At 69.2% G+C, this 57671-nt stretch carries 37 protein-coding genes, 1 other RNA gene and 1 pseudogene; 31 read left to right on the top strand and 8 right to left on the bottom strand.

Annotation, left to right across the window (positions count from 1 at the left end):
• Positions 1 to 117: 117 nt before the first annotated feature.
• Both serA and D2E24_RS04985 read right to left on the bottom strand, forming a co-directional pair.
• Positions 118 to 1323 (bottom strand): phosphoglycerate dehydrogenase, encoded by a 1206-nt coding sequence (gene serA / locus D2E24_RS04990; RefSeq protein WP_125968212.1) that lies wholly within the window; start codon positions 1321 to 1323, stop codon positions 118 to 120.
• A 10-nt stretch (positions 1324 to 1333) separates the two neighbouring features.
• Positions 1334 to 3613, bottom strand: coding sequence for a HelD family protein (locus tag D2E24_RS04985; RefSeq protein ID WP_125968211.1), 2280 nt, complete (start codon positions 3611 to 3613; stop codon positions 1334 to 1336).
• A 235-nt stretch (positions 3614 to 3848) separates the two neighbouring features.
• Between D2E24_RS04985 and mraZ the strand changes: the two genes are divergently transcribed.
• From mraZ to D2E24_RS04900, 17 genes and pseudogenes are all read left to right on the top strand, one after another.
• Positions 3849 to 4334: a division/cell wall cluster transcriptional repressor MraZ gene (mraZ, locus tag D2E24_RS04980; RefSeq protein WP_241222864.1), complete on the top strand. Its 486-nt coding sequence runs from the start codon at positions 3849 to 3851 to the stop codon at positions 4332 to 4334.
• Positions 4334 to 5407, top strand: a complete 1074-nt coding sequence (gene rsmH, locus D2E24_RS04975) for a 16S rRNA (cytosine(1402)-N(4))-methyltransferase RsmH (protein ID WP_125968209.1) — start codon at positions 4334 to 4336, stop codon at positions 5405 to 5407. The genes mraZ and rsmH overlap by 1 nt, the downstream gene beginning before the upstream one ends.
• Positions 5407 to 5880, top strand: a complete 474-nt coding sequence (gene ftsL / locus D2E24_RS04970) for a cell division protein FtsL (RefSeq protein WP_125968208.1) — start codon at positions 5407 to 5409, stop codon at positions 5878 to 5880. Before rsmH ends, ftsL begins: the two co-directional genes overlap by 1 nt.
• The gene (locus D2E24_RS04965; protein ID WP_420897475.1) at positions 5877 to 7670 is read left to right on the top strand and encodes a peptidoglycan D,D-transpeptidase FtsI family protein; all 1794 of its coding nucleotides are present in this window, start codon (positions 5877 to 5879) and stop codon (positions 7668 to 7670) included. The genes ftsL and D2E24_RS04965 overlap by 4 nt, the downstream gene beginning before the upstream one ends.
• A 33-nt stretch (positions 7671 to 7703) precedes the next feature.
• Positions 7704 to 8597: a hypothetical protein gene (locus D2E24_RS04960; protein WP_125968207.1), complete on the top strand. Its 894-nt coding sequence runs from the start codon at positions 7704 to 7706 to the stop codon at positions 8595 to 8597.
• Between the two features lie 51 nt (positions 8598 to 8648).
• Positions 8649 to 10160: a UDP-N-acetylmuramoyl-tripeptide--D-alanyl-D-alanine ligase gene (locus D2E24_RS04955; protein ID WP_125968230.1), complete on the top strand. Its 1512-nt coding sequence runs from the start codon at positions 8649 to 8651 to the stop codon at positions 10158 to 10160.
• A gap of 62 nt (positions 10161 to 10222) precedes the next feature.
• Positions 10223 to 11326 (top strand): phospho-N-acetylmuramoyl-pentapeptide-transferase, encoded by a 1104-nt coding sequence (gene mraY / locus D2E24_RS04950; protein WP_125968206.1) that lies wholly within the window; start codon positions 10223 to 10225, stop codon positions 11324 to 11326.
• Between the two features lie 77 nt (positions 11327 to 11403).
• Entirely contained in the window at positions 11404 to 12834 is a 1431-nt protein-coding gene (gene murD, locus D2E24_RS04945; protein WP_125968229.1) for a UDP-N-acetylmuramoyl-L-alanine--D-glutamate ligase, read from the top strand.
• Positions 12835 to 12892: 58 nt separating this feature from the next.
• Positions 12893 to 14197 (top strand): putative lipid II flippase FtsW, encoded by a 1305-nt coding sequence (ftsW, locus tag D2E24_RS04940; RefSeq protein WP_125968228.1) that lies wholly within the window; start codon positions 12893 to 12895, stop codon positions 14195 to 14197.
• A gap of 42 nt (positions 14198 to 14239) precedes the next feature.
• Positions 14240 to 15424: a UDP-N-acetylglucosamine--N-acetylmuramyl-(pentapeptide) pyrophosphoryl-undecaprenol N-acetylglucosamine transferase gene (locus tag D2E24_RS04935; protein WP_125968227.1), complete on the top strand. Its 1185-nt coding sequence runs from the start codon at positions 14240 to 14242 to the stop codon at positions 15422 to 15424.
• An 86-nt stretch (positions 15425 to 15510) separates the two neighbouring features.
• Positions 15511 to 17115 carry a UDP-N-acetylmuramate--L-alanine ligase gene (murC, locus tag D2E24_RS04930; protein WP_125968205.1) on the top strand — a complete coding sequence of 535 codons (1605 nt, stop codon included), beginning with the start codon at positions 15511 to 15513 and terminating at the stop codon, positions 17113 to 17115.
• On the top strand, positions 17115 to 18587 hold the full coding sequence (locus D2E24_RS04925; protein WP_241222862.1) for a cell division protein FtsQ/DivIB: 1473 nt from the start codon (positions 17115 to 17117) through the stop codon (positions 18585 to 18587). The genes murC and D2E24_RS04925 overlap by 1 nt, the downstream gene beginning before the upstream one ends.
• A gap of 138 nt (positions 18588 to 18725) precedes the next feature.
• Positions 18726 to 19123: a transfer-messenger RNA gene (ssrA, locus tag D2E24_RS04920) on the top strand.
• Between the two features lie 113 nt (positions 19124 to 19236).
• Positions 19237 to 19722: a D-aminoacyl-tRNA deacylase gene (gene dtd, locus D2E24_RS04915; RefSeq protein ID WP_125968204.1), complete on the top strand. Its 486-nt coding sequence runs from the start codon at positions 19237 to 19239 to the stop codon at positions 19720 to 19722.
• Between the two features lie 512 nt (positions 19723 to 20234).
• Positions 20235 to 21641: pseudogene (locus tag D2E24_RS04910) on the top strand (MDR family MFS transporter); the annotation flags it as partial.
• A 298-nt stretch (positions 21642 to 21939) separates the two neighbouring features.
• A complete protein-coding gene (locus D2E24_RS10445) occupies positions 21940 to 22344 on the top strand; it encodes a hypothetical protein (RefSeq protein WP_206430931.1) in 405 nt (134 codons plus the stop codon).
• Between the two features lie 71 nt (positions 22345 to 22415).
• A complete protein-coding gene (locus D2E24_RS04900) occupies positions 22416 to 22625 on the top strand; it encodes a zinc ribbon domain-containing protein (protein WP_125968203.1) in 210 nt (69 codons plus the stop codon).
• A 93-nt stretch (positions 22626 to 22718) separates the two neighbouring features.
• On the opposite strand, the gene D2E24_RS04895 is transcribed toward D2E24_RS04900, so the two are convergent.
• From D2E24_RS04895 to D2E24_RS10715, 4 genes are all read right to left on the bottom strand, one after another.
• Positions 22719 to 23135 carry a peptide deformylase gene (locus D2E24_RS04895; RefSeq protein ID WP_125968202.1) on the bottom strand — a complete coding sequence of 139 codons (417 nt, stop codon included), beginning with the start codon at positions 23133 to 23135 and terminating at the stop codon, positions 22719 to 22721.
• A gap of 63 nt (positions 23136 to 23198) precedes the next feature.
• Positions 23199 to 23699 carry a GNAT family N-acetyltransferase gene (locus D2E24_RS04890; RefSeq protein ID WP_125968201.1) on the bottom strand — a complete coding sequence of 167 codons (501 nt, stop codon included), beginning with the start codon at positions 23697 to 23699 and terminating at the stop codon, positions 23199 to 23201.
• Positions 23700 to 23755: 56 nt separating this feature from the next.
• Complete coding sequence (locus D2E24_RS10720; protein WP_277594700.1) at positions 23756 to 23878, bottom strand: hypothetical protein; 123 nt, start codon at positions 23876 to 23878, stop codon at positions 23756 to 23758.
• Positions 23879 to 24056: 178 nt separating this feature from the next.
• Complete coding sequence (locus D2E24_RS10715; RefSeq protein WP_277594699.1) at positions 24057 to 24182, bottom strand: hypothetical protein; 126 nt, start codon at positions 24180 to 24182, stop codon at positions 24057 to 24059.
• A 199-nt stretch (positions 24183 to 24381) separates the two neighbouring features.
• On the opposite strand from D2E24_RS10715, the gene D2E24_RS04885 reads away from it, so the two are divergent.
• From D2E24_RS04885 to D2E24_RS04875, 3 genes are all read left to right on the top strand, one after another.
• Positions 24382 to 25128 (top strand): helix-turn-helix domain-containing protein, encoded by a 747-nt coding sequence (locus D2E24_RS04885; RefSeq protein WP_125968200.1) that lies wholly within the window; start codon positions 24382 to 24384, stop codon positions 25126 to 25128.
• Between the two features lie 146 nt (positions 25129 to 25274).
• On the top strand, positions 25275 to 26564 hold the full coding sequence (locus tag D2E24_RS04880) for a uracil-xanthine permease family protein (RefSeq protein ID WP_125968199.1): 1290 nt from the start codon (positions 25275 to 25277) through the stop codon (positions 26562 to 26564).
• Between the two features lie 221 nt (positions 26565 to 26785).
• Positions 26786 to 27496 carry an SDR family oxidoreductase gene (locus tag D2E24_RS04875; RefSeq protein WP_125968198.1) on the top strand — a complete coding sequence of 237 codons (711 nt, stop codon included), beginning with the start codon at positions 26786 to 26788 and terminating at the stop codon, positions 27494 to 27496.
• Between the two features lie 172 nt (positions 27497 to 27668).
• On the opposite strand, the gene D2E24_RS04870 is transcribed toward D2E24_RS04875, so the two are convergent.
• Both D2E24_RS04870 and D2E24_RS04865 read right to left on the bottom strand, forming a co-directional pair.
• On the bottom strand, positions 27669 to 33479 hold the full coding sequence (locus D2E24_RS04870) for an endo-alpha-N-acetylgalactosaminidase family protein (RefSeq protein WP_125968197.1): 5811 nt from the start codon (positions 33477 to 33479) through the stop codon (positions 27669 to 27671).
• A gap of 239 nt (positions 33480 to 33718) precedes the next feature.
• Positions 33719 to 39559, bottom strand: coding sequence for an endo-alpha-N-acetylgalactosaminidase family protein (locus D2E24_RS04865; RefSeq protein ID WP_125968196.1), 5841 nt, complete (start codon positions 39557 to 39559; stop codon positions 33719 to 33721).
• 289 nt (positions 39560 to 39848) lie between these two features.
• On the opposite strand from D2E24_RS04865, the gene D2E24_RS04860 reads away from it, so the two are divergent.
• The 11 genes from D2E24_RS04860 (at position 39849) to D2E24_RS04810 (ending at position 57667) form a co-directional block, all read left to right on the top strand.
• Positions 39849 to 41894, top strand: coding sequence for a DEAD/DEAH box helicase (locus D2E24_RS04860; RefSeq protein ID WP_420897474.1), 2046 nt, complete (start codon positions 39849 to 39851; stop codon positions 41892 to 41894).
• A gap of 162 nt (positions 41895 to 42056) precedes the next feature.
• Positions 42057 to 45362: a UPF0182 family membrane protein gene (locus D2E24_RS04855; protein WP_125968195.1), complete on the top strand. Its 3306-nt coding sequence runs from the start codon at positions 42057 to 42059 to the stop codon at positions 45360 to 45362.
• Between the two features lie 130 nt (positions 45363 to 45492).
• Positions 45493 to 46095, top strand: a complete 603-nt coding sequence (locus D2E24_RS04850; RefSeq protein WP_125968194.1) for a GNAT family N-acetyltransferase — start codon at positions 45493 to 45495, stop codon at positions 46093 to 46095.
• Positions 46092 to 47723, top strand: a complete 1632-nt coding sequence (locus tag D2E24_RS04845; protein ID WP_125968193.1) for a gamma-glutamyltransferase family protein — start codon at positions 46092 to 46094, stop codon at positions 47721 to 47723. Before D2E24_RS04850 ends, D2E24_RS04845 begins: the two co-directional genes overlap by 4 nt.
• A 175-nt stretch (positions 47724 to 47898) precedes the next feature.
• On the top strand, positions 47899 to 48498 hold the full coding sequence (gene pth / locus D2E24_RS04840; RefSeq protein ID WP_125968192.1) for an aminoacyl-tRNA hydrolase: 600 nt from the start codon (positions 47899 to 47901) through the stop codon (positions 48496 to 48498).
• Between the two features lie 43 nt (positions 48499 to 48541).
• On the top strand, positions 48542 to 52069 hold the full coding sequence (mfd, locus tag D2E24_RS04835; RefSeq protein ID WP_241222866.1) for a transcription-repair coupling factor: 3528 nt from the start codon (positions 48542 to 48544) through the stop codon (positions 52067 to 52069).
• Positions 52070 to 52204: 135 nt separating this feature from the next.
• Complete coding sequence (locus D2E24_RS04830) at positions 52205 to 52699, top strand: GNAT family N-acetyltransferase (RefSeq protein ID WP_125968190.1); 495 nt, start codon at positions 52205 to 52207, stop codon at positions 52697 to 52699.
• A 196-nt stretch (positions 52700 to 52895) separates the two neighbouring features.
• A complete protein-coding gene (locus D2E24_RS04825; protein WP_164521012.1) occupies positions 52896 to 54335 on the top strand; it encodes a DHA2 family efflux MFS transporter permease subunit in 1440 nt (479 codons plus the stop codon).
• Positions 54336 to 54493: 158 nt separating this feature from the next.
• Positions 54494 to 55378 carry a formate/nitrite transporter family protein gene (locus D2E24_RS04820; protein ID WP_125968188.1) on the top strand — a complete coding sequence of 295 codons (885 nt, stop codon included), beginning with the start codon at positions 54494 to 54496 and terminating at the stop codon, positions 55376 to 55378.
• A 159-nt stretch (positions 55379 to 55537) separates the two neighbouring features.
• Positions 55538 to 56830, top strand: coding sequence for a phosphopyruvate hydratase (eno, locus tag D2E24_RS04815; protein WP_125968187.1), 1293 nt, complete (start codon positions 55538 to 55540; stop codon positions 56828 to 56830).
• A 99-nt stretch (positions 56831 to 56929) separates the two neighbouring features.
• Positions 56930 to 57667 (top strand): FtsB family cell division protein, encoded by a 738-nt coding sequence (locus tag D2E24_RS04810; RefSeq protein ID WP_125968186.1) that lies wholly within the window; start codon positions 56930 to 56932, stop codon positions 57665 to 57667.
• Positions 57668 to 57671 lie beyond the last annotated feature (4 nt).

Raw genomic sequence — 57671 nt, 5'->3', positions numbered from 1 at the left:
ACAGGTACGAGAGAGCCCCGTCGGACCGAACGGTCCGACGGGGCTCGTCATATCCGGAAAGACCGGGAAGACCTCGGGGGAGTGGCGGCGTCGTCCGCGCGCCCGCCCCCGTTCCTCCTACTGTCGGCTGATCACGCGCATGCCGATCGTGCCCTCGATGCCTTCGAGCAGGGCGAGCGCCTCGGCGCTCGGGTTCTGCGCGACGTCGGTGACCACGTAGCCGAGTTCGCCCTGCGTGCCGAGCGCCTGGGCGGCGATGTTGATGTTCTCCTCGCCCAGCACGCGGTTGACGTGCGCGAGCACGCCGGGCAGGTTCGCGTGCAGGTGGGCGATGCGGGCCGTGCCGGGCAGGTCGGAGAGGGTGATCTGCGGCAGATTGACCGACAGCATCGTGGAGCCCTTGAACCAGTAGTCCTCGAGACGCTGCGCGACGAAGTGGCCGATGGCCTCCTGCGCCTCGAGCGTGGAGCCGCCGATGTGCGGGGTGAGGATCATGTTGTCCTCGTCGGCCAGGGCGGTCTCGAACGGGTCGCCGCTCTTCTTGGGCTCGACCGGGAACACGTCGACCGCGGCGCCCGAGACGTGGCCGGAGTCGAGGTGGCGCTTGAGCGCGTCGAGGTCGGCGACGAAGCCGCGCGACAGGTTGATGAAGATCGCGCCGGGCTTCATGTGCGCGAACTGCTCCTCGCCGAAGAAGCCGGTGTTCTCCTTGCGGCCGTCCACGTGGATCGACACCGCGTCGGCCTGTTCGAGCAGCTCGTCGAGCGTCTCGCAGCGGTGGGCGTTGCCCATGGCGAGCTTCTCCTCGATGTCGTAGAACACGACGCGCATGCCCAGCGCCTCCGCCAGGACGGACAGCTGGGAGCCGATGTTGCCGTAGCCGATGATGCCGAGCGTCTTGCCGCGCACCTCGTGTGAGCCGGCGGCCGACTTGTCCCACATGCCGTGCTTCATGTGGTGGGTGTGCGCCGGGATGCGTCGCAGCAGGCAGATGATGTCGCAGATCACCAGCTCGACCACGGAGCGCGTGTTCGAATAGGGCGCGTTGAACACGGCGACGCCGTTCTTGCCGGCGTACTCCAGATCGACCTGGTTGGTGCCGATGCAGAAGCAGCCGACGGCGGTCAGCTGTGGGCATGCGTCGATGACGGCGCGGCTGACCGTGGTCTTGGACCGGATGCCGAGCAGGTCGACGCCCTGCAGGGCGTCGATGAGCTCGTCCTCGCCGAGCGCGCCCTTGAGCGTTTCGACTTCGAAGCCGTGCGCGCGCAGGGACTGCGCGGCGAACGGATGGATGTTCTCCAGTAACAGTGCTTTAGGCATGGTCTCCACCTTAGATGCTCAGGGCGGTTTCGTCCGTCTTCGTCCGAACGATGAACAGCCGCTGGGTGGGGCGGGTCATCGCCACGTACAGGTCGGCGGCGGCGACCAGACGCGACGCGGCCTCCTGTTCGATCCGTCCCGGCTGCACGACGAGCACCGCGTCGTATTCGAGTCCCTTGACCTGCTGGGCGCCGCACACGCTGACCTGCTCGTCCCACGCGTCCTGTTCGGCCAGGCGGCGCGCCTCCGCTTCGGGGAGCGCCGCGGCCAGCTGGCGGGCGACGCGCCCGCGCAACGCCTCGACCATCGAATCGGGGGCGATGACGGCGACGCGGCCGGTGCCGTCGGCGGAGACGAACTCGTGCGCGAGCTCGGCGGTGGTGGCGGCGACTTCGTCGGCCAGCGCCGACTCGTCGTCGAGCGTGACGCGGCGCACCGAACCGGGGATGGCGCGCACCGCGTTGACGGTCGAGATGTACAGGCCCTCGGAGCGGGCGAACGCGGAGGCGAGGTCGGAGACCTCCTGCGGGTTGCGGTAGTCGATGGTCAGCTCGTTGAGCGTCCAGTGGCCGCGGCCGAAGAGCCGGTCCATCGTGCGCGGCCAGGAGCGCGTGCCGCCCAGCGCCGAGGTCTGCGCCACGTCGCCCACGATCGTGAACGAGCGCGACGGGCAGCGGCGGATCAGCATGCGCCAGTCCATCGCGGTCAGCTCCTGCGCCTCGTCGACGACGATGTGGCCGTACGTCCACTCGCGGTCGGCGGCCGCGCGCTGGGCGGTCAGTTCGGCGTCGGAGCCGTTGAGGTTGTCGAGCAGCATCTGCGCGGTGACGATGCCCGAGCCGATGCCCGCCTGGGCGAGCGTGTCGCGGGCGAAGCGCTCCTCCTCGGCACGCACCGCGTCCATGGCCCCGGCGCGTGCCGTGACCTTCGGGTCGGGACCGAGCAGTTCGAGCGCCTCGTCGAGCAGCGGGATGTCGGAGCGGGTGAGCGGCGAGCCCTTGGGGCGGGCGAGCGCGGCCACGTCCTCGTCGGTCAGCCACGGGGCGAGCGCGCGCAGACGCTGCGGCTTGGCCCACAGCTGGTCGATGAGCCACGGGCCGGTCATCGGCAGCCAGGCGAGGTTGAGGGCGCGGCGCACCTTGTCGTTCATGCGCAGCGTCTCGGTGACGCGCGACATCTCCGCCTCGTCGGGCGTGTAGTCGAGCTGTTCGGCGTAGCGGGCGCGCATCATCGACAGCATGCTGCGCACGAACGTCTCGCGCGCCTTGTTGTGCGGCTGGCGGGTGCGGCGCGCGTCGAGCTGCGCCTGGCGCACGTCGGCCTCGCGCATCGCCACGGGGAAGCCGTTGACGTGCACGGTCGGCAGGTCGGCGGGCACGCGCACGCGCATCGCGACCGCCGCGGCGACGACCTGCGCCATGCGCGCGTCGCCCTTGAGCCGGGCCGCGTGCGGCGTGTCCTCGGCCGTGGCCGGCATGCCCGGGATCAGCTCGCCGACGGTGCGGCTGACGACGCCGGTCTCGCCCAGCGACGGCAGCACCTGGTCGATGTAGCGCAGGAACGTCGACGACGGGCCGACGACGAGCACTCCGGAACGCTCCAGCTGGCGTCGGTGCGTGTACAGCAGGTAGGCGGCGCGGTGCAGCGCGACCGCGGTCTTGCCGGTGCCCGGACCGCCCTGCACGACCACGGCGCCCGGCAGGGGCGCGCGGATGATGCGGTCCTGCTCGGCCTGGATCGTGGCGACGATGTCGGTCATCTTGCCCGTCCTGCGCGAGGAGAGCGACGCCAGCAGCGCGCCCTCGCCGGTGAGCGTGCCCGACGACGCGGCATGGCCCACCTGCTCGGCGTCCACGTCGAGCACCTCGTCCTCGATGCCCACGACCTCGCGGAAGCGCAGCGTCAGATGGCGGCGCATGACGATGTCGCCGTGATGCGACGGCGTCGCCTCGTAGAACGGACGCGCCGCCTCGGCGCGCCAGTCGGTCAGGATCGGCTCGTGCGCCTCGTCCGACAGGCCGATGCGGCCGATGTAGCGGCGCGACGAATCCGCCGCGTCCAGACGGCCGAACACGAGACGGTCCTCGACGGCGCGCATCTGCGCCAGCCGGTCCTCGTACATCGTGGCGAACGAATCACGCTCGGTGCGCTGCGTGGGCGACCCGTGCGCACCCCGGGCGCGCACCGCGTCCAGACGGTCGCGGACCTGGGCGCGCAGGTCGTCGAGGCGACCGTACGCACGGTCCACCTGACGCTGTTCGGCGCGGATCTGTGAGGCGTATTCCGACATGTCTTCCCACTCCTAATGTCTGCTGCTGTTGCTTCCCGTCAAAAAACTCAGGCACTCCAATCTACCCGGAGCACCCTACGAACGGCCCCGTCGCGGGGGATCGGCGGCCGGGCGGCGCCACGACGCGCGAAAAGGGGAGGAAATGTCGAAAAACGGGCGACGGTGGGGAATGGTGGGGTAGAGTGGTGACACAGTTGAGCGTGATGCATGCCCGATGCGACGGAAGGAGGCGGTCATGTGCGAGTCGGAGACCCCGTGCTCCGGTTCGTCGGACGACCTGCCGCCGTTGCTGCTGGGCACCTACACTCCTAGGATCGACGCCAAGGGGCGACTCGCCCTGCCGGCCAGGATGCGTGCGCAGTTCGGCCCGGGGCTCGTGATGGCCCGCGGCCAGGAACGCTGCGTCTACCTGCTGCCCCGTCAGGAGTTCCGCCGGATCGCCATGCGCATCCAGCGCGTCTCCATGAGCGACAAGAAGGCCCGCGACTATCTGCGCGTGTTCCTGTCGGGGGCGGTCGACCAGGAACCCGACCGACAGGGGCGCATCCTCGTGCCGCAGATGCTGCGCGACTATGCGGATCTGGGGACGGAAGTGGCGGTGATCGGCGTGGGCACGCGCGCGGAGATCTGGAACAGGACGGCATGGGAGGGGTATCTCGCCTCGCAGGAGCAGGGATACGCCGACATAGCCGATGACATATTGCCGGCGGTGGGATTCTGATGACCGATGTGACGACCATTCACCAACCCGTACTGCTCGACGAATGCGTGGGGCTCGTCGCCCCGGCGCTCGCCGGGCCGGGCTCCATCGTCGTGGACTGCACGCTGGGACTGGCGGGCCACGCGACGAACTTCCTCAAGGCCGCGCCGAACGCGCGCCTCATCGGCATCGACCGCGACGCCGAAGCGCTGGCGCTCGCGACCGGCCGCATGCGCGACGAAGGCCTCGCCGACCGCTTCACCCCCGTGCACGCCGCCTTCGACGAATTCGGCGCGGTCCTCGACGACCTGGGCGTCGAACGCGTGCACGCCGTGTTCATGGACCTGGGCCTGTCGAGCCTGCAGATCGACGAGACCGAACGCGGCTTCTCCTACTCGCACGACGCCCCGCTCGACATGCGCATGGACGTCTCCCAGCCGCTGACCGCCGAACGCATCCTCGCCGAATACCCGGCCGAGGAGCTCGTGCGCATCTTCCGCGACTGGGGCGAGGAGCGCTTCGCCCGCCAGATCGCCCGCCGCATCGTCGCCGTGCGCGACCAGGAGCCGCTCGTCACCTCCGCCCAGCTCAACCGGCTGGTCGACGAGGTCGTCCCGCAGGCGCACCGCCCCGCGGGCAACCCCGCCAAGCGCGTCTTCCAGGCGCTGCGCATCGAGGTCAACGGCGAACTCGACAAGCTGTCGGGCACCCTGCCGCAGATCGCCCGCAAGCTCGCCGTGGGCGGCCGCCTCGTCGTAGAGTCGTACCATTCGCTCGAGGACAAGACCGTCAAGGACTTCATGAACAAGGGACTCAAGGCGGACGTGCCGGCCGGCATGCCCGTCATCCCGCCGGACGCCCAGCCGTTCTTCCGCGAGGTCACCCGCGGCGCCCTCAAGGCCGACGAGGCCGAGATCGCCGCCAACCCGCGCTCCGCGTCCGTGCGCCTGCGCGCCGTCGAACTCGTCCGCGACATCCCCGAACGCCGCCTGCGCGACCTCGAGGACACCGGCCGGGGATCGCACCGCGGCACGCGCCGCGCCGCCGCGCCGCGCAGGAACGTCAGGAACGGCAGAACGGGAAGGGGACGCTGATGGCCGCACAGGCACGCACCGTACGATCGGGGTCTGCAGCCGAGGAGCGACGCAGGCCGAAGGCCGCGCCCGCGGCGCCGTCGCGCCCGCAGCTGCACGTCGTGACGTCGGCCGCCAAAGGCGCCGGCGCCGCCATCGACGGACTGTCGCGGCTGGCGGCATGGACCCGGGCGCGCAACACGTCGATGATCCACATCGTTGTGGCGCTCGCGTTCCTCGTGGCCACGCTACTCGGCTCGCTGGTGCTGCGCACCCAGATGATCGAGAACTCGTTCGAGGCCAGCTCGATCGAGACGCACATCGCACGGCTCAACCAGGACATCGAGGAGGACCAGACCAGGCTCGACGCGTTGGAGACGTCGCTGCCGCAGAAGGCCGAGGAGATGGGCATGACGATGCAGCAGGGCTCGCTGTCCATCGACCTGAGCGGCTATGCGGCCGCCCACGCCGACTCGGGGGAGGGCGCCCGTTGAGAGGCAGGTCCCGCCGGTTCGCCATACTGCGCAGCTACGCGGCGCGCGTCGTCGCGGTCGGATGCGCGCTGGCGCTCGTCGCCTCGATCTGCCTCGTGCGGATGGTCTCGCTGCAGCTGATGGGCGGGGCCACCGCCGACGCGGCCGTGCAGGGGCGCACCCTGAAGGTCACCACGACCGCCAAGCGCGGCCGGATCCTCGACTCGAGCGGCATCGTGCTCGCCCAGAGCGTCGAACGCTACAACATCATCGCCAACCCGATGTACGCCGCCGAATTCGAGCCGGTCGAATGCACCGAGAAGACCGAGTCGTACTGCCACCAGATCGACGGCAAGCCGGTGGGCGCCACCGGCGCGGCCGCGGTCGCCCGGCTGCTGGCCACCGTGCTCGACATGAGCGCCGCCCGGATCGGCGCCAAGATCGTCGACCCCAACAGCCAGTACGCGGTGATCGCGAAGGACGTCACGCCCGAGGTCAAGCGCAGGATCGACGAACTGAACCTCGGCGGCATCGTCTACGGCGAGCTGACCAACGAGCGCGTCTACTCGGGCGGCACACTGCTCGGCCCGATCCTGGGCGCGGTCGATGCCGACGGCGCCGGCGTGGCCGGCCTCGAACAGACACTCGACGACACGCTCACCGGCACGGACGGCTACATGGTCTACCAGCAGGGCAACGGCGGCGAGCAGATCCCCGGCACGCTCACCGACCAGAAGGACGCGGTCGACGGCTCCGATGTGACGCTCACCATCGACGAGAGCGTCGACTGGTACGTGAAGAAGGCGCTGACCGACGGCAAGGAGAAGTACAAGGCGACGTGGGGCATCGGCGTGGTCTACGACCTGCAGACCGGCGGCCTGCTCGCGATCGAGGACACCGACCAGTACGAGGCCGGCTCCGACGACGTCAAGCTCAATGCCTCCCGGGCCGTCTCCGAGGTGTTCGAGCCCGGCTCGATCGGCAAGGTGTTCACGATGGCCGGCATGGTCCAGGAGGGCCTGCACTCGCTGTCCGACAAGTTCACCGTGCCCTCCACGATCGAACAGGACGGCCAGACGTACAAGGACGCCTCGACGCACGGCGCCGAGCACTGGACGCTCGCCGGCATCCTCAAGAACTCGTCGAACGTGGGCATGATCATGGCCGCCGAGAACTTCAGCGACGAGAAGCGCTACGAGTACCTGACCAAGTTCGGCGTCGGCCAGGCCACCGGACTGGACCTGTCCGGCGAATCGGCCGGCATCCTCACCTCGTCGTCCGACTGGGACCTGCGCACGCGCAACACCGTCCTGTTCGGCCAGTCGTACGCGATGAACGCGCTGCAGATCACGCGCGCGATCGCCACGATCGCCAACAAGGGCGTGCTGCCGCAGATGCGCATCATCGCGTCGACCACCGACGCGGACGGCCATACGACCGAGAACAAGGTCTCCGGCGGCACGCGCGTCATCGACGAGTCGGTCGCCGCGCAGATGCTCAACGCGATGGAATCCGTCGCCGAAGGCTACTATTCGATCGCCAAGGTCGACGGCTATCGCGTGGCCGCCAAGTCCGGCACCGCCGAGGTCGCGGGATCCAACGGCAGCCTGACGTCGATCATCAGCGACTGGTCGGCGATCCTGCCGGCCGACAACCCGCGCTTCGTCGTCACCGTCGCGTTCAAGGACGCCGAGGGACTGGGCGGTCTGACCGCCGGCCCGGTGGCCTGCCAGATCGGTGAATTCCTTATGCAGAAATACAACGTGTCCCCGTCCCCGGAGCGCACCGATGCTATCCCGGTGGATTGGTAATGTTCCAGGTTGCATACGAGAGAAAGGCATCCGATGGGTTCGGTGAGTGAGGCGATCGCGCGGCGTACGACGCTGGGGTATCTGGCCGAGCGCTACGGGTGCGAGGTGGTGCCCCCGTTCGCGGGCGACGTGACCATCACGTCGCTGGCCGACGACGTGCGGTCGGTGACGCCCGGCGCGCTGTTCGTACCGTCGGGCGAACCCGATGCGGCCGCGCTGACCCGGGCCCGGCAGGCCGGCGCCTATGCCGCGGCCGTGCCCGTCTCGGCGCGCGATCAGGGCGAGGCGGCCGAGCTGCCGCTGCTGGTGGGCGACTTCGCGGACGGCCGGCTGGGCATGATGGCCAGCGACGTCGCCGGCTCGCCCGCCGCGTCGCTGGCGGTGTTCGCGATGACCGGCGACGCCCAGTCCGTCGAACCGAACTCGCGCCGGCTGGCCCGCCTGCTGCACATGCTCGGCAATCCGGTCGCGCTCATCGGCTCGTTCGGGTCGACCAGCCTGGAACGCGACATGGAGCTCGACTATCCGATGGGACCGTTCGACGTGCAGCGCGTGCTGGCGCTGTGCCAGGAGGACGGCGTGGCCGCCGCGATCATCGCCCTGGACGACGCGACGCTCGCGCCTCAGGCGCTGGCCGGCATCACGGTCGACGTGCTGGGCACGGACGGCATGGACAGCGACCCGCGCAAGACCACGTCGGCCGAAGCGGCCGCGGAGCGCTACGGGTTCGCGATGGACGACCAGACGCATCTGGTGGGGCGGACGGGGGAGTCCGACCAGATCGCGATGCAGTTCCCGGCGCCCGGCGAGCAGTCGATGGCCGAAGTCAAGCGTTCGTCGCTGGCCGTGGCGATGGTCATGGCCGCCGGCGTGAGGAAGAACAACATCAGGAACGCGCTGCGCGTCAGCCACGACCTGGGCCGCTGAAACGGCGGAATACGGGAAAACCGAGGAGAACGGATGAGCACTCAGGACATGATGATGCCGATGTCGCTGAACGAGATCGCACAGGCGGTGGCGGGCCGGCTGAGCACGCCGCAGGGCGCCGCGGCCGACACGGACGCGCCGGTCGCCCGCAACGCGACGAGCGACTCGCGCACGGCGGGTGAGGGTACGGTGTTCGTCGCGATCGCCGGCGAGCGCGTCGACGGCCACGACTTCGTGGCGGACGTCGCCGCCAAGGGCGCGGTCGCGGCGATCGTCGACCACGAGGTCGACGCGCCTCTCGCGCAGATCGTCGTCGACGACACCGTCGCGGCGCTCGGCGCGCTCGCCCGCCACAACATCGAACGCCGACGCGCGCTGGCGGACCGTCCGTTCACCGTCGTGGGCATCACCGGTTCGGTCGGCAAGACCACCACCAAGGACCTGCTGCGCGGGCTGCTGGGCGGCATGGGGGAGACGGTCGCACCGGTCGGATCGTTCAACAACGAGATCGGCCTGCCGCTGACCGCGCTGCGCGTCGGCGCCGACACGCGCTTCCTCGTGGCCGAGATGGGCGCCAACCATGTGGGCGAGATCGCCCGGCTGACCTCGCTGGTGCCGCCGGACATCGCCGTCGTGCTCAAGGTGGGCGTGGCCCATCTGGGCGAGTTCGGCTCCGTCGAGCGCATCGCGCAGGCCAAGCGCGAGATCGTCGAAGGCCTGCTGCCCGGCGGCACGTGCATCCTCAATGCCGACGACGACCATGTGGCCGCGATGCGCGCCGCGGCGGGCGGCCCGGTGACGTGGTTCGGCATGGACGCCGGCCATGCGCGCGCCGGCGAGCTGACCGCGCGCGACGTGACGCTGGACGCCACCGGCCATCCCTCGTTCGTCATGGCCCGCATCGGCGAGGACGGCACCGAGACATGGCGCCGCGACGTCACGCTGGGCATCCGCGGCGCGCACAACGTGATGAACGCGCTGGCCGCCTGCGCCGCCGCCGTCGCCTGCGGCATGGACGCCGACGCCGCGGCCGACGCGCTCGGACTCCAGACGCGCATCAGCGCGCACCGCATGGAGGTGGGCGCGGTCGAGCGCGACGGCGTGCGCTTCACGCTCATCGACGACTCGTTCAACGCGAACCCGGATTCGATGCGCGCCGGCATCACGGCATTGGCCGGATGGCGCCGCGGCGAGGAGACGGAGCCGTACCGCATCGGCGTGCTGGGCGCGATGCTCGAACTGGGCGGCGACGACCATCGCCTGCACCGCGAGCTGGGCGGATTCGCCGTGGACAGCGGCCTCGACGCGGTGGTGACGGTCGGTTCGACGGACGACCCGGTCCTCGACGCGCTGGCCGGCGACCTCGCCGACGGCGCCGCGCGCGCCGTGGCCGCCGCCGGAACGGACGCGCCGGTGCGCCACGCGCACGACGCCGCCGAGGCGGACGCGATCGTCACGGAGCTGACCCGGGCGCACGGCGACGCGGTGGTGCTGCTCAAGGGATCGCACGCCTCCGGACTGAGCGCGCTGGCCACCCGCTGGCAGCCGGTCCCGGAGCGCTGAGCGCCGACGGACGCACGGACCCAACCCATGCCCGAACCCAACGAACCAATGGAGAGATAACGGTGATTTCCCTCATCATAGGCATCCTCGTGTCGCTGATCGTCACGATGGTCGGCACCCCGCTGCTCATCCGCCTCGTGCACAAGCTGCACTACGGCCAGTACATCCGCCAGGACGGCCCGCAGTCGCATCAGGTCAAGCGCGGCACGCCCACGCTCGGCGGCGTCGTCATCAACCTGGCGATCGTGCTGGGCTGGGCCGCGTCGGCGCTCTACCGTTGGGCCGCGCGCGGCGAGACGCCCTCCTGGTCGGCGGTGCTCGTGCTGTTCGCGATGCTCTCGATGGGCGTGCTCGGCTTCATCGACGACTTCGCCAAGGTGCGCAAGAAGCAGAACGAGGGCCTGACCGTGGCCGGCAAGTTCATCGGCCAGTTCATCCTCGCCACGATCTACGCGGTGCTCGCGCTCGTCGTGCCCACCAAGTCCGGCTTCCCGAGCGCCCAGGCGGGCATCAGCTTCATCGAGCAGCCGTTCATCAGCTTCGAATTCGCCGGCAAGGCCGTCGCGATCGTGCTGTTCGTCGTGTGGGTGAACTTCCTGATGACCGCCTGGACCAACGCGGTCAACCTCACCGACGGCCTCGACGGTCTGGCCGCCGGCTCGTCGATGATCTCGTTCGCCGGCTACGCGCTCATCGCATTCTGGGAGGCCTACCACATCAAGGGCGGCGGCCACGCGGGCCACGCGTACGCGGTGTCCGACCCGATGGACCTGACGATCATCGCCGTATGCGCCGCCGTGGCCTGCTTCGCGTTCCTCTGGTACAACTCGAACCCGGCCACGATCTTCATGGGCGACACCGGCTCGCTGGCGCTCGGCGGCCTGTTCGCCGCGCTCTCGATCGCCACGCACACCGAGTTCCTCGCCGTGATCATGGGCGGCCTGTACGTGATGGAGGTGATGAGCGACATCATCCAGGTCGGCTACTTCAAGGCGACGCGCAAGCGCGTGTTCAAGATGGCGCCGATCCACCACCACTTCGAGCTGTGCGGCTGGAGCGAGACCAAGGTCGTCGTGCGCTTCTGGATGGTCGAACTGCTGTTCGTGCTGTGCGGCCTGATGATCTTCTACACCGATTGGGCGGGACGCTCCGGCCTGCTGGGCTGACGCCGACCGTAGGATGAGCGCGTGCGGATGTCCGCACACGGGATGTACGGATGTACAAGGGGGATTCGATGGAACCGATGGATATCAACGGCAAGACGGTGCTCGTCGCCGGACTGGGCGTCTCCGGACGCGGCATGGCCGACGTGCTGCGCGCATGCGGCGCGCATCCGGTGACCGTCGACGAACGCAATCCGGACGCCGACCTGCACGACTTCGGCGCGATCGACTGGGATTGCATCGACCTGGTGGCCACGTCGCCGGTGTTCGCGCCGACCACGCCGTTCCTCGTCGAGGCCGCGCGCCGCGGCATCGAGACGATCGGCGAGGTCGAGCTCGCCTGGCGGCTGCGCGTCGGCCGGGACCACGCCGACGGCCCCGCGCCGTGGATCGGCATCACCGGCACCAACGGCAAGACGTCCACCACCGAGATGACGGCCGCGATGATGGCCGCCTGCGGACTGGACGCGCCGGCCGTGGGCAACATCGGCCGCTCGCTGTCGCTGGCCGCCCGCGACCCGCACGCCGACGCGCTGTGCGTCGAGCTCAGCTCGTTCCAGCTGCACTTCACCTCGTCGCTCGCGCTCGCCTGCGCGGCCATCACCAACATCGCCGACGACCATCTCGACTGGCACGGCGGCATCGACAACTACGCCGCCGACAAGGCCAAGGTGTTCCACGGCGTCACCCGCGCCCTCGTCTACAACGCCGACGACGCGCGCGTCAGCGCCCTCGCCGCCGCGGCCGAGACCGCGCCCGGATGCCGTCGCATCGGCTTCACGCTCGGCGTGCCGGCCGACGGCCAGATCGGCGTCGAGGACGGGTGGATCGTCGACCGCTCCGGCGTGGCCGGCGCGCCCGCCGGCACCGCCGAACGCATCGCCGAAGTCGCCGGATTCACGCATCTGAGCGAGCCGGACGGCACCGTCTACCCGCATCTGCTCGCCGACGCGCTCACCGCGCTCGCCCTCGTGCTCGGCTACGGCGTCGACCGGGAGCGGGCCTTGGAGGCGCTGCGCGCCTTCCACCCGGGCGGCCACCGCATCCAGACCGTCGCCACGGCCACGCTGGCCGACGGCGACGTGCGCTTCGTCGACGATTCGAAGGCCACCAACGCGCACGCCGCGAAGGCGTCGCTGTCCAGCTACGCCGGCAAGTCGGTCGTCTGGATCGCCGGCGGCCTCGCCAAGGGAGGCCGCTTCGAACAGCTGGTCGCCGACCAGGCGCACGTCATCAAGGCGGCGGTCGTCATCGGCGTCGACCAGCGTCCGATGCTCGACGCGTTCGCCGCGTCCGCGCCCGACATCCCGCTCACCGTCATCGACCCGGCCGACCGGGACACGGTGATGGACCGCGCCGTCGAGGCGGCCGCCGGCTACGCGCACGGCGGCGACGTCGTGCTGATGGCGCCCGCCTGCGCGTCGATGGACCAGTTCCGCTCGTACGCCGAACGCGGCGACCGGTTCGCGGCCGCCGCCGCCCGCTGGACGGAGGCCCATGGCGAGCGGTAGGCGCGTCTCCGGCTCCGGAGCGGAACGCGGCGCGAAGGACCGGCTGAAGACGAAGGACATGAAGCGGACCCGTTCGACGCGGTCGGCCGGCTCGGCCCGTGCGGCGAAGTCCGGCAAGCCGTTCCCGGCGCATGATGCCGCATCCGACGCCGGAAAGGACGCCTTCGCGCCGCGGCGGCGAACTATGGACACCGCCCGTGACGGCGCCGCCGAGGCCGTCGGCGGCTGGCGCGCCCTGCTCAACCCGCTGTGGTGCTACCACGGGTTCATCGTCGCGGTGTTCGTGCTCGCCTGCTTCGGCGTCATCATGGTCTTCTCCAGTTCGTCGGTGTCCCAGGTCTCCGGCGGCAAGTCGCCGTGGACCAAGGCGTTCAGCCAGGGTGCATACTGTCTGCTCGGCTTCGTCGTGGCGTTCGTCGTCTCCCGCGTCAGATCGGAGATCTACCGGAAGCTGGGCATCTATGCGATGCTGGCGGCCCTCGGCATCCAGGCGCTTACGTTCACCCCGTTGGGCACGGGCAGCGAGGAGACCGGCAACGCCGGATGGATCCGTCTCGCCGGGGTTTCGCTGCAGCCGGCCGAGATCACCAAGCTCGCGCTGTGCATCTGGCTGCCGTCGGCGCTGATGCTCGCCAAGAGGCGCGCCCGGACGCAGGGCGACAAGGCGTACGTCATGCCGGCCGGCGTCTACGCTCTGGCGCTGCTCCTGGTCATGGGCGGCAAGGATCTGGGCACGGCGATGATCATCGTGTTCATCGGCCTGACCGCGTTCGTGATCGGCGACTTCCCGACCAAGCCGCTGCTCGCGGCCGGCGGCGCGCTGATCGCGATGATCGGCGTGGCCGTCGTCGTCAGCCCCAACCGTCTCAACCGCGTGCTCGCCGCCTACCGCCCGTGCACCGACATGGAGGGCGTGTGCTACCAGTCCGCGCACGCCAAGTACGCGCTCGCCTCCGGCGGCCTGCTGGGCGTCGGATTGGGCAATTCGCGCGAGAAATGGGAGTATCTGCCCGAAGCGCACAACGACTTCATCTTCGCGGTCATCGGCGAGGAGCTCGGCTTCGTGGGCACGCTCACGGTCCTGCTGCTGTTCGCCGTGATCGCCTGGAGCCTGCTGTGCGTGGCGCTGCGCATCCGCGACCGCTACACGTCGATGGTGCTCGTGTGCATCACCGTGTGGATCGTCGGCCAGGCGCTGGTGAACATCGGCGTCGTCGTCGGCGTCTTCCCGGTGCTCGGCGTGCCGATGCCCTATGTGTCCGCCGGCGGCTCGTCGATGGTCATGTGTCTGGCCGCGGCCGGCACCGCGGTGGCGCTCATGCGCGCCCAGCCGCAGATCCGGGCCGAATCGCGGCGGGTGTAGCCGCCGGACGCGCCGGGTGGCGCTAGACTGGAGCCGATGACTATGAGTACGTTCAGCCCGAATATCGTTCTGGCCGGCGGCGGCACCGCAGGCCATGTCAACCCCCTGCTCGCGGTCGCGTCGGCGATCCGCCGCATCGAACCGTCCGCGTCGGTGAGCGTGATCGGCACCGCCGTCGGCCTGGAGCGCGACCTCGTGCCCGCCGCCGGCCTGGAGCTCGACGCGATCGAGAAGGTCCCCTTCCCGCGCCGCCCCAACCTCGATGCGCTGCGCTTCCCCGCCAAGTGGCGCCGTGAGACCGCCCGCGTGCGCTCGATCCTCGAGACCCGCAAGGCCGACGTGGTCGTCGGCTTCGGCGGCTACGCGTCCGCGCCCGTCTACGCCGCCGCGCATGCGATGGGCATCCCGGTGGTCATCCACGAGCAGAACGCGCGCGCCGGCATGGCCAACAAGCTCGGCGCACGCTGGGCCGCGTACATCGGCACCGCATACGACGGCACCGGACTCAGGACCCGCTCCGGCACGCCGGTCGAACGCGTCGGCCTGCCGCTGCGCCCCGCCATCGCCGACCTGTGCGCGAGCTTCGCCGCCGACCGCGTCGCCGCGCGCGACGAGGCCGCCGCACAGCTGGGCGTCGACCCGAACCGTCCGCTCGTGCTCGTCACCGGCGGATCTCTGGGCGCGCTGAGCCTCAACCGCGCCGTCTCCGGCGCCGCCGCCGACCTGCTGAAGCATGCGCAGGTCATCCATCTGACCGGCCGCGGCAAGATCGACGAGGTGCGCGCCGCCGTCGCCGCATCGGCGGGGGAGGGCGCCCTGTCCGGCCTGTTCGACGAATCTCGCCCCGGCGCCGACTACCATGTCGCCGAATACCTGGAGCGCATCGACCTGGCGTTCTCGTGCGCCGCGCTCGTCATCTGCCGTTCCGGCGCCGGCTCCGTGTCCGAGCTCGCCGCGCTGGGCCTGCCCGCCGTGTACGTGCCGCTGCCGATCGGCAACGGCGAACAGCGGTTCAACGCCCAGCCCGTCGTCGAGGCCGGCGGCGGCCTCATGGTCGCCGACAAGGACTTCGACGCCGACTGGGTGCGCGCCAACGTGCCCGGTCTGCTCGCCGACCCGATCCGCCTGCGCCAGTTCGGCGAGAAGGCCTGGGGCTACGGCATCCGCGACGCCGCCGACACGATGGCCCTGCGCGTGCTCGACATCGCCCGCACCTCCCGCGGCTGACCGTCCGGCCCGGCCTTCGCCCCCGGCCGGCCGGGCCGATTCCACACTTCCATCACTTCCGTCCAACTGCCACGCCAAGGAGCGATATGGTGAACGACAACCAGCATGATGACATCGTCCTCGACCCCACGAGGGACGCGTTCGGCGGCACCGGCGACCTGAGCGTCCTGGGCCCCACCCACTTCATCGGCATCGGCGGCGCCGGCATGAGCGTGCTCGCCGAGATGCTGCACGAGCAGGGGGTGGCCGTCGACGGCTCCGACCGCGAACGCGGCGCCAAGACCGACCGGCTCGAATCGCTGGGCGTGCGCGTCGAGATCGGCCAGCGCGCCGAGAACGTGCAGGGCGCGTCCACCGTCGTGTTCTCCAGCGCCATCAAACCCGACAACCCGGAGATCGTCGCCGCGGCGCAGGACGGCGCGCGCATCGTGCACCGCAGCGACATCCTCGCGCTGCTCATGGCGTCCAAGCGCGCCGTGACCGTCGCCGGCGCGCACGGCAAGACCACCACCAGCTCGATGCTCGCCCACATCCTCCTGCACGCCGGCACCGGCGCGCTCGCCGACCCGAGCTATGCGATCGGCGGCTCCATCCAAGGCCCCGACGGCCGCAGCCTCGACGGCGGCCACGCCGGCGCCGGCGACGTGCTCGTCGCCGAAGCCGACGAATCCGACGGCAGCTTCGGCAAGTACCGTCCGCACATCGCGATCGTCACCAACGCCGAACCCGACCATCTCGACCACTACGGCGACGCCGCCCACTACCATGCGGCGTTCGTCGACCACCTGTCGCACGCGCGCCACGCGATCGTCATGTGCGTGGACGACGAGGGCGCCCTCGACGTGCTCCACGCGCTCGACCCGGCCGTCGCCGCGCGCGTCGTCGCCTACTCGACGCGCCCCGAAGCCGAGGTCGGCGACCTGGCCGGCGCCACGTACGTCGGCATCGAATCCGAAGACGAACGCGCCGGCGACGGCCGCGAACGCTTCGTCGTGGCGATGCCGTCCGCGCTCGCCGCCGGCACGCCCGGCGCGACGGGCGCGGACGGCGGCGACGTCGTGCGCGTGCCGGTCGAACTCGTCGTCCCCGGCATCCACAACGCGCGCAACGCGACCGCCGCGATCGTGGCCGCCGCGCTGCTGGGCATGGCCCCGCACGACGCGGCCCGCGCCGCCGGCACGTTCCTGGGCGCCGCCCGCCGCTTCCAGCTGCGCGGCGAGGTCGACGGCGTGAGCGTCGTCGACGACTACGCGCACCATCCCACCGAGATCGCCGCGCTGCTCGACGCGGCCCGCCGACGCTACCCGCAGTCGGTCATCCGCGTGCTGTTCCAGCCGCACCTGTTCTCCCGCACCGCGTTCTTCGCCGACGAGTTCGCCCGCGCCCTCGCCAAGGCCGACGACGTGATCGTCTCCGGCATCTACCCGGCGCGCGAACGCCAGGAGGACTTCCCCGGCGTGGGTGCCGGCACGATCGTGGCCGCGGCCGAAGGACTGTCCCACGACCCGCAGCCGTGGATCGAAGCCGTCGAGGACATGCATGACGCGGCGCTGGCATTGGCGGCGCGCGCCGCATCCGGCGACGTGCTCCTGACCGTCGGCGCCGGCGACGTGACCGCCATGGGCGACGTGATCGTACGCGCGCTGCAGATGCGCGGCGGCGACGCCCTCCCGGCCGCGGACGGTCGCTGATGGGACGACGCATCGTAGGCTCCGGCTCCGGTTCCGACGGCACGTCCGATTCGGGCCGTCGCATCGCGGCTCCGCGTGCCGCGCGTGCAACACGTAGTACGGACTCCGCCGCGGACCCGACGGCCGCCTCCGGCAGGTCGGGCCGCGTCGCACGCTCGGCCGCATCGTCCGCGTCCGCCTCGGCGAAGGCCGCGGGCCGGGTGCCGGTCAAGGGCGCCAAGACGATGCGCACGGCCGGCGGTACGGCGTCCCCGTCGTCGAAGACGCTCCCGAAGACCGGGGCGGCGACGCCGGCGTCCACGCACGGCCGGACCGTACGCCGCGGCGCCGGTCCGGTCCGGACAGCGGGAAACGGTGCGGAATCGTCCACGGCGGCGTCGGCGCACTCCTCCCTCAAGGCGGGGCGGGCGGCCAAGTCCGGCAAGCCGGGCAGGACCGCCTCCTCCGAGGGCGCGCCCCGCAGGACCCGGTCCGACGGGCGTTCCAAGGAGCTCGCACCGACGGCGAAGCGCACCCTCGCCCGCGCGTCCGCCCATGATGGCGATGCGGACGCTTCGGCCCGCCCGCGCGCCGCGCGCGCCGTCGAAGGCCACGCCGGCGAACCGCACGGCGGGCCGGCCACCGGCTTCGTCGACGCGCGCCGCATGCCCAGTGACGACGTCGTGGCCCGGACATTGGGGGAGACCGCCGGCACGCTGGGCGTCTTGTCCCGTCCCAAGGTCGTCGACTTCACCGCGCGCCGCAAGGAGCGCCGCATGGCCGACCTGCGCGCGACCGCCGTGCGCGTCGTCGCGGCGGTCCTGGCGGCCGCAGCCGTGGCGGGACTGGTCTGGCTGCTGTTCTTCTCGACCGTGTTCCGGCTGGAGAAGTCGGCCATCGAGATCAGCGGCGACAACGCATGGGTGAGCCGCGACGACATCATGGCCATCGCGGGGAAGCAGGCGGGCCGCTCCCTGTTCCTCGTATCGACGAACGACGTGGCCGACGCATTGGGCGACATCCCCGGCGTGACCGAGGCGAGCGTCGACAAGCGGTTCCCGAAGTCGCTGACGGTGAACGTCGAGGCGCAGCAGCCTGCCGCGATGCTCAAGGACTCCGGCGACGAGCTCGTCGCGGTCGACGACCGCGGCCGCGAGCTCAACAAGGTCGGCTCCGCCTCCACCGACGGCATCCCGGTCATCGAGGTCAAGTCGGTCGACAAGGCGCTCGACAGCAAGTCCGTCAAGGAGGCGATCGGCGTGCTCTCGTCGCTGAGCGACTCGATGCGCGCGTCGATCACCAAGGTCACGGCCGACACGCGCGACTCGGTCACCACCGAGCTCGACGGCGGCGCGCACACGGTGGTATGGGGCGACTCGTCGCAGATCGAACTCAAGAAGGCGATCGTCGAGACGATTCTGGGCGATCCGAACGTGATCGGAGACAAGACGCAGATCGACGTGTCGGCGCCGTCTCGGCCGATCATCAAATGACTGCGCGGGGCGGCGGCCCGCAGCCGGCGGCCGTCCGCGTTCGCCGTGCGCGAACCGGCCGCGCCGCCTTGCCAAGACGCGAGGCCGGTTGTATATTGATAAGTCCGTGCTCGTCACGGGGCTTGAGAATTCAAGATTGGGGACGATCGGTTTCGACGGTGACCTGTTCGCTGCAGGGAAGCGTGCCGAGAACGCCGGGTCCGCTCGTGGATGCCCCCCGGCAAAACAATAAGTGCCAAATCTAACCGCACTGAGTTCGCTCTCGCTGCCTGAGCTTCGCGCCAGGATTAACCAGTGAGCAGCCGCTCCGTTCACTCTCCTTCGTCTTCGGGGAGATGCTGAGCGTCGTTAAGAGGACTTGCCCGAATCATCGCGTCGCAGGGTGATTCGGGGACTTTGACTGCGAATATGCCCGCCATCAGTCGTCTGCGACACCGATGGGGGCAGAAAAACCGCCGCACGGCCAGCAGACTACGCACGTAGAAGACTGCGGGTACGGTCACCGGACCCGGGTTCAATTCCCGGCGTCTCCACCAATCGAGAGGGCGTCGCTCCTGCGGGGGCGGCGCCCTCTCGTCGTATCCGGGGCGAATCCGCCGGCGCGGCCCGCGCCGTCGTTCCGTTGCATCGCATGGCATAATCGTGACCCATGCGTGTTGTTCTCCAACGAGTGTCCCAGGCGAGCGTCGACGTCGTCAACGAACTGGGCACCATCGATCCCACCTTCGAGCCGCAGCAGATCGGCCACGGCTACATGCTGCTGGTCGGCGTGTCCGACACGGACGGCGAGGCCGAAATCGCCTGGCTGGCCCACAAGATCCTGTGCCTGCGCGTCTTCGAGGACGAGCAGGGGCGGATGAACCGCTCCATCCAGGACGTGGGCGGCGAGATCCTGTCCATCTCCCAGTTCACCTTGTTCGCCGACGTGCGCAAGGGCAACCGGCCCAGCTTCGTGCGTGCCGGTGCGCCCGAGCACGCCGACCTGATGTGGATCCGCTTCAACGAGGCGCTGCGCTCCGGCGGCGTCCCGGTGCGCGAGGGCCGTTTCGGCGCGCACATGCGCGTCGGCCTCGTCAACGACGGCCCGGTCACGATCGTGATCGACACCGACGTCGACATGAAGCGCAAGGCGTGACGGCCGCGGTCCGGTCGGCGTCCGCCGTCCGCCGTCCGCCGTCCGCCGTCCGCCGTCGCGCCTTCGTCGGCGGTGATTGTGAAGATATGGTGAATGTCCGATGATACGTGGCGGTCGCCGGCCGGCGAATCGATGATAGGCTACTCGACGCTCGTCATGCGGACGGCGATCGCATCGCCGTCCGCCATCAAACGACACGATCATCATCAATCAGCATCGAACGGCGCCTCGTCGGACGCGTTCGATCCGACATCCGGGGGAGGGCCTGCGTGAACCACTACCGCTTCGCGAAGTTCATCGCACGCGCCCGCCTCGGTTCCTACGTGGGCAGCGTGCTGTACGCCAAGCCGCATCTGAGCCTGACGGCCATGCGCTGGTAGAGGGTGCGGCCCGCCCGGCCCGTCTCGCGTCGCCGCGCGCCGCCGGAGCGGTCCGTCATGCCCTCGTCCGCATACCGACCACGGAAGGAACCATCCTTGTCCTCGATCGCATCATCGACCGAATCCTCCACCATGCCCGCATCGTCCGGTGCAGCCAAGCCGTCGTCCACCCCGGCCGTCGACCCGCACGACCGTTTCATGATCGTCGCCGTCATCACCGTCGGCGCGTTCGTCGCCCTGCTCAACCAGACCGTCATGTCGCCGGCGCTGCCCGCGCTCATGCGCGACTTCGCCATCGACACCGGCACCGTCCAGTGGGTCACCAGCATCTACATGCTCGTCTCCGGCATCATGGTGCCGATCTCCGGCTACCTCATCGACCGCTTCTCCACACGCCGCCTGTTCGCCGGAGCGCTGGGCATGTTCACGATCGGCACCGTCCTGTGCGCGCTCGCACCCGGCTTCGGCGTGCTCATCGCCGGCCGCGTGCTGCAGGCCGCCGCCTCGGGCATCCTGCTGCCGCTCGTCGCCGTCGTGCCGATGCTCGTCTACCCGCTCGAACAGCGCGGCACCGCGATGGGCATGGCCGGCATCGTCATGGCCGCCGGCCCCGCCATCGGCCCGGTCATCGGCGGCATGGTCATCGACAGGGCCGGCTGGCGTCCGATGTTCTGGGGCGTCGCCGCGCTCGCCGCGATCATCCTCGCCGCCGGCGTCATGCTGCTGCGGAACGTGGGCGTGACGCGCCGCGCACGCCTCGACGTCGCGTCGGTCGTCCTGTCCACCGTCGCGTTCGGCGGCATCCTGTACGGCTTCTCCACCGCATCCACCGCCGGATGGGCCACGCCCGTCGTCATCGCGCCGATCGCCGTCGGCCTGGTCGCGCTCGTCGCGTTCCTGCACCGGCAGACGAGGCTCGACGAGCCGCTGCTGCACCTCGACACGCTGCGCGTGCGCGTCTTCCGCCATTCGGCCCTCCTCGTCACGCTGATCAACGCGTCCGTGGCCGTCACCAACGTGACGCTGCCGATCTTCATCCAGAACGTGCTGGGCGAATCCGCCACCGTCACCGGCATGGTGATGCTGCCGGCCGCCGCCGTGGGCATCGTCCTCAGCCCCGTCTCCGGCATGCTGTTCGACCGCTTCGGCCCGCGCGGCGTCGGCATCGGCGGCCTCGCCCTGATGACCCTGTCGCTCGGCATGCTCGGCACCGTCGGCACCGGCACGCCCGTCTGGTTCGTCGCCGTGTTCTGCATGCTGCAGGCGACCGGCCAGGCGCTCGCCAACATGCCGATCAACACGTGGGGCGTCAACGCGCTGCACGTCGAGAAGATCGCGCAGGGCAACGCGATCGCCAACACCGGCCGTCAGATCGCGGCCGCCGTCGCCACGTCGCTGCTGGTCACCGCGCAGACGTCGGTGACCGCCGCCCGGCAGGCCGACGGCGCGCGCGAGGCCGCCGCGCAGGGCATCGCCGTGTCGTACCTGCTGTGCGCCGCGATCGCGTGCGCCGCGCTCGTCGTGTGCGTCGCCACGGTGCGCCGCACCCATACCGCCGACATGACCGTCGAGGAGGTGACGCTCTGACCGACGGCGTATGACGGCGGCCGTCGCATGACCCCGGCCCGGCCGTCGGCGCACCGCGGCGGTCCGCCGTGCGCCGTACTTCTTCGGCGACGGCGGGTGTGTGCCGATACCGTGCGCATGGCGTGTCCTGCCTCCGTTCGCCGCGGCCATGCGGCATGATGGGGCGGTGCGGGCGTCCGTCCGCCCCGCGGCCGCGCGCCGCGTCGCCGTCGAACCGCCGGTCCGCATCGGACCGCGGAAAGGAGACGCCATGATCACGTCCGATACCGTCGCCGGGGGAGCGGCGCACGTCGCCGACCTGCCGTCGATCGACCTGTCGACCCTCGACCTGTCCGATCTGGACCTCTCGTTCATCGACCGCATCGCCCTGTGGTACGCCGGCCTGCCGGAGGGGCTGCGCACGCTGCTGACGGTCGCCGTCGGCGCGGCCGTCGCCTACGCGGCGTTCCGCATCGTCTACCGGCTCATCAAGGGCATGATCAAGGCCGCGATCGCCGCCGTGCTCGCGTTCCTGCTGACCACCGTGCCCGGCAATCTGATCCTCGCCCAGGCATTCGACCGGGTCGAGGAACGCATCGGCACGCAGCTGAACGTCTCCGGCGTGGTCGGCGGCGGTACGAATCCGCTGCGCTCATGGACCCGCTTCCTGCGCTGAGCGGCGGCCGCTGATACGATGGAGACGGCCCCGCCACGGCGGCCGGGCCGATGACGACGACAGGGGACACCATGCAGCAACGCCAGTACGAATGCGCCAAATGCGGATGCCGGGACTACGACACCGACCAGTTTCAGGCGACCGGCGGCAACTTCGCCAAGATCTTCGACATCCAGAACAAGCGGTTCATCACGGTCAGCTGCCGGCAGTGCGGCTACACCGAGCTCTACCGCGCCCGGACCGACACCGGCATGAACGTGCTCGACTTCCTGATGTCCTGAGCCGGTACGATACCGACTCGGATATGACGAGGTCCTTCCCACCTGTGCGGGTGGGAAGGACCTCGTCGTATCCGAGTCGTATCGACGGTGCCGTCAGATCAGCACGCCGTCGCAGTGGTCGATCTCATGCTGGATGATCTGCGCGGTGAACCCCTCGAACGTCGCCGTGCGCTCGCGCATCCGGCGGTCCAGGAACGTGACGGTGACGCGCTCGTAGCGGGTCGTCGGGCGCACGCCGTCGAGCGACAGGCAGCCCTCGCTCGTCTCGTACGGGCCGCCGCCGGCGATGATGCGGGGGTTCATCATCGCCAGGTCGCGGCCGGTCTCCTCGTCATGGACGACGATGATGCGCTTGGACACGCCGATCATGTTCGCGGCCATGCCGACGCACTCGTCCGCGTGCGCGGCGAGCGTGTCGAGCAGGTCCGCCATGACGGGCAGGTCGGCCTCGCCGGCCGGCTCGGAGGGGATGCGCAGGAAGGCGGGGGAGCGCATGATGGTGCGGATCATCGGTTTCCTTTCGTTCGCGGGTATGGCGGGTGTCGGTGTCGCGGCCGTCGCGGCCGCCGTGGGTCAGTCGGCGCGCCGGTCCAGCGGCTTGGTCATCCAGCCGTGCGTGCCGCCGTCGTACATCTCGTCGGTCGTCGCATAGCCGTACCGCTCGTAGAACGCGAAGTTCTTGTCCTCGACGTGGACGGCGGCGATCCGCCCGCCCTCGCCGGCGACGATCGCCTCGGCGCGTCCGAGCAGCGCCGAACCGAACCCGCGTCCCTGCGCGTCGGGCAGCACGGCGAGACGCGCGATCACATAGCGGCCCGGCTGGTCGGGATGGTCCGGATCGGGGTAGAGGCGGCAGGTGCCGACCGGGCGCTCGCCGTCGAACGCCAGCAGATGCGTGGTGCGCGGGTCGTCGTCCCAGCCGTCGAATTCCGGCCGGTAGTCCTTTTCCACGACGAATACGGCGGTGCGGATGCCGCGTGCCGCCTCGGTCAGGCTGTGGGTGGCGCTGATGCGCAAGGTCGCTCCCTTCCTCGGGGTTGCAGGTCCCGGCCCACTATACGCGAAGGCCCGCATCCGTGGGGATGCGGGCCTTGGATTCCAGGTGCCGATGCCGCCGCGGCGGCACGGGGTCACTTGGAGAACGTGTTCTTGATGAGCTTCCACGCGGCGCGGGACAGGGCGTAGTAGCCCAGCGACGGGTCGGCGGTGGACAGCGGGGCGCGCAGGGCCTTGTCGAGCATCTCGTCGTTCATGATGATTCTCCTAACGATTGAAAAAGTCTTGAAGCAGAAGCCGTGAAGCTTGAATGGCGATCCGTTTCGCCCGGCTCGGGCCGGTCACGCCGGATCGTGGGGACGCGCATCGGACGCGTCGTCTGCGGCGGTCATGCGTGTCATAGGGGGGCATGACGGGCCGTGTGAGGGGCTGGCGTTACTTGCGCAGCAGGCTCTTGATGGCCTTCCATGCGGTCTGGGACAGCGCGTAGTGGCCCAGCGAGGGGTCGGAAGCGGCGAGCGGGGAACGCAGAGCCTTGTTCATCATTTCGTTGTCCATCATGATGGACTCCTTTCCTGTGATGCCGTCTGTCGGGCGGTCTTTCGTGTTCTTTCGTTGTGTTGCGGGTTCAGATTACGACGGCCGGGGCCGGTCTCGCATGCCGCTTTCGTCGTTTCTTTGGTACAATCATCGGGTATGCCGACTTGTTTACCTTTCGTTCACATTCCGTTCGAGCCGGCATCCACGGAAGGGGCGCGTCATGGCCGTCGTCGAAGAGGCGAAACTCAGATATCTCGACTTCATCTCCCGCGAGGACCGCATCCGCCACCACCGCTACGTCGAGGAGATGAAGCAGTACGACCTCATGCGCTCCGGCGACGTCGCCGCCATCCAGGAAAGCTCGCGACTCTGGGACTCCGGCCTGTACGGCCACCTGTCCGACGATCCGGTGCGCAACGCCAAATACCGGTTCGTCACCTCCATCACGCTCGCCACCCGCTTCGCCATCGAAGGCGGCATGGACGAGGAGGACGCCTACAACGCGTCCGACCTGTACATCCAGGACATGGACCGCTGCGACAGCGCCGAAGCCGTGCGCCGCCTCCACGCCGACATGATGACCTTCTTCACCTGGGCCATGGCCGACATGCAGAAGGCCGACACCCACTCCAAGGCCGTCGCCGAATGCGTCGACTACATCCACTACCACCTGCACGAGCGCATCACCGTCGCGGCGCTCGCCGCCCACGTCCACCTCAACCCCACGTACCTGTCGGAGCTGTTCGCCCGCGAGATGGGCGAGCCGATCTCCTCGTACGTGACCGGCAAGCGCATGGAGGCGGCGTGCAACATGCTCAAGTACTCCGAATACTCGTTCGCCGAGATCTCGCAGATCCTCGCCTACCGCTCCCAGAGCCACTTCGGCAAGGTGTTCAAGCGCCGCTGCGGCATGACGCCCGGCGAATACCGCAGCCGCTACGCCCAGTCCGGCATCTGGCCCGAGTGAGCGCGCCGCCGCGATGCCGCGGCATCGGCCTCGTCGCCGGCCGCCATGCCCGCACCTGCGCGGACCAGCCGACCGGCTACAATACTTGCGAATGTGCGCGGCGAGCGATGTAGGAGCGCCGCGCGAGAGAACCAAAGGAGTTCAGTATGAAGAGCCTGTTCAGCTGGAGCCTGCACGGCGACGGCAAGACCCTCGCGCCGGGCGAGGTCGTCGATCCCGACGAGCGCCTGACCTGGGGCCGCACCGCCGGCATCGGCGCCCAGCACGTCGTCGCCATGTTCGGCGCGACCTTCCTCGTGCCGATCCTCACCGGCTTCGACCCGTCGACCACGCTGTTCTTCACCGCGATGTCGACCGCCCTGTTCCTGCTCATCAACAGGAATGTGCTGCCGAGCTACCTCGGCTCGTCCTTCGGCTTCATCGCCCCGATCGCCGCCGTGACCAGCGCCAACAAGGGCCTGGCCGTCGCCAGCTTCGGCATCATGGTCACCGGCCTGCTGCTCGCCCTGATCGGCGTGGCCGTGCACTTCGCCGGCGCCAAGTGGATCGACATCATCATGCCGCCGGTCGTCAACGGCGCCATCGTGGCCATCATCGGCTTCAACCTCGCCCCGAGCGTGTGGAACAACTTCCAGCAGGCCCCCGACACCGCGCTCGTCACCCTCGTGGCCGTGCTGCTCATCGCGGTCCTGTTCCGCGGCCTGATCGGCCGACTCAACATCCTCATCGGCGTGATCATCGGCTACCTGTACGCGTGCATCCGCGGCCAGGTCGACTTCTCCGCGATCGGCGAGGCCGCCTGGGTGGGCCTGCCGACCTTCCACCTGCCGCAGGTCGACTTCTCCATCCTGCCGATGTTCATCCCGGTCGTGCTCGTCCTCATCGCCGAGAACGTCGGCCACGTCAAGTCCGTGGCGCAGATGACCGGCCGCGACTACGACGACCAGATGGGCACCGCCCTGTTCGCCGACGGCCTCGGCACCGCGATCGCCGGCTTCGGCGGCGGCTCCGGCACCACCACCTACGGCGAGAACATCGGCGTGATGGCCGCCACCAAGGTCTACTCGACCGCCGCCTACTGGTTCGCCGCCGGCTTCGCGCTGCTGCTGAGCCTGTGCCCGAAGTTCGGCGCGATCATCAACACCATCCCGTCCGGCGTGCTTGGCGGCGTCACCACGCTGCTCTACGGCATGATCGGCATGATGGGCGTGCGCATCTGGGTCGAGAACAAGGTCAACTTCGACAAGCCGCTCAACGCGATGGTCGCCGCGATCATCATGATCATCGGCATCGCCGACTTCACCTTCGCCGTCCAGGGCGTGCAGTTCAACGGCATCGCCATCGGCACGATCGTGATCCTGGTCGCCTACCACGGCCTCAAGGCCATCGGCAAGGCCACCGGCACCATCGACAAGGACGATCCGGACATCCAGTAGTCCCTGCGCGGCCGACGCGCGCATCGCGCACGGCCGCCACACGACACGGCTCGGGGGAGTCGGGGCTTCGCGCCCCGGCTCCCCTTCGTCGTATGGGGAGACATCCGATGCGCCCGTCCGGCAGCGTCCGACCGGCTCGATACGATGTGGCGCGACGGCCGGACCGGCCGCCAACGGACGGCGCGCATCCGTCGGCGCCGCCAAAGGCAAGGAGGCAACCCATGGCAATGGACAACGGCAGGAAGATCGCGATCGTCACCGGCAGCGCGCTCGGACTGGGATACGAGCTGACGCGCCAGCTGATCGACCGCGGCTGGTTCGTCGCCGGCATCGACTTCGACGAGGCGCGCCAGGTGGAGCTGACGCGCATGTTCCCCGCCGACTCGTACCAGGCGTTCGTCGGCGACGTGTCCGACGAGCTGTTCTGCAAGGACGCCGTCGCCCGCATCGCCGCGCTCGGCCACATCGACCTGCTGATCAACAACGCCGGCCAGCCCTCCTTCAAGACGCCCACCGCATACGAGGCGGCCGACATCGACAAGTGCCTCAAGGGGCTCAAGGGCATGATCCTGTGGAGCGTCGAGACGCTGCGCGCCTGCGGCGAGGCCGACCTGAAGATCGCGAACGTGATGAGCACCGCCGCCACGCGCGGCAACGCGAACGAATCCGTGTACTGCGCCACCAAGTGGGGCGAGAAGGGCTACACGCAGAGCCTCAAGGCCGCCTACAAGGGCACGAGCGTGAAGGTCGTGGGCGTGTTCCCCGGCGGCATCGACACCGCCTTCTACCGCGACAGCCACGACTACGTGTCCGAGGAGAAGCAGCACACGTTCATGGACCCGGCCCAGCTGGCCGAGGTCATCCTGTTCAACCTCGTCAACGAGGCGAACCTGACCGTCTCCGACATCCTCATCGAACGCAACTACGTGTGACCGTGGGCCGTCGCCGCGGTGTGGCAGCCGCAACGTCGATGCGCCGGACGTGCTAAGCGCGCCGGCCATATGGGCCGTATATGACGAATGGCGGGGACGACCGTGGAGGTCGTCCCCGCCATTCATGTCAGCGGGCCGGGGGAGCGGGAATCACACCCCCGGTTCCCGTGGATCAGCCCATACGGCGCCGGCGCGCGACGACGAGGGCCACCGCTCCGGCCAGCAGGACGAAGCCGGCGGTCGCTGCCGTGGCGATCGACGCGCCCGTATGGGCGGTCGTACCGGGCTTCGTGGACGGCTTGCCCGTCGGCTTGCCGGTCGTGCCGGGCTTGGTCTGGTCGGTCGGCTGGCTCGGGCCGGGCTTGTCCGGATCCGGGGTGGGCGTCGGCGTCGGGTCGGGATCGGGATCCGGAGTCGGATCGGGATCGGGATCCGGTAACGGATCCGGGTCGGGATCCGGTGACGGATCCGGGTCGGGATCCGGTGACGGATCGGGATCGGGCTTGACGGTCTCCTCGACCAGCGCATCCATCGCGCCCTGCAGGGTCGCGACGGCCTGTGCCACGGCCTCGGCGGTCGCGTCCGAGTCGTCCAGCGTCTGCTGGGCGGCGGTGCGCGCCTGTGCGAACGGCGCCCACGACTCCGCCGTGTAATCGTCCTCGGCGAGCTTGTTCGCGTCGGCGAGCAGTGCCGTCAGCGCGCTCTTGTCCACCGGCTCCGGCTCGGGGTCCGGACCCGGATCGGGCGTCTCGTCCCTGACCAGCGAGCGCATCGCATGGTTCAGGTTCTCGACGGCGAGGGCGACGTCGTAGTCGTCGGCGTCCTCATCGGACAGCACGGTGCCGGCCTTGGCGAGCGCGGCGGCGAAGCCCGTCCACGAATCGGCGGTGTAGTCCTTCTCGGACAGTGCGCCGGCCTGATCGACGAGCGCCTGCAACGCGCTGCGGTCCACCGTGTCCTCGGCGTCCCCGCCCGGGCCGACGATCCGCAGTTCGGCCGCTGCGGCGAACTTGTTGGTGTTGCCGGCGGTGTCGCCTGCGGAGGATTTCGCGGTCAGACGCACGGCCGTGACGTTCTCCACCGGCTCGAACGAGACCTTCTGCCATACGGTGTCGGTCCGGAACGTGCCGTCGACCTCCCTGGTGGTGCCGTCGGCGAGCGTCAGCGTGATCGTGTAGCCCTTGATCTTGCCGTTCACGTTGGCGCCGCCGGGGCGCGGCAGGTAGCGCAGGCCGCTGACGGTGGCGGGTTCGCCGAGGTCGAACTGGTACCAGGCGGTGCCGTTGGACACGGCGTTGACCCGGTATTCGGTGTGCCAGCGCGTGTTCGCGTCGCCGTCCTGCGCCAGTGCGGCCGGGCCTTCCTCGTGGTTGTTCGAGTTCGAGGTCTCGGCGCTGCCGGTGCTGACCGTGTAGCGGTCGGAGGCGATGTCGTCCCGGCTGCTGCCTTCGGATCCCGGAGCGGTCCTCATGTACTCGCCGAGCGCGGTCAGCAGCGTGTACGCGGACGTGTAGTCGGCTTCGCCGGCTCCGTCCTTGTCGATGAGCACGCGCGCCTCGGTGAGGGTCGTGCGGTAGACGTTCCACGCCTCCTCGGAGAAGTCGGCTCGGCGGGAGTCGTACTCGTCGCGGACCGTCTTGAGCAGGGCCTGCGCCTCCTCCTTGGTCTTCGCCTCGGCGTCGACGCGTTCGATCCTCAGGTTGTCGAGGACGAGGTCCTTGTATCCGCCGAGGTTGGCCGCCTTGCCGCCCACGCCCTGCGTGTCGGCCGCGGTGGTGGTGGAGCTGATGCCGAACCACGAATCCCCGTCCAGGGAGCCGGTGACGGTGAACTCGGCGTGGCCGTCCTCGCCCAGCGCCTTGGCGAGCGGGGTGAGGGTGACCGAGTCGGCCGAGTATTCGCCGTGGCCGACGGCGATCGCGTAGGTGCCTTCGGAGCCGGACTGGTAGTCGAACGAGACCTTATAGGTCACGCCGGGCTCGAAGCGCATGGTTTGCGGGATCGTCTGGTAGGCGAGCTTGCCGCCGCCGGTCAGACCGTGGATCTTGATCGACCAGTCGCCGTCGATCACGTCGTCCATCTTCTTGGCCTCCCAGCCGGCCTGCGTGTACGGGTCGTGGCGTTCGGCCATGTGGATGCGGTTGTCCTCGACGCCTTCGATGCCTGCCATCACGAACGGCCAGATGCCCTGCGCGTTGTCCTCGAAGTCGTTGGTCAGCGTGACGATGCGCCCCTGCTCGTCGCAGGTGATGCCGTCGTAGTCGTTGCGTACGAACCGCACGTCGTCCCAGTACGCCGACCCCTCGCCCTCATGGGACAGGGTCAGCGTGACCTTGCCCGATTCGGGTGCGGTGAACCACACGTACATGTTCTGGAAGTAGCTCGAACCGCCCACGGTCGGGGAGTTCGTGTTGTGCGCGTACGCCTTGACGTAGTTTCGGGCGATGCTGCGGCCGGTGGAGTTCGACGCCAGCACGGTCGAACCGTCCGCCACGCTCACCGTCGCGTCGCCGTCGCTGCGGTTGTCGACGCCCAGATACAGCGCGTAGCGCTCGCCGGGGGTGAGTCCTTCGGCGGTCTGCGTGACGGTCGCGTCGCCGTCGAGCCTCAGCACGGGGTTGCCGGCCTGGGTCTTGACGACTTCGGCGGTGCCGTTGCCGGTGACGGTCCAGTTGTCCTCCAGGGTGGCCTGTCCGCCGTTGAACCCGGCGTCCACGACGTGCATGCCGTCGCTCCAGTTGACCTGGATCTGCTTGGCCTCGCCCTTGTACACGACGTACGGGGTCTGCGCGTCGGCGCTCAGCGTGACCTTGCCGTCGACGACCGCGACGTCCTGCTCGTCGGTCTTGCCCTGGTCGGTCAGCCGGTACACCTTGACGCTGGAGAGGTTCTCCCAGCCGGTGGGCAGGGTCCATTCGGTCTGGCCGCCGGTGGTGTTCCAGTGGTAGAGACGCTGGTCGTCGCTGCCGAGCAGGTCGCCGGTGGACGCGTCCCACATCCAGGGCAGGAGGTAGGACTCGGTGCCGCCGGTGCCGTTGTCGCCGCGGGAGACCGCGCCGGTGGCGATGGTCACGCCGTTGAGGGTGATGGTGCGCTGGCGGTACGCGGCGTTCGACGTGTCGTTGGAGCCGCGGGACAGGACGAGGGTGTTGCCGTTGTCGTCCTTGAGCGTGATCTGCTCGTTACCGTTGTTCACGGACGTGTCGCGCACGGCGTTGGCGTTGCCGTTGGAGGCGTTGAGCAGCGGGTTGTTGACCCAGCGGGTCACCTTGAAGTGCTGGATGAACTTCGTGGACACGTCGTAGGTGTACAGGTTGCGGATGTACTTGTCGTAGTCGTTGCGTCCCTGCCAGCCCTCGAAGTCGGTCATGCTGTAGCCGCCGAGCAGCGGCGCGTTGGACGGCTGCCCGTACTTGGGGTAGTCGCCCATCCAGCTGTCCTTCTGGTGGTTGCGCAGGAAGCGCATCACTTCGGAGTTCTCGCCCTTGAGCGACGCGTTGCCGCCGGTGAGGTCGGCCGCCCAATGGTGGAACGTCGCCTCGTACTCCATCGCGGTGCCGTATTCGGTGCCCACGTTCCAGCCGAGCGAGTTGATCGTGTCGGCCACGCGGCGGGTCTCCCACGAGTCCTCGGCGCCGGAGTGCTTGGTGCCCCACACGTCGAGGTAGATGAAGTCGAGGTTGTCGCCCACCTCGTCCTTGAGCTCCTGGAAGCGGTTCTCGCGCTCGCCGCTCATGAGGTCGTAGATGCCGTTGATGCCGATGGCCTGGTCGATCCAGTCCCAGCTGTAGTACAGCGACCCGTTGCCGTTGCGTCGCAGAAGATCCTCGCTGAAGGCCTTGGCTTCGGGGTACATCTCGGACGCGTTGACGTGGATGCCGAAGCGGGCGCCGTATTCGGCTCCCTTCTCCATGAGCTCGTTCATGTCGTCGGCGCCGCCGATGCGCTCGCCGATGTCGGCGTAGTCGGGGTGTCCGGAGTCGTGGCCCTCGTTGCCGTAGCCCTTGAGGAGCACGGACTGTCCCAGGCCGTCGGTGTTGAGGGCGACCTTCTTGACGTTGTCGAGGGTGGTGAGGAACGGGTTCTGGGCCTGTCCGCCGAAGTTCATGGCGATGCGCCAGGCGACGAGCTCGGGCACCTCCTCGGACTTGTACGGGTTGTTCATGATGGACCGGTAGGCGATGGCGCCGTCCTGCCAGTTGACGGTGCCGTCCTCGTTCTGGTCGCCGGCGATCGCGACGGCCATCTGCGGCATCTCCGTCTCGTCGGCCGTGTACTTCGTGCCGTTGGTGTCGGTGACGACCCGATGGTAGTACCAGGGCGCGCTGGCGAGGCCGAGCGAACGGACGCCGTCGACGTCCTGCGTGGTCGCGTACACGCGCGTGTTCTGGTTGCCGCCGTTGTCGGTCCCGCTTCCGGTGCGGCCGTCGTGCTCGGAGTTGGACCACAGGCCGGCGCTGAGCCCGCCGCCGGAGACGAACGCGTACATGTAGTCCTTGTCGGTCATCGACGTGGACGCGGTGAGCGCGATGTTCTCGTCGCCGACCTTCGCGTTGCTGGACGACATGATCGCGCCGGTGAATTGTGCGTTGTCCTGGTCGGCGCGCACGGACACGAGGCTGTGGTTGGGGAACGAGATCGTCTGGATCGGGTGCGTGTCCTCGTCGGCCTTGTTCTCGATCTTGGTGACGTCCATGTGCAGCGTGTTCTTCTCCACGCTGATCTCGACGGTGACGACCGCGTCGACGTGCTTGGCCGTGTTCTTCACGGTCAGCACATACGTGGCCTTGGTGTCGCTGTCCTTGGTGAAGGTCACGTCCTTGTCGGTGAGCTCGACGTTGACGCCGTTGATCTCGACGGTGCGCACGTCTTTGGTCTGGCCGTGCATGACCTTGCCGTCGCTCATCGTGTAGGTGAGCACGGACGGGAAGTGCTTCTTGAGCGCGACGGTCATCTGCTCGGTCTTGAGCGTCTCGGTCTCCACCACCGCAGCCGGGGCGAGGGTGATGTCGGTGTCGAGGGCCACGTCGTCCCCGTCCACGGTGACGGTGACGGTCGCGGATTCGTATCCGGCGGCGCTCACGCCGAGCGTATGCTCGCCGTTGCGCAGTCCTTCGAGACGGAACGCGCCGTCGGCTCCGGTGACGCACGATGCGCCCGACGCGGCGACGGTCGCCCCGGCGACGGGGGCGCCCGCGGCGTCGCGTACGATGCCGGTGACCGCGTGCGTGCTGACGTCCTCGGCGGGGAAGTCCCTGATGGACACGTCGGTCTTCTCGTCGTGCGTGGCGTCGCGGTAGGAGCCGGCCTTCATGGCGAGCCTGCCGGTCAGGTTGGTCATGGACGAGTAGTCGACGTCGAACGCCTTGACGCCGTCGACGGTGACGGTCGCGGTGCGGCCGTCCCAGGAGACGGTCACGGATGCGGGCGTGTCGGCCTTGGGTGAGGGGATGCGGCTGCTGTTCTCGTACCAGGGGCCGTCGCCGTCGGTGTACTTCTGCCAGTACCAGCCGTTCTTGTCGAAGCCGACGAACAGGCCGTTGCCCGGATCCGTGTAGCCCAGGTAGAAGCCGAATCGGTTGGTGTCGGCGCTGTTGGGCGACTGCACGGTGGCGTGGAACGAGCCGGTCGTGGTGAAGTCGAACTCCTGGTCGTATACGGCGATCGCCGGATACTGGGCGGCGTCCGAGGCGGAGTTGCCGTTGCCGTCGCCGGAGACGAACCTCAGCCATCCGCCGGATGCTTCGAGCGTTTCGCCGCCCTTGGCGGTCGCCGGGTCGAGGCTCCAGCCTTGGACGGATGCGGTCGGGTCCTGCTCGGCGGCGTTCCCCTGCGTGTCGGTGGCGGGGACGGCGGGGGTGGCGTCTGCGGATGATGCGGGAGGGGAGGGCGGCGTCTCCGTCGCGTACGCCGTGCCGACCGTCCCGAGCGGGACGAGCACGAGCGTAGCGGAGAGCACCGCCGATGCTACGCGTGGTTTCATGCGGTGGTTCCTTGGATCTCATCGTTGAGAGGAAGCCGGCGGGGGTGATGAGCCGCATCGCCGGCCATTAACGTAAACAATCTTAACATAATCGTGGAATGTCACGGACGACGATGCTTGGTGTGCCGTGGAAGGCGCCCGGATACGACGAATGGCGGGGACGGCCGTGGAGGTCGTCCCCGCCATTCATGTCAGCGGGGTGCCGGGGGAGTGGGGATCACGCCCCCGATTCCCTTGGGTCAGCCCAGACGGCGGCGGCGCACGATGGTGAGCGCGCCCGCACCGGCCAGCAGGACGAATCCCGCGGTGACGGCCGTGGCGATGGACGCACCCGTGTTCGCGGGCTTGCCGGGCTTGGTGGACGGCTTGCCGGACGGCTGGCTCGGGCCGGGCTTGTTGTCGCCCGTGCCGGTGCCGGCGGCCTTGAGGCCGGCGATGGCGTCCTGCAGGCCCTTGAGCGCCTGATCGACCGCGGTCTGGTCGGCGTTCTCGTCGGCGAGCGTGGCCTTGGCCTTGTCGAGCGCCGTGGTCAGGGCGTTCCAGGAGGCCTCGGTGTAGTCGGCCTTCTTGAGCGCGTCGGCCTTGGCGATCGCCTGCTCGAGCTTGGTCTTATCGACGGTGCCCGGCTCCGGATCCGGCTTCGGCTCGGCCTTCTCCAGGGCGTCGATCGCCTTGGTCAGGGTCTCGGCGGCCTTGTCGATGGCGCTCTGGTTGGCGTTCTCGTCGGCGCGGACGGCCTTGGCGTCGGCCAGTGCGGTCTGCATGGCCTGCCAGGTCTCCTCCGTGTAGGCGTCGGCGACCAGGGCGTCGGCCTTGGCGATCACGGCGTCAAGCGCGGCGTAGTCCGGGGTGACGCGCTCGAGGGCGGCCATCGTGGTGCGCAGGTTCGCGCTGGCCAGGCCCACTTCGTAGGCGTCGTCGTCGGACGTCTCCGGGGTGTCGCCGGTCAGGCGGTCGAGGACCTTGCGGCCGTAGTCGCGGGCCTCGGCGAACGCCTTCCAGGAGTCGGCGGAGTAGTCCTTCTCCTGCAGGGCCTCGGCCTTGGTGACCAGTTCCTCCAGCTCGCTCGTGTCGACGGGGATGGTCTCCTCGGCGACCTCGCGGTCGGTGGTCAGACGCAGCTCGGCGGCGGAGGCGAACTTGTTCGCCTGCGACTCGGACTGGCCGGCGGAGGTCTTCACGGTCAGGCGGACGCGCACGGCGTCCTTGACGGTGTCGAACTTCGCCTTCTGCCACATGGTCGTGGTGGAGAACTCGCCTTCCGCGGCCGTCGTGACGGTGCCGGCGGCGGTCTCGACCTCGATCGTGTAGCCCTTGATCTTGCCGTTGGCGTTCGCGGCGCCGGCGCGCGGCAGGTAGCGCAGGCCGTTGATGTCGGTCGGCTCGGTCAGGTTGAACTCATACCACGCGGTGCCGTTGCCGACGGCGTTCTGGCTCCAGCTGGTGTGCCAGTGGGTGCCTTCGGCGCCGTCCTGGGCCAGGGAGGCCGGGCCTTCGCTCGGCAGGCCGGCGGTGGGCTCCTCGCTGCCGGTGCTCACCGTGTACGCGCCCTCCGTGGCGACGTCGTACTTGTCGCTGCTCTCGTTGCCGGGAGCGGTGGCCATGTACTCGTCGAGCGCGGACAGGATGTTGTACGCCTTGGTGAAGTCGGCCTCGGTCGCGCCGATCCTGTCGATCATCACGCGGGCCTCGGCGATGGTGTCATGGTAGGTGCGCCAGGCGGCGTCGGAGTACTCCGAACGCCTGCCGTCGTACTTGCCGGTGACCTCGTCGAGCTTGGCCTGGGCGTCGGCCTTGGAGTGGGACTCGGACTCGACGTGCTCGATCGTGAGGTTGTCGAGGACGAAGTCCTTGTAGCCGCCGAAGTTCGCCGCGTTGCCGCTGGTGCCCTGCGTGTCGGCCGCCGTGGAGGTCGAGTAGATGCCGAACCAGGAGTCGCCGTTGATGCCGCCCGTGAGGGTGAACTCGTAGTGGCCGTCCTCGCCCAGCGCCTTCTTGAGGTTCTGGAACTCGGTGGACGCCGCGTTGAACTCGCCCTGTCCGATGGCGACGGCGTAGATGTCGTCGGAGCCGGACTGGTAGTCGAACGAGACCTTGTACTGCTCGCCGGCCTCGAACTTCACGTTCTGCGGGATCGTCTGGTAGGCGAGCGTGCCGTAGCCGGCCAGACCGTTGATCTTCACGGACCAGTCGCCGTCGAGCACGTCGTCCATCTTCTTGACGTCCCAACCGGCCTGCGTGTACGGGGCGTGCAGCTCCGACAGGTGGGTGCGGTTGTCCTCGACGCCCTCGATGCCCGAGATGACGAACGGCCAGATGCCCTGGGCGTTGTTCTCGAAGTCGTTGGTCAGCGTCTTGAGCGTGCCGTCGGCCTCGGAGACGATGCCGTCGTAGGCGTTCTCGAGGATGCGGACGTCATCGAAGTAGGCATGCTCGGCGTCGTCGCTCTTGAGCGACAGCGTCACTTCGGCGGTGCCGGACTCCGGTGCGGTGAACCACACGTACATGTTCTGGAAGTAGCTGCTGCCGGCCTCCGTGTTCGTGTTGGTGTTGTGCGCGTACGCCTTGATGTAGTTCTTGGCGATGCTCGTGCCGGTGGAGTTCGACGCCAGCGTCGTGCCGCCGTCGGTGACGGTCACGGACGCGTCGCCCGCGGTGCGGTTGTCGACGCCCAGATACAGCGCGTAGCGCTCGCCGGCCTTGAGGTCGGTGATCTTCTGGGAGACCGAGACCTTGCCGGTCAGGCGCAGCATGGCGTTGTTGGTGCCCTCGACCTCGGCGGTGCCGTTGCCGGTGACGGTCCAGTTGTCCTTGAGGGTGGCCTGGCCGCCGTTGAAGCCGGCGTCCACGACGTGCATGCCGTCGCTCCAGTTGACCTGGATCTGCTTGGCCTCGCCCTTGTACACGACGTACGGGGTCTGCGCGTCGGCGCTGAGCGTGACCTGGCCGTTGACGACGGCCACGTCCTGCTCGTCGGTCTTGCCCTGGTCGGTCAGCTGGTACACCTTGACGCTGGAGAGGTTCTCCCATCCGGTCGGCAGGGTCCAGGTGGTCTCGCCGCCGGTGGTGTTCCAGTGGTAGAGGCGCTGGTCGTCGCTTCCGAGCAGCTCGCCGGTGGACGCGTCCCACATCCAGGGCAGGAGGTAGGACTCGGTGCCGCCGGTGCCGTTGTCGCCGCGGGAGACCGCGCCGGTGGCGACGGTCACGCCGTTGAGGGTGATGGTGCGGTCGCGGTACGCGGCGTTCGACGTGTCGTTGGAGCCGCGGGACAGGACGAGGGTGTTGCCGTTGTCGTCCTTGAGCGTGATCTGCTCATTGCCGTTGTTGACGGAGGCGTCCTGGGTCGAGGTCGCGTCGAGCGGGCTGTTGACCCACTGCGTGACCTTGAAGTGCTGGATGAACTTCGTCGACACGTCATGGGTGTACAGGTTGGTGATGTACGCGGCGTAGTCGTTGCGTCCCTGCCAGCCCTCGAAGTCCTTCATGTTGTAGCCGCCGAGCAGCGGTGCGTTGGCCGCGCCGCCGTAGCTCGGGTAGTCGCCCACCCAGCTGTCCTTCTGGTGGTTGCGCAGGAAGCGCATCACCTGGGAGTTCTCGCCCTTCATGCCGGAGCCGCCGTAGGTCAGATCGGCCGCCCAGTGCTGGAAGGTCGAATCGTACTCGTTGCCCGCGCCCCATTCGGTGGTCATGCGCCAGCCGTTGTCGTTGATCATCTGGCTCATCTTGCGGGTCTCCCACGAGTCCTCGGCGCCGGAGGTGTTGTTGCCCCACACGTCGAGGTAGATGAAGTCCATGTTGTCGCCGACCTTCTCGGACAGCGCGTCGAAGCGGCTCTCGCGCGATCCGGAGGCCAGATCGTAGATGCCGTCGATGCCCACGCCCTGATCGAGCCAGTTCCAGCCGTAGCTCAGGCCGCCGGAGGAGTTGCGGCGGACCATGTCCTCGTTGAAGGCCTTGGCTTCGGGGTACATCTCGGACGCGTTGACGTGGATGCCGAAGCGGGCGCCGTATTCGGCTCCCTTCTCCATGAGCTCGTTCATGTCGTCGGCGCCGCCGATGCGCTCGCCGATGTCGGCGTAGTCGGGGTGTCCGGAGTCGTGGCCCTCGTTGCCGTAGCCCTTGAGGAGCACGGACTGTCCGAGGCCGTCGGTGTTGAGGGCGACCTTCTTGACGTTGTCGAGGGTGGTGAGGAACGGGTTCTGGGCCTGTCCGCCGAAGTTCATGGCGATGCGCCAGGCGACGAGCTCGGGCACCTCCTCGGACTTGTACGGGTTGTTCATGATGGACCGGTAGGCGATGGCGCCGTCCTGCCAGTTGACGGTGCCGTCCTCGTTCTGGTCGCCGGCGATCGCGACGGCCATCTTCGGCATATCCGTCTCCTCGACGGCGTAGGACCTTCCCTTGGAATCCGTCACGGTGCGATGGTAGTACCACGGGGCGCTGGCGAGGCCGAGCGACGTGACGCCGGAGACCGACTGGGTCGTGGCGTACACACGGGTGTTCTTCGCGCCGCCCGCGACGGTGCCGCTGGCGGTGGAGCCGTCGTGCTCGGAGTTGGACCACAGGCCCGCGCTCAGACCGCCGCCGGAGACGAACGCGTACGTGTAGTCGTCGTTCGTCTTGTTGAGACTGTCGGTGATGCCGAAGTTCGTGTCGCCGGGCTTGTTGGTGTCGGACGACATGCGGGCGCCGGTGAACTGTGCGTCGGTCTGGTCGGCGCGCACGGACACGAGGCTGTGGTTGGGGAACGAGATCGTCTGGATCGGGTACTTGTCCTCGTCGGCCTTGTTCTCGATCTTGGTGACGTCCATGTGCAGCGTGTTCTTCTCCACGCCGATCTCGACGGTGACGACGGCGTCGACGTGCTTGGCCTCGTTCTTCACGGTCAGCACATACGTGGCCTTGGTGTCGCCGTCCTTCTTGAAGGTCACGTCGTCGTCGGTCAGCTCGACGTTGGTGCCGTTGATCTCGACGGTGCGCACGTCCCTGGACTGGCCGTGCATGACCTTGCCGTCGCTCATCGTGTAGGAGAGCACGGACGGGAAGTGCTTCTTGAGTGCGACGGTCATCTGCTCGGTGGCGAGCGTCTCGGTCTCCACCACCGCGGCCGGGGTCATCCTGACCTGAAGGGCCAGCTGGCTGGATCCGTTGATGACGACCTCCTGGGAGGCGTCCTCATAGCCTTCGGCGCTCACGCTGAGCGTGTACTTGCCGTTCTTCAGGCCGGTGACGGAGAAGTTGCCCTTGGCGTCGGTGGTGGCGGTCTTGTCGCCGATGCGCACGGTCGCGCCGGCCACCACGCCCTTGTCGTGCCAGACGTTGCCGGCCACGTCGTAGACGGAGGTGTCGGCCTCGGGGAAGTCCTTGACGTACATGTCGGTGACGTCGTTGAAGTTCTTCCACGAGCCGGCCTTCATCGCGACCTTGTCGCTCAGGTTGCCCATCGAGGAGAAGTCCTCGGTGAAGGCCGTCTGGCCGTCGACGGTGAGCGTGACCTTGTGGTCGTCGGTCCAGGAGACGAGCACGTCGGTCTCGGCGTTGGCCGCCGGGGCCGCGATGCGGTCGCCCGAGTACCAGGCGCCGTCGCCGTTCTCGTACTTCTGCCAGAACCAGCCGCCGGTGTCGAAGCCGATGAACAGGCCGTTGCCCGGATCCTTGTAGCCCAGGTAGAAGCCGAAGCGGTTGTCGCTGGGCTCCTGCGGGGACCTGAGCGTGGCGTGGAACTGGCCGGCCTTGGTGAAGTCGAACGTCTGGTCGGCGATGGCGACCGCCGGCCAGTTGTTGTTCTCGGAGGGGTTCTTCACGGCGTTGCCGTGCTTCTCGTTGGACTTGAAGTGGACCCATCCGTCGGCCTCCTCGAGGATCTCCCCGCCGAGCGCGATGCTGCTGTCCACAGTCCAGCCCGAGACGTCGGCCTGTGTTGTGGCCTCCGTCGTCTCCTGTCCCTCCTGCAGGACCTGCAGAATCTGGTTCTGCATCTCCTGTGAGAGGAGCGGCTCCGCATTGGCCACGCCCGCGACGCCCATGGGGGCGACGACGAGGGCTGCAGCCAGCGTCACCGATGCGATTCGTTTGTTCATAACTGAATCCTTCTCATCATTGAGGAGTGCCCGCCATGGCGATGAAGCATGGAAGGCAATTGCAATTTAAAAAGATAACATAGTTAACAAAAAGGCGCAACGACGATGTGTTGCCTTGTGTTTCCAGCGAAAAAGCACTGTTAATAAACTGTGTTAACGTTAACCTAAAATCGTTTGACGTAGTGTTTTCTCGATATCGGTCGCGGTATCGCCCGGCGAAGTAGCGCCTATGGGCTACAGTGGGCGGGTTTGCCCGCGCGATGCGCATCCCCGAATACGAAAGGCCCCCGTGCCCAGGAACCCCCAGACATCCCTCCCGTCCGAAGCCCCCATGCCCGTCGTCGAGGTGCGCCCCGTGCCCTTCCGCGAGCTCGGCGTGCCCGAGCCGCTGCTGCGCGTGCTCGCCGCCGACGGCAAGACCGACGCGTTCCCCATCCAGGCCGACACCCTGCCCGACTCGCTGTCCGGCCGCGACGTCCTCGGCCGCGGGCGCACCGGCTCGGGCAAGACGCTCGCGTTCTGCATCCCGCTCGCCGCGCGCCTGTGCGCCGCGCCCTGGCATGACAGGATGACGATGGCCGACTACCGCCGCCTGATCAAGCAGGACCGTCGCCGCCGGCACGACGAGCGCGTCGCCGACGGGTTCCTGCCGCATCCGCGCGGCCTCATCCTCGTGCCCACGCGCGAGCTCGCCAACCAGATCAACGACGTGCTCGCGCCGCTCGCCCAGATGTCCGGACTGGAGACCACGACCGTGTACGGCGGCGTGCGCTACAGCCGCCAGGCGCGCGACCTGCGCGCCGGCGCCGACATCGTCGTCGCCTGCCCTGGCCGCCTCGAGGACCTGCTGCGCCAGAACATGCTCACCCTGGCCGACGTGGAGGTCGTCGTCCTCGACGAGGCCGACGAGATGGCCGACATGGGCTTCCTGCCGCCGGTGAAGCGCATCCTGGGCCAGATCCGCCCCGACGCGCAGCACATGCTGTTCTCCGCGACGCTCGACCACGGCGTCGACGGCGTCGTACGCGAGTTCCTGCGCGACCCCAAGACCCACAGCGTCGACGAGCCGACCGCCGCCTCCGACACGATGACCCAGCACGTGTTCGAGGTCGCCAAATCCGACAAGTCCGAGGTCGTGCGTGTGCTCGCCTCCGGCAAGGGCCGGCGCATCCTGTTCACCCGCACCAAGTTCCAGGCGAAGAAGCTCGCCAAGAGCCTGACCCACAACGGCATCCCCGCCGCCGAACTGCACGGCAACCTCTCGCAGAACCAGCGCGACCGCAACCTCGCCGCATTCGAGAACGGCGCGGCCAACGTGCTCGTCGCCACCGACGTGGCCGCCCGCGGCATCGACATCAGCAACGTCGAACTCGTCGTCCAGGTCGACCCGCCGGAGGACCCCAAGTCGTTCGTGCACCGCTCCGGCCGCACCGCACGCGCCGGCCGCACCGGCGACGTCGTCACCCTCGTCATGCCCGACCAGCGGCGCGAGGCGCGACGCATGCTCAAGGCCGCCGGCATCCGCGTCAAATCCGTCGAAGTGCGCCACGAATCGCCCGAAGTGCTCGCGCTGATGGGCGAGCGCGCCGACGCCGTCAACGGCTGGAGCCTCGACCAGGCCCAGCCCGCCGGCAACCCGCGCCGCACCCGCGGCGGCGCGGCCGGCGCATCCAAGGGCGGCGGCCGCCGCCGACGCGGCCGGAACGCCGACGCATGGGAGCTGCCCGACATCGCGCTCGAAGCCGAGGCCGACGCCAAGGCGTTCGCCCACCTGCCCGCCGACGGTGTCATCGACGGCACCGTCGACACGTCCGAGGCCGCATCCCGAGACATGGCCGCAAGCGACGGCGGCGCGACCCGACTCACCCCCGGCAAGGCGCGCCGACGCCGCCATGAGCCGCGCCGCGGCGCTGAAGCCGAAGCCGGCGCTCGCGGAAAGGCCGGGGAGGGCACGTCCGCGTCGGACGGCAAGTCCGGCAAGTCCGACGGGAACGCGAAGCGCGGAGGGCAGCGCGGCAAGGGACGCAAGTACGTCGAACGTCAGGAACGGCTCGCACAGGGCGAGGCGACGAAGGAACGCCGTTCGGCGGACCATGGCCGAGCCGATCGCACCGACCGGCGAGACGGCCGCGACATGGCCGACGCACGCGGCGAGCGCCGCGGGGGAGCGGGCGGCAGGCGCATCCACCGCAAGGACGAGAACCGCATCGTCGTCGACGAGCGCTCCGAGGACGTCAAGCGCCACGAGCGGCGCATGGCCGCCAGGCGCGGCAATGCGCCCGCGCCGCGCCGCCACCGCTCGAAGATGCACAAGGTGCCCTTCCGCACCCGCTGATCGGTCTGCGCCGCACGGGATGCGGCGCGGCCGGTTCCGGCCGCGGCCGTCACGGCCTGGTCGGAGCCGGCCGCGGATGCGGCGGAACCGTCCGGAATCGGAAGGCGGGGCGGGCAAGCCCACGGCGTAACGGCGTTCCGCACTTGACGATAGGCTGGCGACATGTCACTTTTCGATATGTTCGATCCCACGTCCCCCGGATTCGACCCGCGCGACGCGCAGCGCGGGCGAGGCCGCAGGGACGCCGCCAACGACGACGAACCGGTCATCATCGACGTGCAGACGGACGGCGATGAGACCGCCGAGCCGCACGTCGCGCACGCGGCGCGGCCGGCCGGCGCGGCCTCCGGCGCGCATCGGCCGCCGCACGGTCCCACAGGCCCGCGCATCGCATCCCGGCCCGCCGCACCCCGGTCCAACCGCGGCAGCATCGCCCTGATCGCGGTCGTCACGGTCCTCACCGTGGCGGTCGGCCTGTTCTTCGCGCTCTCGCGCTTCATCACCGACCTCATGTGGTACGACCAGCTCGGCTTCCAGAGCGTCGTCTGGACGCAGCTGGGCACCAAGATCGGTGTGTGGGCCGCGTACGCGCTCCTCGTGGCGCTCACCGGCTTCGCGTCCGCCGCGCTCGCCATCCACGCGCGCCCCGACTCGTCCGACGGCTCCACGTTCCGCATCAACGGCGACGTCGTCGAGATCGGGCGGTCCGTCAGCTCGAAGACCGCCCGGCGCGTCGCCGCCGGCGTCTCCCTGATCGTCGGCATCGTGTTCGGATCCGAGTTCAACGCCAACTGGACCGAGATCCTCCTCATGTTCAACGCGCAGTCGTTCGGCACCACCGACCCCCAGTTCGGCCTCGACAACGGCTTCTACGTGTTCATACTGCCCGGACTGCGGCTCGTCGTCGCCGCCGTGTCGATGCTGCTGTTCATGGGACTGCTGTTCTCCGCGGTCACCCACCTGCTCATGGGCGGCATCCGCTTCACGATGCCCGTGAAGGGACGCGGCGTGCTCGACGTGACCAAGCGCGCCCGCCGCCAGGTCGCCGTCTGGTTCATGCTCAACATGCTCGCCTGGGCCGCACGCCAGATCGTCGGCATGTTCTCCCACCTGACCGAACAGGGCGACCGCATCACCGGCGCCACCTACACCACCGTCAACGCGACCATCCCCGTCACGCTCGTCATGGCCGGCCTGACCGTCCTGCTCGGCATCGTGCTGGGCGTGTGGCTCATGCGCTCCCACGCGCTCGAAGGCCCCGCCAAGCCCACCGTGCGCGCCGTCGCCGCGATCAAGGCGTGGCGCACGCCCGTCGTCGCCGTCGCCGCGTTCGTCGTCGTGTCCATGACCCTCACCGTCGCCTGGCCGATGCTCCTGCAGCGCTTCAAGGTCAACCCCAACGCGCAGGAGATGGAATCCACGTACATCGAACGCAACATCAAGGCCACGCAGGAGGCGTACGGCCTGGACGACATCCAGGTCGAGCAGTACCAGGCCACCACCAAGGGCGAATCCGGGGCGCTCGCCGGCGAGACCGAGACGACCGCGCAGATCCGCCTGCTCGACCCGCAGATCGTGTCGCCCACGTTCAAACAGCTGCAGCAGTCGAAGCAGTACTACACGTTCGCCGACACGCTCGCCGTCGACAAGTACGACATCGACGGCGAAAGCCAGGACACGGTCATCGCCGCGCGCGAGCTCGACCTCGACGGCCTCGACAACCGCAACTGGGTCAACGACCACACCGTGTACACGCACGGCTACGGCATCGTCGCCGCCTACGGCAACAAGGTGACCGCCGACGGCCAGCCCAAGTTCTTCGAATCGGGCATCCCCACGCAGGGCGCGCTCACCGACTCCGAAAACTACGAGCCGCGCATCTACTTCTCACCCAACGCGACCGAATACTCGATCGTCGGCGCCCCCGAGGGCACCAAGTCGTGGGAGTTCGACTATCCGACCGGGTCGGAGGGCGCGACCACCACGTTCGACGGCGACGGCGGCCCGTCCGTCGGCAACATCCTCTCCCGTCTGCTGTACGCGATCCGCTTCGGCTCCGACCAGATCCTCTTCTCCGACCGCGTCACCAGCGAATCGCAGATCCTCTACGACCGTTCCCCCAAGGAACGCGTCGCCAAGGTCGCCCCGTACCTGACGCTCGACGGCCGCGTCTACCCGGCCGTCGTCGACGGGCGCGTCAAGTGGATCGTCGACGGCTACACCACGTCCGACGCCTACCCGTACTCGCAGATGACCGACCTCGGCGAGGCGACCGAGGACTCGACCACCGAGACGTCCGACACGGTGCAGGGACTGGGCACGCAATATGCCAACTACATCCGCAACTCCGTCAAGGCGACCGTCGACGCGTACGACGGCTCGGTCGACCTGTACGTGTGGGACGAATCCGACCCGGTCATCAAGGCGTGGTCGCAGATCTTCCCCGGCCAGTACCACTCGGTGTCCGAGATCTCCGGCGACCTGATGAGCCACCTGCGCTACCCGGAGAACCTGTTCAAGGTGCAGCGCGAACTGCTCTCCAAGTACCATGTGACCTCGGCCAGCCAGTTCTTCTCCGGCGAGGACTTCTGGCAGACGCCCGTCGACCCGACCGAATCCGAGGCCGCGCAGGCCAAGGACATCCTGCAGCCGCCCTACTATCTGACGCTGCAGACCGGCGGCTCCGACGAACCGGTGTTCTCGCTGACCTCCTCGTACATCCCCGCCGGCACGTCCACGCGCGAGATCCTCACCGGATTCCTGTCGGTCGACTCCGACGCGGGCGACCAGGCGGGCGTGATCGGCGAGAACTACGGCACGATCCGGCTCCAGGAGCTGCCCAAGGACTCCAACGTGCCCGGCCCGGGCCAGGCGCAGAACAACTTCAACGCCGACGCCGACGTATCCAAGGAGCTCAACCTGCTCGAATCCGGGTCCACGAACGTGGTGCGCGGCAACCTGCTGACGCTGCCGCTGGGCGGCGGCCTCGTGTACGTGCAGCCCGTGTACGTCAAGTCGAGCGGATCCACGTCGTTCCCGCTGCTCAAGAAGACGCTCGTCGCGTTCGGCGACCAGGTCGGATTCGCCGACACGCTCGACGAGGCGCTCGACCAGGTGTTCGGCGGCGACTCGGGCGCCGAGGCCGGCGACGCGGAGAACGTCGCCGACGGCGACGGCTCCGGCGGTTCCGGCGGTGCGGATGACGGTTCGTCGGATGCGGACGGCTCCGGCGGCGCCGCGGGCGACGGCACGAAGGACGACGCCGCATCCGACGGCAAGTCCGACGGCTCCGACGGCGGCACGACCGGCGGCACGACGTCCGCCGGCGACCTGAAGACCGCGCTGAACGACGCCGCCCAGGCGATGAAGGACGCCGACGCCGCGATGAAGAACGGCGACTGGACCGCCTACGGCGAGGCGCAGGACCGTCTCAAGGAGGCGCTCGACCAGGCGATCCGGCTCCAGTAGCCGCCGGTGGCGGTCAAGCCGTTTGTCCGATACCGTCGGGGCCCCGGAGCATGCGCTCCGGGGCCCCGGCATATCCGCGCCCCGAATCCCGGCTCCCCGTCATCGCGCGGACGGCCTAGAATCATGGCCCATGACATCATCCGAATCGCATGCGCCCCGTCGCCACGTCATCCGCCCGGCCGTCGAAGCCGACCTGCCGGCCATCACCGACATCTACAACGAGGCGGTCGTGCGCGGCGGCTCGTCCGCCGAACTGGAGCCGGTGTCGCTGGAGGCGCGCCGCGCATGGGTCGACTCGCACGAGCCTCGCGACCGCTACCCGGTCGTCGTCATCGACGTCGAGACCGACGCGGGGGAGTGGGCGACCGCCGGCTTCGGGTCCCTCTCGAAGTTCCACCAGCGCGCCGGCTACGACGGCGTCACCGAACTCAGCTACTACATCGCCGGCGCCCACCACGGCCAGGGACTCGGCACCGCGATGGTCGCGTGGCTGATGGACGCCGCCGCCGACCGGGGGTTCACGCACGCCGCGGCGATCATCTACGCCGACAACGCCGGCTCGAACGCGCTGATGCGCCGCTTCGGATTCACCCGCTTCGGCCTGCTGCCCGCCGCCGTCACCAGCGGCGACGGCCGCATCCACGACATGGGCTACTGGTTCCGTCCGCTGGGGACGGGACGCGCCTCCGCCACGACGGACGGACACGACACGGACAAGGAGACGATCCGATGACGGTTCCACGTTTCGACCCGCTCGCGCAGCGCTACCCCTCGCAGCGCTACCCCCTGTACGCCGGCAGGGCGATGGTCAACTGCTCGATGCCGCAGGCGTCGGCGGCCGGCCTGCAGGCCATCGTCAAGGGCGGCAACGCGTTCGACGCGGCCGTCGCCGCCGCGGCGGCGCTGACCGTCGTCGAACCGACGTCCAACGGCATCGGCTCCGACGCGTTCTGCATCGCATGGAGCGCGCGCGAACGGCGCCTGATCGGCCTCAACTCGAGCGGTCCCGCACCCCGGGCCATCTCCATCGACCGGGTCCTGGCGGACGGCGCCGACGAGCACGGCCGCATGCCGATGCTCGGCTGGACGCCCGTCACCGTGCCCGGCGCGCCCGCCGCATGGGCCGCGCTCAACGGACGCTACGGCCGGCTCACCCTAGCCGAGGACCTCGCACCCGCCGTCGACTACGCGCGCGACGGCTACCCGTGCAACCCGAACCTGTCGTACTTCTGGCGCAAGGGCGCCGACCTGTACCGCTCCCGGAACGCCGACGGCCGCTTCGACGCATGGATGCGCACGTTCGCGCCCGGCGGCCGCACGCCCGAACCCGGCGACGTCGTGCGCCTGCCCGACCATGCGGCCACGCTCGAGGCGATCGGCGCCAGCGATGCGCGCGCCTTCTACGAGGGCGACCTCGCGCAGGCGATCGACCGGGCGTCGCGCGAGGCCGGCGGCTACCTTCGCCACGACGACCTCGCCGCGTTCCGCCCCCGCTGGGTCGATCCGATGCGCGTCAACTACCGTGGCTACGAGGTGTGCGAGATCCCGCCGAACGGGCAGGGCATCGTCGCGCTCATGGCCCTCAACATCCTGAACAACTTCGACTTCCCCGCCAAGGAGAGCGTCGACACGTACCATCGGCAGATCGAAGCCGTCAAGATCGCGTTCGCCGACGCGTTCGAGACCGTCACCGACCCCGACGACACCGACTTCGACTACCGGCGCTATCTGGACCCCGCATACGGTGCGGAACGCGCCAGGCTCATCGACGGCGAGGCGCGCGTGCGCACCACGTCGACGCCCGCCGACGGCGGCACCGTCTACCTGTGCTGCGCCGACGGCGAAGGCAACATGGTGTCCTACATCCAGTCGAACTACATGGGCTTCGGATCCGGCATCGTCGTGCCCGGCACCGGCATCGCCCTGCAGAACCGCGGCGCCGACTTCTCGCTCGACCCGGCGCGCGCCAACGCGCTCAAACCCGGCAAGCGCACCTACCACACCATCATCCCCGGCTTCCTCATGAAGGACGGCCTGCCCGTCGGCCCGTTCGGCGTGATGGGCGGCTACATGCAGCCGCAGGGCCATGTGCAGGTCGCGATGAACGCCATCGACTTCGGCCTCGACCCCCAGCAGGCGCTCGACGCGCCGCGCTGGAAATGGGACCGGCGCAACGAGGTGCGCGTCGAGACCCGCTTCGACGCCGACATCGCCCGCGCACTGGCCCGACGCGGCCACGCGATGACCATGGCGCTGGAGACCGCCGACTTCGGCCGCGGCCAGATGATTATGCGACTCGACGACGGCATGCTCGTCGGCGGCACCGAATCGCGCACCGACAGCAACATCGCCTGCCTGTAGCACGGCGCCGCCCGTCCGGCCGCCCCGACCGCCGGCCCCGACCGCCGGCCCCGACCCGTCAGGCCCTCCCACGCCGTGCGCGAACCGCACGCGACGCGGGAGGGCCTGACGGTATGATGCCCAAGGTTACGAAAAGCATCCGCCTCGCGCGGACATGAGGCGAAGGTAGGGACGAATGGCATCCGATTTCTGGCTGATCGTGGGACTGGGCAATCCGGGCAAGAAGTACGAGGACACCCGGCACAACATGGGATTCATGGCCGCCGACGTGCTGGCCGAACGCTGGTCGGTGGCCTTCTCCGACCACAAGGGACTCGCCATGCTCGGCAAGGGCGCGATGAGCCTCAACGGCCGCAACGTCAAGTTCTTCCTCGCCAAGCCGCTCACCTACATGAACGACTCCGGCAACGCCGTCGCCTCCATCGCCGCCTACTACCAGATCGAACCCGACCACGTCGTCGTCATCCACGACGACATGGACCTCGACTTCGGCCGCATCAAGGTCAAGGCCGGCGGCTCCGCAGGCGGCCACAACGGCATCAAATCCATCGACAAGTCGCTGGGCACCCCCAAGTACGCGCGCGTGCGCATGGGCGTCGGCCACGCCCGGCGCGGCGCCAACGCCCACGACAACACCGTCAACTGGGTGCTCGGCGGCTTCGGCCCCGACCAGCGCAGGCAGCTGCTCGAATTCCTCATGGACGGCGCCGACGCCGCCGAGGAGATCATCGTCAACGGCCTGGCCCGCACCCAGGAGAAGTTCAATGGCAGGTAAGGCCACCGCCGCCACCCGCCGCGCCGACGCCGCACAGGCCGCCATGACCCGCGGATCGCTCGCCGGCCTCATCGACGCGCTCGACGCCGATCCCGCGTTCCGTGCGCTCGCCGACGGCACCGCCGACGCGGACGGGGGCGAGCGCGCCGACCCGGCGATCACGGTCGGCGCGCCCGACGGCATCCGGCCGGCGCTCGCCGCCGCCACGGCGCGGAGGCGACCGGTCGTGCTCGTCGTCGCCTCCGGACGCGAGGCGGAGGACACCGTCGCCGCGCTGCGCTCCTGGTACGACGGCGACCCGGGCGAGATCGCGCTCCTGCAGGCGTGGGAGACGCTGCCGCACGAGCGCCTCAGCCCGCGCGCCGACACGGTCGCCGGCCGCATGGCCGTCTTCCGCCGGCTGACCCACCCGGACCCGTCCGATCCGATGTTCGGACCGATCCGCATCCTCGTCATGCCGGTGCGCTCGCTCATCCAGCCGATCGTCAAGGGATCGGGCGACGTGGAGCCGCTCGTGTTCCGCACCGGCGTCGAACTGCCGCTCGACGAGGTGGCCCGCCGGCTCGTCGAACACGCGTACACGCGCGTCGACCTCGTCATGGACCGCGGCGAGTTCGCGGTGCGCGGCGGCATCATCGACGTGTTCCCGCCGACCGCGCCGCACCCGGTGCGCATCGAGTTCTTCGGCGACGAGATCGACACGATCCGCGAATTCCACTCGTCCGACCAGCGCACGTACGGCGACGGCCTGACGTCCGTCTGGGCGACGCCGTGCCGCGAACTGCAGCTGACCGACGAGGTGCGCAGGCGCGCCGCCGCGCTCGTCGGCCGCATCCCCAACGCGGACGACATGCTCGCCTCCATCGCCGAGGCGATCCCCGTCGAAGGCATGGAGTCGCTGATGCCCGCGCTCATCGACGACATGGAGCCGGTCCACGCGCTCCTGCCCGAACGGGCCGTGGTCATGCTGTGCGACCCGGAGAAGCTGCGCCGCGCCGCCGACGACCTCGCCAAGACCGCCAACGAGTTCCTCGCCGCCAGCTGGCATGTGGCCGCGTCCGGCCACGGCGCCGGCGCGCCCATCACCTTCGACCAGGCCAGCTTCCTCGACTACGAGAGCACCGTCGACACGCTCGCCTACTCGCGCCGCGAGGTGTGGAAGGTCACCGGCTTCGGCGTCGACGCGACACGGCCCGGCCATGTGATGCTCGACGCGAGCGCGCCGGGCGAATACCGCGGCGACGAACGCCGCGCCGCCGCCGGCATCCAGGGGCTCGTCGAGGACGGCTACCGGCTGACCGTCACCGCCGGCGCGCAGGGCACGCTGGCGAGGCTCAAGCGGGCGATCAACGAGACCGGCGTCGCCTCGTTCGACACGGTCCGCTCGCAGGCACAGGACGGCTTCGTCGACGCCGCCGCCAAGGTGGCGCTGCTGACCGAACGCGACCTGACCGGCCGCTCGTCGGCCGCCGCGCAGGCGAAGACCCCCAAGCGCCGCCGCAAGGCGATCGACCTGGTGGAGCTGCGCGCCGGCGACTACGTGGTGCACGAGCAGCACGGCATCGGACGGTTCGTCGAGATGCGCCAGCGCGAGATCGGCACCGGCGCGAACCGCTCCACCCGCGAGTATCTGGTCATCGAATACGCGCCGAGCAAACGCGGCGCGCCCGCCGACAAGCTGTTCATCCCCACCGACCAGCTCGACCAGGTCAGCAAGTACATCGGCGCGGAGACGCCCAAGCTCAACAAGCTCGGCGGCTCCGACTGGGCCGCCACCAAGGCGAAGGCGCGCAAACACGTCGCCGAGATCGCCGAGGATCTGGTGAAGCTGTATTCGGCGCGTCAGGCGTCGGCCGGCTTCGCGTTCAGCCCCGACACGCCGTGGCAGAAGGAGCTGGAGGACGCGTTCCCGTACCAGGAGACCGCCGACCAGCTCACCACGATCGACGAGGTCAAGGCCGACATGGAGAAGCCGGTGCCGATGGACCGCCTCATCTGCGGCGACGTCGGCTTCGGCAAGACCGAGATCGCGGTGCGCGCCGCGTTCAAGGCGATCCAGGACGGCAAGCAGGTGGCGGTGCTCGTGCCCACCACGCTGCTCGTCCAGCAGCACTACGAGACGTTCGCCGGCCGCTACGAGGGCTTCCCGGTCACCGTGGCCGCGATGAGCCGCTTCCAGACGCCCAAGGAGATCGAGAGGACCATCGAGGACCTCGGCACGGGCGGCGTGGACGTGGTCATCGGCACGCACAAGCTGCTCAACCCGAAGATCCGCTTCAAGGACCTCGGCCTGGTGATCATCGACGAGGAGCAGCGCTTCGGCGTCGAACACAAGGAGACGCTCAAGGCGCTGCGCACCAACGTGGACGTGCTGAGCCTGTCCGCCACGCCGATCCCGCGCACGCTGGAGATGGCCGTCACCGGCATCCGCGAGATGTCGACGCTCGCCACCCCGCCCGAGGACCGTCTGCCGGTGCTCACCTACGTGGGCGCGTACGAGGACGCGCAGGTCACCGCCGCGGTGCGCCGCGAGCTGCTGCGCGGCGGCCAGGTGTTCTACGTGCACAACCGCGTGCAGGACATCGCCAAGGTCGCCGCGAGGATCCACGAGCTGGTGCCCGAGGCGCGCGTCGGCACCGCGCACGGCAAGATGGGCGAGAAGCAGCTCGACAACGTCATCCGCGACTTCTGGCACCGCGACATCGACGTGCTCGTGTGCACGACGATCATCGAGACCGGCCTGGATATCTCCAACGCGAACACGCTGATCGTCGACCAGGCCGACCGGTTCGGCCTCAGCCAGCTGCACCAGCTGCGCGGCCGCGTCGGCCGTGGCCGCGAGCGCGCCTACGCGTACTTCCTGTACGATCCGAGCAAGCCGATGACCCAGCAGTCGCACGACCGTCTGGCCACGATCGCGCAGAACACGTCGCTGGGCAGCGGCTTCGACGTGGCGATGAAGGACCTGGAGCTGCGCGGCACCGGCAACCTGCTGGGCGACCAGCAGTCGGGCCACATCGAGGGCGTCGGCTTCGACCTGTACATCCGCATGGTGTCCGAGGCCGTCGAACAGGTCAAGGAGCCGCAGCGCGCCGAACCGGTCGCCGTCACCATCGACCTGCCGATCGAGGCGTCGATCCCGGTCGACTACATCGACTCGGACAAGCTTCGCCTGGAGGCGTACCGCAAGCTCGCCGCCGCCCGCGACGAGCAGGACCTGCACGACCTGGCCGAGGAGCTGGCCGACCGCTACGGCCGGCTGCCCGAGGCGTTCGAGACGCTGTTCGGCGTCGCCCGCCTGCGCATGCGCGCCCGGGAGCTGGGCATCAGCGAGATCGTCGCGCAGGGACGCAACGTGCGCGTGGGCCGCTTCGACCCGCCCGAGTCGATCCAGATGCGCATCAACCGCATCTACAAGGGCGCCCAGTACCGTCCGCTGACCCACACGTACCTGATCCCCGCGCCGTTCGCCGGATCGCTGGGCAACGGCCCGATGGCCGGCGAGCACGTCATGGACTGGGTGAACGACCTGCTCAACGACTTCGCCTGGACGCCGGGCGGACGCCGCTGACCGGATGCGGCGGGACGGACCGAATCGCGGCGCCGCCCCGCCCGCCGCGCCCGCACCGTCGCACGTCGCACGTCGTGCGTCCGCGCCCCGGCCGGACGGCGGCGCGCGGCCGGCGCGCGGGCTAGACTGTCGGTCATGACCGATCGCACCGACGAGACCCGCATCCGCCGCGCGCAGCCGCGCGACATCCCCGAACTCCACCGCCTGCTGCGCCAGGTCGCCGACGTCCACCATCAGGGGCGCCCCGACCTGTTCCGCGCAGGCGCGACCAAATACGACGACGGCGAACTGGCCGGCATCCTCGCCGACGAGTCCACGCCCGTCTTCGGCATGTTCGCCGCCGACGACACGACCCTGCTCGGCTACGCGTTCTGCGTGTTCCAGCGCAACGACGGCAACCACGTGCTGACCGACATCACCACGCTGTACGTCGACGACATCTGCGTCGACGAGACCGCGCGCGGCGGGGGAGTGGGCTCCGCCCTCTACCGGCACGTCCTCGCCTTCGCCCGCGAATCCGGATGCCACAACCTCACCCTCAACGTGTGGTCGTGCAACCCGGGCGCGCAGGCCTTCTACGAGCGCATGGGCCTGACCCCGTACAAGGTCGGCATGGAGCAGATCCTCTAACCGGCGGGCATGCGCCGTCCACTGCCATGATTCCGCGATCCACGGCCCGCCGTCCGCATGCCGGACGGCGGGCCGCATGCCGGATCGGCATTGTCTATACGCCTCCCTATATCCGTATCCGAAAGCGATCGGACGGGGCCGGCCGCCACGGCCTGCCCGCAGGGATCGAGACCGAACGGAAGGGATACGGACACCCATGGGCGCATCATCGCCGACGACGACAACGACGGACAGGGGAGCGGGCGGAAGCGACCGCATCGAACCACGGCTGCTGGTCGTGGTCGTCGCGCTCGCCGCGCTCACGTTCCTCGGCGTGCTGTCCGAGACTTCGCTCAGCATCGCCTACTCCGACCTCATGGGGGAGTTCGCCATCAACGCGGCCACCGTGCAGTGGCTCACCACCGGCTACCTGCTCGTGCTCGCCGTCGCCATCCCCACCTCGCCGTTCCTCGTACGACGGTTCGCCACCAAACGGCTGTTCCTGACCGCCGTGCTCATCTTCACCGCCGGCACCCTGCTCGGCGCGTTCGCCGTCAGCTTCCCGATGCTCCTCGCCGCCCGCCTCGTCATGGCCGTCGGCACCGGCGTGTCCATGCCGCTGCTGACCACCATCGTCCTCGAACAGGCGCCCCTGCGCCAGCGCGGCATGCTCCTCGGCATCGTCGCCATGGTCACCTGCACCGCCCCCGCGCTCGGCCCCGTCTACGGCGGCATGGTCGTCGAATACCTCGACTGGCACTGGATCTTCTACATCATGGTGCCGTTCCTCGTCGCCGCCGGAGCCGCCGGCGCCGTCACCATCACCGACATCCGCAAGGGCGAACGCGCGACCATCTCCCTGCCCGCGCTGCTCCTCGTCGCCGTCGGCCTGTCATGCGTCATCGTCGCATGCAGCTTCTGCGGCACCTGGCCGGCCCTCCTCACCGTCGGCATCGCCGCGCTCGCCGCCCTCGCATTGGCCGCGTTCGCCATGACGCAGCTGAGATCGGCGCATCCGCTCGTCGACGTGCGCGTGTTCGCCCACCCCGGATTCACCGTCGGCCTCATCGTCCTCATGCTCATGCAGGGCACCATCCTCGGCATCAACTTCCTCCTGCCGATCCTCCTGCAGCGAGGCCAGGGCGAAGGCAGCATGACCGCCGCCCTCGTCCTCCTGCCCGGCGCGGCCTGCGGCGCGCTCATGTCCGTCATCGTCGGCCGGCTCCTGGGCGCCCACCGAGCCACCAGCCTCATCCTCATCGGCGTGCCCGGCGTCATGATCCTCGAACTCGCCCTCCTCGCCTTCCCCGACCGCTGGTGGACGGTCCTCGTCGCCTACATGATCCTCATGCCGCTGGGCGGCTTCGTGCAGGTCCCTGCCCAGACCCACAGCCTCAACCAGCTGCCCGAACGACTCAACCCCGACGGATCCGCCACCCTCAACACGCTCCAGCAGCTCGCCGGCGCCATCGGCACCGCCGTCGCCTCCACCCTCATGGACGGCTTCACCGCGCCGGCGCTCGCCGACGGCACCGGAGAAGCCGACGCGTACGTCACGGCGTTCTCGTCGTCGATGACCGTGTTCGTCGGCACGCTCGCCGTCGCCTTCGTGCTCGCCGTCGCGTTGCGGCGCATCGAATCGGCCGCACGCGCCTGAGCGCGGCGCCTCCCCGACATGCGGACGGGCGGCGCGGCGCGTTTGCCGCCGCCGCCCGCCGTGATGCCGTACAATACGACGTGCGCCGGGCCGGCCGCGCCGCAGCGGCGGCCCCGCGCGCGATATGACGTCGTATCACGCCCAGGAGAGCCGTACCCATGACCCAGCACCACGATCAGCACCATGACGCCGCGCCGGCGCCCGCCGTCAACGTCAACGCCCTCACCCCGGTTGAGACCGAGCAGGCCGTCGAGACCGCCGGCGTCGCCAAGACGCGCCTGACCGGTCGTCGCGCCTTCGTCTCCGCGATGTTCGCCGGCGCGTTCGTCGGATTCGGCGCCCTGTTCTTCCTCATCGTCACCTGCGACGACGCGATGACGTGGGGTCCCAAGCGCTTCGTCGGCGGCCTCGCGTTCTGCATGGGCCTCGTGCTCGTGCTCACCTGCGGCGCCGAGCTGTTCACCGGCAACTCGCTCATGGTCTCCGACCTCGCCGCCCGCAAGGTCACCTGGCGGCAGATGCTGCGCAACTGGCTGTTCGTCTGGCTCGGCAACTTCGCCGGCGCGCTGCTGCTCGTCGCGCTCGTCGCGCTCGCCGGCACGATGGACCTCAACGGCGGCGCGGTGGGCGACCTGGCCGTCGCCACCGCAGCGTCGAAGGTGACGCCCGGCTGGGGCACGCTGTTCGTGCGCGGCATCCTGTGCAACATCCTCGTGTGTCTGGCCGTGCGCATCGGCTTCGCCGCGCGCTCCGTCGCAGACAAGGTGCTGGGCATCCTGCTGCCGATCGCCGGCTTCGTCGCGATGGGCTTCGAGCACTGCGTGGCCAACATGTTCTTCCTGCCGATGGGCCTCGTCTCGGCGATGATGGGCTACGGCGCGGATGCTGCGGGGGCGGCCGCGCTGGACGTGCCGGCCATCCTGTACAACCTGTCCGCGGCCACGCTGGGCAACATCCTGGGCGGGTCCCTGTTCGTCGCGCTGGCGTACTGGTACCTCAACGCCAAGAAGCCGGGCTCCGCGCTGGGCTGGGGCCGCCGCTGATGCGCCCCGCCGGGGCGGACGCGGCCGTGGCGTGCCTCCGGAACCCGGCGATGCCGGTCTTGTGAGCGCTCACATCACGCTGTGGAACACGGTTGCGCATCGTCCACAAACCGCACTATCCTAGAGACCGTCATCACAACCTATTTTGAAGGAGCAGTTGTGGCAATTATCGAAAGCGTGTACGCGCGTCAGATCCTCGACTCCCGCGGCAACCCGACCGTCCAGGTCGTCCTCGACACCGAGGACGGCGCCCGCGGTCTGGGCCTGGTCCCGTCCGGCGCCTCCACCGGCGCCTCCGAGGCCTGGGAGCGTCGTGACGGCGACAAGTCCGTCTACGGCGGCAAGGGCGTCCTGAACGCCGTCAAGGCCGTCAACGACGAGATCGCCCCGAAGGTCATCGGCATGGACGCCGCCGACCAGCGTGCCCTCGACGAGGTCATGATCGAGCTCGACGGCACCCCGAACAAGGGCCGTCTGGGCGCCAACGCCATCCTGGGCGTCTCCCTGGCCGCCATCTACGCCTCCGCCGAGTCCGCCGGCATGCCGCTGTACCGCTACCTCGGCGGCACCAACGGCCACATCCTGCCGGTGCCGAACATGAACATCATGAACGGCGGCGCCCACGCCGACTTCGCGACCGACATCCAGGAGTACATGATCTCCCCGTACGGCTTCAGCACCTACTCCGAGGCGCTCCAGGCCGGCGTCGAGGTCTACCACACCCTGAAGTCCGTCCTGAAGAAGCAGGGCCTGAACACCGGCCTCGGCGACGAGGGCGGCTTCGCCCCGAAGATGAAGTCCAACAAGGACTCCCTGAACTACATCATGGACGCCATCTCCGCCGCCGGCTACGAGCCGGGCAAGCAGATCGGCATCTCCCTCGACGTGGCCTCCACCGAGTTCTACAACAAGGAGACCGGCAAGTACCACTTCGAGGGCGACGACCGCGACGCCGCCTACATGCTCGACTTCTACGAGAACCTCGTCAACGAGTACCCGATCGTCTCCATCGAGGATCCGTTCCAGGAAGAAGGCTGGGAGGACTGGGCCTCCATCACCGCCAAGCTGGGCGACCGCCTGCAGTTCGTCGGCGACGACCTGCTCGTGACCAACCCGGCCCGTCTGGCCAAGGGCATCGAGCTGGGCGCCGCGAACTCCCTGCTCGTCAAGCTCAACCAGATCGGCACCGTCACCGAGACCCTGGACGCCATCGAGCTGGCCACCAAGAACGGCTTCACCTCCATGGTCTCCCACCGCTCCGGCGAGACCCCGGACACCACCATCTCCGACCTGGCCGTCGCCAAGAACACCGGCCAGATCAAGACCGGTGCTCCGGCCCGCGGCGAGCGCATCGCCAAGTACAACCGCCTGCTGGAGATCGAGGAGGAGCTCGGCTCCACCGCTCTGTACGCCGGCTACAGCGCCTTCAAGGCCTGCAAGCAGTACATGTGATCGCAGCCCGTTCCGTGTGGCGTCTAGCCGCATGAGACGGTCGTGATCCATAGGCCCGTCGCATTCGCCGGTCGAATGCGACGGGTATTTTTATGCCCTATGAGTGCTCGTTCCAATCCGGGGAAAACAGGAAAGCAGCCGCGAGGCGCCGCGAAGGGCGCGTCGGGGACGGGGACGCCGGGCGCACGCAAGGCCCAGCAGCGCCGGGACGGCGCCGGCAAGCGACCCGCCGGGCGGCGTCCGGACCGCCAGCCGAACGGCGGAGCCGGGCGGGCGCGCACCGCCGGCAACGGTCCCATCGTCTTCTTCGTCGCGCTGTTCATCGTGGCGCTCGGCGCCATCCAGCTGCTCTCCACGTTCTACACATACGCGATCGACCTGTCCGAACTCAACGGCCTCAAACGTCAGGAGGCGGCGCTGGTCGCCAAGAAGCAGGAGCTGGAGAACGACATCGCCCGGTGGGACGACAAGGCGTACGTCGCCGCGCAGGCGCGCGAACGCCTCGGATTCGTCTTCCCCGGCGAACAGGTGGTGCGCGTCAACCATCCCGAGGCGGTGACCGGCGACCAGGCCGACGCCGACGACGCCGACGGCAACACGACGGACACCGGCAAAAAGACCCTGCCTTGGTACAGTGAACTCGCCTACTCGTTCGAGCAGGCCGACACCCGCGACGACGAGCCGGCCGACGGCGCGTCCGCACAGGGCGGCGCGGACGGCGGCGCCTCCGGCGAGACGTCGGCGGACGAATCCGCGGACGGCGCGGCCGACGGATCGGCCGAAGGCACGGACGAGACGGACCAGAACAGTCAGAACACGGAGGATCAGCAACAGTGACCCA

This window comes from Bifidobacterium samirii (assembly GCF_003952945.1).
Classification (GTDB): Bacteria; Actinomycetota; Actinomycetes; order Actinomycetales; family Bifidobacteriaceae; genus Bifidobacterium; species Bifidobacterium samirii.
Note: the sequence above shows the minus strand (reverse complement) of the source record. Positions and strands in the feature narration are given on the sequence as shown.

Coding starts and splice junctions, on each gene's coding strand:
- serA (WP_125968212.1), bottom strand. CDS start 1,323: ATGCCTAAAGCACTGTTACTGGAGAACATCCATCCGTTCGCCGCGCAG.
- D2E24_RS04985 (WP_125968211.1), bottom strand. CDS start 3,613: ATGTCGGAATACGCCTCACAGATCCGCGCCGAACAGCGTCAGGTGGAC.
- mraZ (WP_241222864.1), top strand. CDS start 3,849: ATGTGCGAGTCGGAGACCCCGTGCTCCGGTTCGTCGGACGACCTGCCG.
- rsmH (WP_125968209.1), top strand. CDS start 4,334: ATGACCGATGTGACGACCATTCACCAACCCGTACTGCTCGACGAATGC.
- ftsL (WP_125968208.1), top strand. CDS start 5,407: ATGGCCGCACAGGCACGCACCGTACGATCGGGGTCTGCAGCCGAGGAG.
- D2E24_RS04960 (WP_125968207.1), top strand. CDS start 7,704: ATGGGTTCGGTGAGTGAGGCGATCGCGCGGCGTACGACGCTGGGGTAT.
- D2E24_RS04955 (WP_125968230.1), top strand. CDS start 8,649: ATGATGCCGATGTCGCTGAACGAGATCGCACAGGCGGTGGCGGGCCGG.
- murD (WP_125968229.1), top strand. CDS start 11,404: ATGGATATCAACGGCAAGACGGTGCTCGTCGCCGGACTGGGCGTCTCC.
- ftsW (WP_125968228.1), top strand. CDS start 12,893: ATGAAGCGGACCCGTTCGACGCGGTCGGCCGGCTCGGCCCGTGCGGCG.
- D2E24_RS04935 (WP_125968227.1), top strand. CDS start 14,240: ATGAGTACGTTCAGCCCGAATATCGTTCTGGCCGGCGGCGGCACCGCA.
- murC (WP_125968205.1), top strand. CDS start 15,511: ATGGTGAACGACAACCAGCATGATGACATCGTCCTCGACCCCACGAGG.
- D2E24_RS04925 (WP_241222862.1), top strand. CDS start 17,115: ATGGGACGACGCATCGTAGGCTCCGGCTCCGGTTCCGACGGCACGTCC.
- dtd (WP_125968204.1), top strand. CDS start 19,237: ATGCGTGTTGTTCTCCAACGAGTGTCCCAGGCGAGCGTCGACGTCGTC.
- D2E24_RS10445 (WP_206430931.1), top strand. CDS start 21,940: ATGATCACGTCCGATACCGTCGCCGGGGGAGCGGCGCACGTCGCCGAC.
- D2E24_RS04900 (WP_125968203.1), top strand. CDS start 22,416: ATGCAGCAACGCCAGTACGAATGCGCCAAATGCGGATGCCGGGACTAC.
- D2E24_RS04895 (WP_125968202.1), bottom strand. CDS start 23,135: ATGATCCGCACCATCATGCGCTCCCCCGCCTTCCTGCGCATCCCCTCC.
- D2E24_RS04890 (WP_125968201.1), bottom strand. CDS start 23,699: ATGCGGGCCTTCGCGTATAGTGGGCCGGGACCTGCAACCCCGAGGAAG.
- D2E24_RS10720 (WP_277594700.1), bottom strand. CDS start 23,878: ATGAACGACGAGATGCTCGACAAGGCCCTGCGCGCCCCGCTGTCCACC.
- D2E24_RS10715 (WP_277594699.1), bottom strand. CDS start 24,182: ATGATGGACAACGAAATGATGAACAAGGCTCTGCGTTCCCCGCTCGCC.
- D2E24_RS04885 (WP_125968200.1), top strand. CDS start 24,382: ATGGCCGTCGTCGAAGAGGCGAAACTCAGATATCTCGACTTCATCTCC.
- D2E24_RS04880 (WP_125968199.1), top strand. CDS start 25,275: ATGAAGAGCCTGTTCAGCTGGAGCCTGCACGGCGACGGCAAGACCCTC.
- D2E24_RS04875 (WP_125968198.1), top strand. CDS start 26,786: ATGGCAATGGACAACGGCAGGAAGATCGCGATCGTCACCGGCAGCGCG.
- D2E24_RS04870 (WP_125968197.1), bottom strand. CDS start 33,479: ATGAAACCACGCGTAGCATCGGCGGTGCTCTCCGCTACGCTCGTGCTC.
- D2E24_RS04865 (WP_125968196.1), bottom strand. CDS start 39,559: ATGAACAAACGAATCGCATCGGTGACGCTGGCTGCAGCCCTCGTCGTC.
- D2E24_RS04855 (WP_125968195.1), top strand. CDS start 42,057: ATGTCACTTTTCGATATGTTCGATCCCACGTCCCCCGGATTCGACCCG.
- D2E24_RS04850 (WP_125968194.1), top strand. CDS start 45,493: ATGACATCATCCGAATCGCATGCGCCCCGTCGCCACGTCATCCGCCCG.
- D2E24_RS04845 (WP_125968193.1), top strand. CDS start 46,092: ATGACGGTTCCACGTTTCGACCCGCTCGCGCAGCGCTACCCCTCGCAG.
- pth (WP_125968192.1), top strand. CDS start 47,899: ATGGCATCCGATTTCTGGCTGATCGTGGGACTGGGCAATCCGGGCAAG.
- mfd (WP_241222866.1), top strand. CDS start 48,542: ATGACCCGCGGATCGCTCGCCGGCCTCATCGACGCGCTCGACGCCGAT.
- D2E24_RS04830 (WP_125968190.1), top strand. CDS start 52,205: ATGACCGATCGCACCGACGAGACCCGCATCCGCCGCGCGCAGCCGCGC.
- D2E24_RS04825 (WP_164521012.1), top strand. CDS start 52,896: ATGGGCGCATCATCGCCGACGACGACAACGACGGACAGGGGAGCGGGC.
- D2E24_RS04820 (WP_125968188.1), top strand. CDS start 54,494: ATGACCCAGCACCACGATCAGCACCATGACGCCGCGCCGGCGCCCGCC.
- D2E24_RS04810 (WP_125968186.1), top strand. CDS start 56,930: ATGAGTGCTCGTTCCAATCCGGGGAAAACAGGAAAGCAGCCGCGAGGC.